Annotated in this window: 52 protein-coding genes (2 of these 52 only partly in view); 30 read left to right on the top strand and 22 right to left on the bottom strand. The window is 65.7% G+C overall.

The features are described from left to right. From panD to PGN27_RS22750, 5 genes are all read left to right on the top strand, one after another. On the top strand, positions 1-388 hold the 3' portion of the coding sequence (gene panD / locus PGN27_RS22730; RefSeq protein WP_335328138.1) for an aspartate 1-decarboxylase. 20 nt of this gene lie to the left of the window's left edge; the window shows 388 of its 408 coding nt (coding positions 21-408); the start codon falls outside the window, past its left edge; the stop codon is at positions 386-388. Continuing rightward, the gene (locus PGN27_RS22735; protein ID WP_335328139.1) at positions 388-1,725 is read left to right on the top strand and encodes a lysine N(6)-hydroxylase/L-ornithine N(5)-oxygenase family protein; all 1,338 of its coding nucleotides are present in this window, start codon (positions 388-390) and stop codon (positions 1,723-1,725) included. Before panD ends, PGN27_RS22735 begins: the two co-directional genes overlap by 1 nt. Positions 1,726-1,843: 118 nt before the next feature. Continuing rightward, positions 1,844-3,601: an ABC transporter ATP-binding protein gene (locus PGN27_RS22740; RefSeq protein WP_418888635.1), complete on the top strand. Its 1,758-nt coding sequence runs from the start codon at positions 1,844-1,846 to the stop codon at positions 3,599-3,601. Beyond that, the gene (locus tag PGN27_RS22745; protein ID WP_335328140.1) at positions 3,598-5,361 is read left to right on the top strand and encodes an ABC transporter ATP-binding protein; all 1,764 of its coding nucleotides are present in this window, start codon (positions 3,598-3,600) and stop codon (positions 5,359-5,361) included. The genes PGN27_RS22740 and PGN27_RS22745 overlap by 4 nt, the downstream gene beginning before the upstream one ends. A 113-nt stretch (positions 5,362-5,474) precedes the next feature. Continuing rightward, positions 5,475-6,239 (top strand): DUF2127 domain-containing protein, encoded by a 765-nt coding sequence (locus tag PGN27_RS22750; RefSeq protein ID WP_335328141.1) that lies wholly within the window; start codon positions 5,475-5,477, stop codon positions 6,237-6,239. Here the strand turns inward: PGN27_RS22750 and PGN27_RS22755 are convergent, their stop codons facing one another. From PGN27_RS22755 to PGN27_RS22775, 5 genes are all read right to left on the bottom strand, one after another. Continuing rightward, on the bottom strand, positions 6,240-7,673 hold the full coding sequence (locus PGN27_RS22755) for an AMP-binding protein (RefSeq protein ID WP_335328142.1): 1,434 nt from the start codon (positions 7,671-7,673) through the stop codon (positions 6,240-6,242). Between the two features lie 22 nt (positions 7,674-7,695). Then, a complete protein-coding gene (locus PGN27_RS22760; protein ID WP_335328143.1) occupies positions 7,696-8,277 on the bottom strand; it encodes a TetR family transcriptional regulator in 582 nt (193 codons plus the stop codon). 127 nt (positions 8,278-8,404) lie between these two features. Next, a complete protein-coding gene (locus PGN27_RS22765) occupies positions 8,405-8,653 on the bottom strand; it encodes a hypothetical protein (protein ID WP_335328144.1) in 249 nt (82 codons plus the stop codon). A 60-nt stretch (positions 8,654-8,713) separates the two neighbouring features. Continuing rightward, on the bottom strand, positions 8,714-9,829 hold the full coding sequence (locus PGN27_RS22770) for an acyl-CoA dehydrogenase family protein (RefSeq protein ID WP_335328145.1): 1,116 nt from the start codon (positions 9,827-9,829) through the stop codon (positions 8,714-8,716). Then, entirely contained in the window at positions 9,830-11,062 is a 1,233-nt protein-coding gene (locus PGN27_RS22775; protein ID WP_335328146.1) for an acyl-CoA dehydrogenase family protein, read from the bottom strand. Between the two features lie 311 nt (positions 11,063-11,373). On the opposite strand from PGN27_RS22775, the gene PGN27_RS22780 reads away from it, so the two are divergent. Then, a complete protein-coding gene (locus tag PGN27_RS22780; RefSeq protein ID WP_335328147.1) occupies positions 11,374-12,207 on the top strand; it encodes an FAD-binding protein in 834 nt (277 codons plus the stop codon). Between the two features lie 14 nt (positions 12,208-12,221). Here PGN27_RS22780 and PGN27_RS22785 read toward each other — a convergent pair whose 3' ends face one another. From PGN27_RS22785 to PGN27_RS22795, 3 genes are read right to left on the bottom strand one after another with little or no spacing between them, the layout of a single operon-like run. After that, a complete protein-coding gene (locus PGN27_RS22785; RefSeq protein WP_335328148.1) occupies positions 12,222-14,063 on the bottom strand; it encodes a putative bifunctional diguanylate cyclase/phosphodiesterase in 1,842 nt (613 codons plus the stop codon). Next, positions 14,064-16,208, bottom strand: coding sequence for an Rv1355c family protein (locus tag PGN27_RS22790; RefSeq protein ID WP_335328149.1), 2,145 nt, complete (start codon positions 16,206-16,208; stop codon positions 14,064-14,066). Continuing rightward, positions 16,205-16,963, bottom strand: coding sequence for a hypothetical protein (locus tag PGN27_RS22795; RefSeq protein WP_335328150.1), 759 nt, complete (start codon positions 16,961-16,963; stop codon positions 16,205-16,207). The genes PGN27_RS22790 and PGN27_RS22795 overlap by 4 nt, the downstream gene beginning before the upstream one ends. A gap of 408 nt (positions 16,964-17,371) precedes the next feature. Between PGN27_RS22795 and PGN27_RS22800 the strand changes: the two genes are divergently transcribed. Next, positions 17,372-17,824, top strand: coding sequence for a MaoC family dehydratase (locus PGN27_RS22800; protein WP_335328151.1), 453 nt, complete (start codon positions 17,372-17,374; stop codon positions 17,822-17,824). Between the two features lie 6 nt (positions 17,825-17,830). Here PGN27_RS22800 and PGN27_RS22805 read toward each other — a convergent pair whose 3' ends face one another. Then, positions 17,831-19,030 (bottom strand): acyl-CoA dehydrogenase family protein, encoded by a 1,200-nt coding sequence (locus PGN27_RS22805; protein WP_335328152.1) that lies wholly within the window; start codon positions 19,028-19,030, stop codon positions 17,831-17,833. A 91-nt stretch (positions 19,031-19,121) separates the two neighbouring features. Here PGN27_RS22805 and fabG point away from each other — a divergent pair, with 91 nt between their 5' ends. The 5 genes from fabG (at position 19,122) to PGN27_RS22830 (ending at position 24,248) form a co-directional block, all read left to right on the top strand. Then, complete coding sequence (gene fabG / locus PGN27_RS22810) at positions 19,122-19,862, top strand: 3-oxoacyl-ACP reductase FabG (RefSeq protein WP_335328153.1); 741 nt, start codon at positions 19,122-19,124, stop codon at positions 19,860-19,862. Then, entirely contained in the window at positions 19,862-21,076 is a 1,215-nt protein-coding gene (locus tag PGN27_RS22815) for an acetyl-CoA C-acetyltransferase (RefSeq protein WP_335328154.1), read from the top strand. The genes fabG and PGN27_RS22815 overlap by 1 nt, the downstream gene beginning before the upstream one ends. 27 nt (positions 21,077-21,103) lie before the next feature. Then, on the top strand, positions 21,104-22,294 hold the full coding sequence (locus PGN27_RS22820) for an acyl-CoA dehydrogenase family protein (protein WP_335328155.1): 1,191 nt from the start codon (positions 21,104-21,106) through the stop codon (positions 22,292-22,294). Further along, entirely contained in the window at positions 22,278-23,063 is a 786-nt protein-coding gene (locus PGN27_RS22825) for a GntR family transcriptional regulator (RefSeq protein WP_335328156.1), read from the top strand. The genes PGN27_RS22820 and PGN27_RS22825 overlap by 17 nt, the downstream gene beginning before the upstream one ends. 141 nt (positions 23,064-23,204) lie before the next feature. Then, on the top strand, positions 23,205-24,248 hold the full coding sequence (locus PGN27_RS22830) for a TIGR03857 family LLM class F420-dependent oxidoreductase (RefSeq protein ID WP_335328157.1): 1,044 nt from the start codon (positions 23,205-23,207) through the stop codon (positions 24,246-24,248). A 54-nt stretch (positions 24,249-24,302) separates the two neighbouring features. Here the strand turns inward: PGN27_RS22830 and PGN27_RS22835 are convergent, their stop codons facing one another. From PGN27_RS22835 to PGN27_RS22845, 3 genes are read right to left on the bottom strand one after another with little or no spacing between them, the layout of a single operon-like run. Beyond that, complete coding sequence (locus PGN27_RS22835; protein WP_335328158.1) at positions 24,303-24,494, bottom strand: YbdD/YjiX family protein; 192 nt, start codon at positions 24,492-24,494, stop codon at positions 24,303-24,305. Beyond that, positions 24,440-26,728, bottom strand: a complete 2,289-nt coding sequence (locus tag PGN27_RS22840; protein WP_335328159.1) for a carbon starvation CstA family protein — start codon at positions 26,726-26,728, stop codon at positions 24,440-24,442. Before PGN27_RS22840 ends, PGN27_RS22835 begins: the two co-directional genes overlap by 55 nt. Positions 26,729-26,773: 45 nt before the next feature. After that, positions 26,774-28,321, bottom strand: coding sequence for an ATP-dependent DNA ligase (locus tag PGN27_RS22845; RefSeq protein ID WP_335328160.1), 1,548 nt, complete (start codon positions 28,319-28,321; stop codon positions 26,774-26,776). A gap of 164 nt (positions 28,322-28,485) precedes the next feature. Here PGN27_RS22845 and PGN27_RS22850 point away from each other — a divergent pair, with 164 nt between their 5' ends. Both PGN27_RS22850 and PGN27_RS22855 read left to right on the top strand, forming a co-directional pair. Then, on the top strand, positions 28,486-28,926 hold the full coding sequence (locus tag PGN27_RS22850; protein ID WP_335328161.1) for a pyridoxamine 5'-phosphate oxidase family protein: 441 nt from the start codon (positions 28,486-28,488) through the stop codon (positions 28,924-28,926). 13 nt (positions 28,927-28,939) lie between these two features. Next, on the top strand, positions 28,940-29,614 hold the full coding sequence (locus PGN27_RS22855) for a response regulator (protein ID WP_335328829.1): 675 nt from the start codon (positions 28,940-28,942) through the stop codon (positions 29,612-29,614). On the opposite strand, the gene PGN27_RS22860 is transcribed toward PGN27_RS22855, so the two are convergent. The 3 genes from PGN27_RS22860 to PGN27_RS22870 all read right to left on the bottom strand — a co-directional run bounded on the left by PGN27_RS22860 (position 29,588) and on the right by PGN27_RS22870 (position 32,958). Further along, on the bottom strand, positions 29,588-30,562 hold the full coding sequence (locus PGN27_RS22860) for an Acg family FMN-binding oxidoreductase (protein WP_335328162.1): 975 nt from the start codon (positions 30,560-30,562) through the stop codon (positions 29,588-29,590). The two genes, PGN27_RS22855 and PGN27_RS22860, sit on opposite strands and share 27 nt — an antisense overlap. A gap of 63 nt (positions 30,563-30,625) precedes the next feature. Further along, positions 30,626-32,158, bottom strand: coding sequence for a molybdopterin-dependent oxidoreductase (locus PGN27_RS22865; protein ID WP_335328163.1), 1,533 nt, complete (start codon positions 32,156-32,158; stop codon positions 30,626-30,628). A gap of 65 nt (positions 32,159-32,223) precedes the next feature. Then, positions 32,224-32,958 carry a sulfite exporter TauE/SafE family protein gene (locus tag PGN27_RS22870; RefSeq protein WP_418888665.1) on the bottom strand — a complete coding sequence of 245 codons (735 nt, stop codon included), beginning with the start codon at positions 32,956-32,958 and terminating at the stop codon, positions 32,224-32,226. Positions 32,959-33,174: 216 nt separating this feature from the next. Between PGN27_RS22870 and PGN27_RS22875 the strand changes: the two genes are divergently transcribed. Further along, the gene (locus PGN27_RS22875) at positions 33,175-33,639 is read left to right on the top strand and encodes a 2-isopropylmalate synthase (RefSeq protein ID WP_335328165.1); all 465 of its coding nucleotides are present in this window, start codon (positions 33,175-33,177) and stop codon (positions 33,637-33,639) included. A 72-nt stretch (positions 33,640-33,711) separates the two neighbouring features. On the opposite strand, the gene PGN27_RS22880 is transcribed toward PGN27_RS22875, so the two are convergent. Beyond that, positions 33,712-35,193, bottom strand: coding sequence for a cytochrome P450 (locus PGN27_RS22880; RefSeq protein WP_335328166.1), 1,482 nt, complete (start codon positions 35,191-35,193; stop codon positions 33,712-33,714). A gap of 232 nt (positions 35,194-35,425) precedes the next feature. On the opposite strand from PGN27_RS22880, the gene PGN27_RS22885 reads away from it, so the two are divergent. The 4 genes from PGN27_RS22885 (at position 35,426) to PGN27_RS22900 (ending at position 44,330) form a co-directional block, all read left to right on the top strand. Next, complete coding sequence (locus PGN27_RS22885; RefSeq protein ID WP_335328167.1) at positions 35,426-36,070, top strand: TetR/AcrR family transcriptional regulator; 645 nt, start codon at positions 35,426-35,428, stop codon at positions 36,068-36,070. Positions 36,071-36,098: 28 nt separating this feature from the next. After that, positions 36,099-36,959: an SDR family oxidoreductase gene (locus tag PGN27_RS22890; RefSeq protein ID WP_335328168.1), complete on the top strand. Its 861-nt coding sequence runs from the start codon at positions 36,099-36,101 to the stop codon at positions 36,957-36,959. Between the two features lie 181 nt (positions 36,960-37,140). Beyond that, on the top strand, positions 37,141-42,594 hold the full coding sequence (locus tag PGN27_RS22895; RefSeq protein ID WP_335328169.1) for a glutamate synthase-related protein: 5,454 nt from the start codon (positions 37,141-37,143) through the stop codon (positions 42,592-42,594). Beyond that, on the top strand, positions 42,591-44,330 hold the full coding sequence (locus PGN27_RS22900; RefSeq protein ID WP_335328170.1) for a diflavin oxidoreductase: 1,740 nt from the start codon (positions 42,591-42,593) through the stop codon (positions 44,328-44,330). The genes PGN27_RS22895 and PGN27_RS22900 overlap by 4 nt, the downstream gene beginning before the upstream one ends. A gap of 30 nt (positions 44,331-44,360) precedes the next feature. On the opposite strand, the gene PGN27_RS22905 is transcribed toward PGN27_RS22900, so the two are convergent. The 4 genes from PGN27_RS22905 to PGN27_RS22920 are packed head-to-tail and all read right to left on the bottom strand — an operon-like array spanning position 44,361 to position 47,701. Next, positions 44,361-44,867 (bottom strand): hypothetical protein, encoded by a 507-nt coding sequence (locus tag PGN27_RS22905; RefSeq protein ID WP_335328171.1) that lies wholly within the window; start codon positions 44,865-44,867, stop codon positions 44,361-44,363. Between the two features lie 49 nt (positions 44,868-44,916). Beyond that, entirely contained in the window at positions 44,917-46,071 is a 1,155-nt protein-coding gene (locus tag PGN27_RS22910; protein WP_335328172.1) for an AAA family ATPase, read from the bottom strand. Then, a complete protein-coding gene (locus tag PGN27_RS22915; RefSeq protein ID WP_335328173.1) occupies positions 46,065-47,096 on the bottom strand; it encodes a DNA polymerase IV in 1,032 nt (343 codons plus the stop codon). Before PGN27_RS22915 ends, PGN27_RS22910 begins: the two co-directional genes overlap by 7 nt. Then, positions 47,093-47,701: a TetR/AcrR family transcriptional regulator gene (locus PGN27_RS22920; protein ID WP_335328174.1), complete on the bottom strand. Its 609-nt coding sequence runs from the start codon at positions 47,699-47,701 to the stop codon at positions 47,093-47,095. The genes PGN27_RS22915 and PGN27_RS22920 overlap by 4 nt, the downstream gene beginning before the upstream one ends. An 88-nt stretch (positions 47,702-47,789) precedes the next feature. On the opposite strand from PGN27_RS22920, the gene PGN27_RS22925 reads away from it, so the two are divergent. The 9 genes from PGN27_RS22925 to PGN27_RS22965 all read left to right on the top strand — a co-directional run bounded on the left by PGN27_RS22925 (position 47,790) and on the right by PGN27_RS22965 (position 54,924). After that, the gene (locus tag PGN27_RS22925) at positions 47,790-48,326 is read left to right on the top strand and encodes an NAD(P)H-dependent oxidoreductase (RefSeq protein ID WP_335328175.1); all 537 of its coding nucleotides are present in this window, start codon (positions 47,790-47,792) and stop codon (positions 48,324-48,326) included. Positions 48,327-48,756: 430 nt separating this feature from the next. Then, complete coding sequence (gene nrdH / locus PGN27_RS22930) at positions 48,757-48,999, top strand: glutaredoxin-like protein NrdH (RefSeq protein ID WP_335328176.1); 243 nt, start codon at positions 48,757-48,759, stop codon at positions 48,997-48,999. 30 nt (positions 49,000-49,029) lie between these two features. Next, a complete protein-coding gene (gene nrdI, locus PGN27_RS22935; protein WP_335328177.1) occupies positions 49,030-49,476 on the top strand; it encodes a class Ib ribonucleoside-diphosphate reductase assembly flavoprotein NrdI in 447 nt (148 codons plus the stop codon). Further along, positions 49,443-51,611: a class 1b ribonucleoside-diphosphate reductase subunit alpha gene (gene nrdE, locus PGN27_RS22940; protein ID WP_335328178.1), complete on the top strand. Its 2,169-nt coding sequence runs from the start codon at positions 49,443-49,445 to the stop codon at positions 51,609-51,611. The genes nrdI and nrdE overlap by 34 nt, the downstream gene beginning before the upstream one ends. A 129-nt stretch (positions 51,612-51,740) precedes the next feature. Continuing rightward, positions 51,741-52,136 carry a hypothetical protein gene (locus PGN27_RS22945; protein ID WP_335328179.1) on the top strand — a complete coding sequence of 132 codons (396 nt, stop codon included), beginning with the start codon at positions 51,741-51,743 and terminating at the stop codon, positions 52,134-52,136. 574 nt (positions 52,137-52,710) lie between these two features. After that, on the top strand, positions 52,711-53,064 hold the full coding sequence (locus PGN27_RS22950; protein ID WP_335328180.1) for a hypothetical protein: 354 nt from the start codon (positions 52,711-52,713) through the stop codon (positions 53,062-53,064). After that, on the top strand, positions 53,061-53,561 hold the full coding sequence (locus PGN27_RS22955; protein WP_335328181.1) for a transcriptional regulator: 501 nt from the start codon (positions 53,061-53,063) through the stop codon (positions 53,559-53,561). The genes PGN27_RS22950 and PGN27_RS22955 overlap by 4 nt, the downstream gene beginning before the upstream one ends. Positions 53,562-53,624: 63 nt before the next feature. Then, positions 53,625-54,320, top strand: coding sequence for a TetR/AcrR family transcriptional regulator (locus PGN27_RS22960; RefSeq protein WP_335328182.1), 696 nt, complete (start codon positions 53,625-53,627; stop codon positions 54,318-54,320). Further along, positions 54,313-54,924 carry a TetR/AcrR family transcriptional regulator gene (locus tag PGN27_RS22965; protein WP_335328183.1) on the top strand — a complete coding sequence of 204 codons (612 nt, stop codon included), beginning with the start codon at positions 54,313-54,315 and terminating at the stop codon, positions 54,922-54,924. Before PGN27_RS22960 ends, PGN27_RS22965 begins: the two co-directional genes overlap by 8 nt. On the opposite strand, the gene PGN27_RS22970 is transcribed toward PGN27_RS22965, so the two are convergent. Beyond that, entirely contained in the window at positions 54,921-56,282 is a 1,362-nt protein-coding gene (locus PGN27_RS22970) for an ABC1 kinase family protein (RefSeq protein ID WP_335328184.1), read from the bottom strand. The two genes, PGN27_RS22965 and PGN27_RS22970, sit on opposite strands and share 4 nt — an antisense overlap. Positions 56,283-56,664: 382 nt before the next feature. Here PGN27_RS22970 and PGN27_RS22975 point away from each other — a divergent pair, with 382 nt between their 5' ends. Both PGN27_RS22975 and PGN27_RS22980 read left to right on the top strand, forming a co-directional pair. Continuing rightward, entirely contained in the window at positions 56,665-57,267 is a 603-nt protein-coding gene (locus tag PGN27_RS22975) for a nucleotidyltransferase domain-containing protein (protein WP_335328185.1), read from the top strand. A 64-nt stretch (positions 57,268-57,331) separates the two neighbouring features. After that, on the top strand, positions 57,332-57,577 hold the full coding sequence (locus PGN27_RS22980; RefSeq protein ID WP_335328186.1) for a hypothetical protein: 246 nt from the start codon (positions 57,332-57,334) through the stop codon (positions 57,575-57,577). A gap of 12 nt (positions 57,578-57,589) precedes the next feature. Here PGN27_RS22980 and PGN27_RS22985 read toward each other — a convergent pair whose 3' ends face one another. Continuing rightward, positions 57,590-57,671, bottom strand: the end of a protein-coding gene (locus tag PGN27_RS22985) for a DUF5997 family protein (protein WP_335328187.1). Its footprint extends 296 nt past the window's final position; the window shows 82 of its 378 coding nt (coding positions 297-378); its start codon lies off the right edge, out of view; its stop codon occupies positions 57,590-57,592.

Raw genomic sequence — 57,671 nt, forward strand, 5'->3', positions numbered from 1 at the left:
GGGCAAGGTGCATCGCGCCACTGTCACCCAAGCTGACCTGCACTACGTCGGTTCGATCACCATCGATCAGGATCTCATGCGCGCGGCCGATATCCTCGACGGCGAACAGGTCGATGTCGTCGATATCACCAACGGAGCGCGCCTGACCACCTATGCAATCACCGGTGCGGCAGGGTCTGGCGTGATCGGAATCAACGGTGCTGCAGCGCATCTGGTGCACCCGGGTGATCTGGTGATCATCCTCACATACCGAACCGTCGAGGAAAGCAAGCTCGGCGAACACATTCCGCGGATCGTCCATGTCGACGGTGACAACCGCATCGTCGCACTGGGTGCCGATCCGTCGGAGCCGGTGCCAGGGGCCGTCGACCAGCTCACGGGAGCCTGATGTCCGGCACCGCCGTGAACGGTAACCGCGACAGCGGTGGCCGGCGGGTCCTCGATGTCGTCGGCGTGGGCTTCGGTCCATCCAACCTCGGCCTGGCCATCGCGATCGAGGAGTTCAACGAGCGACGGTCGGCGGCCGGGCGGATCACCGCCGAATTCGTCGAAGCGAAGCCGCGATTCGGTTGGCACACGGGAATGCTCATCCCGGGCACGACCATGCAGATCTCTTTCCTCAAGGATCTCGCCAGTCAGCGAAACGTTCAGAGCCGGTATACGTTCCTGAGCTACGTGACCGATCGCGGACGTCTCAACGACTTCATCAACCACCAGACCTTCTTCCCGACGCGCCTGGAGTTCCACGATTACCTGGAATGGGCCGCCGAGCGGGTGGCGGCGACGGTGCATTACGGCACCAGGGCCGTCGCTGTACGCGATGAAGGGCACTGTCTGGCAATCGATGTCGAAGACGTGGAGACGTCGCGGCGAGAGACCCTGTTGGCCAGAACGGTCGTGTTGGCGGGTGGCCTCAAGCCGCAACTGCCACGCGGTGTCACCCAAACTGCGCGCCAGTTCCACAACAACGACCTGCTCACCAGGATCAAGGACGTCCCGTCGACCACTCACCGTCGATTCATCGTGGTGGGTGCGGGCCAGAGCGCCGCGGAAGTCACCGATTACCTGCACTCCACGTATCCTGACGCGGAGGTGCACGGAGTCTTCGCGAAGTACGGATACAGTCCTGCCGATGACAGTCCCTACGCCAACCGGATCTTCGATCCCGCCGCCGTCGACGACTTCTATTCAGCGGAAACATCTGTGCGCCAACGCCTCATCGACTACCACCGGTCGACCAACTACTCCTGCGTGGATCTTCCGCTGATCGAGGACCTGTACACCAAGGAGTATGCCGAGCGCGTCGCCGGTCGGCGACGACTGTTCTTCCGCGGCGCGTCGGAGGTGCGACAGACCGTCGAAAGCGACACCGGTGTGCAGGTGACGATCGAGCATCTGCCGACCCGCTCGGTTGATGTGTTGGACTGCGACGCCGTGGTCTACGCAACCGGTTTCATCCCGATGCCGCTCCCCGACATGCTCGGTGAGCTCTATGACCTAGGACGATTCGGTCCGGATCGACCCGAGCTGACCCGCGATTACCGACTCGTGGTCAGCAGGCAGATCTCCGGGGCCATCTATCTGCAAGGCGGTACCGAACATACGCACGGGCTCAGCTCATCGCTGCTGTCCAACATCGCGGTACGCAGCGGTGAGATCGTGGACTCCGTCGCCCAGCAGGTGGGATTGGCCGAGCGGACCCCCGAACTGGCGGTCGGCCACTGAGCTTGCCCAGCGCCGTGATATGGGTTGCGTTGGCGCTGTGTGTCCTTGCTAGTGTCAGGCTGTTCGACCGGGCACGCGGCAGGCGCTCCGGAAACCATGCCACCGCCGAGGAGTTTCATTGTCGGGCAATCCGTTGGGCGACCTGAGCTCCGGTGACACCGCCGAAGGCGGTGCCGGACGGACCCGGACCGGGGCCGCCATCCTGCGGCGCACCATCACCCGTAATGCGCGACTGCTGACCACCGGGTCATTTCTGATCTGTGGCCACCAGCTTTGCGAGGCAATGGTTCCGGTTCTCATCGGCGTACTCGTCGACCGGGCCGTCAAACCCGGCGATGCCACCCAGCTGCTTATCTGGATCGGCGTGCTCGCGGCCCTTTTCGCCGCACTGACCTCGTGTTACCGCTTCGGTGCGCGGCACCTGATGCGCGCGATCGCCACCGAGGGGCACCGGCTGCGCATCGACCTGGCAGCCAGGATTCTGGATCCGCGCCGTCTACGGACCTCGCAGCGCTCCGGTGAACTCTTGTCGATCGCCAGTACCGACGCCGACAACGTCTCGTACCTGCTGGACTACATCCCGCGCATCGCCGGTGCGGTGACCGCGATCGTGGTGTGCGCCACGATGCTGCTGACCATCGACGTGCCGCTCGGTCTCGCGGTGTTGATCGGTACGCCGGTGATCCTGTTCGCCTTGCACTTCGGCGGACCGGTGATCACCCGCCGGGTCGCCGAACAGCAGGAGACCGCCGGTGAGGCCACCGCGATGTCGGCCGATCTGGTTGCCGGACTGCGGCCGTTGCGCGGTATAGGCGCCGAGCGGGCCGCTGCCGCGCGCTACCGGATCGTCAGCCGGGATGCCTTGAGTGCCGGCATCAGAGCCGCGCGCGCCCAGGGCGTGTATCTCGGTTTCTCCAGCGTGCTGAGCTCATTGCTGGCGGTCGGGGTCGCGGTCCTGGCCGGCTGGCTGGCGCTGCGGGGCGATATCACCGTCGGAGAACTCATCACCGTGATCGGGCTCGCCCAATTCCTGCTCGAGCCGTTCGGCACCATGGCCGAGGCCCCGAGCTGGGTCGCGGAGGCACGCGCCTCGGCCGAACGCGTCGGCTGGATCGAGGACTCCGCGTTCGCCCTGACCCCCGGTGCGGCGGTGCTCGATGGTGCTCCGCCACACGGCATTGCGATCGACCGGGTCGGGTACGGCGGGCTCCGGGATGTGAGCGTGACGGTGACTCCCGGGCAGTTCGTGGGGGTGGTCACGACCAGATCGAGTGACGCCGAGGCTCTGGTCGGCGTGCTGTCCGGCCGTGTTGCCCGGCAGGAGTACACCGGCGAAATCAGGCTGTCCGGTACACCGTTGGAGGATCTCGCCCTCGACGAGGCGCGTCGTGCCCTGCTGGTCGAACCGCATCGTGCCGACCTGTTCACCGGTTCGGTCCGTAGCAACCTCGGCGGTGAGGGTGATCCCGACGCCCTGGCCGAGGCGCTGCATGCGTCGAATGCGGTCGATGTCGTCGATGCCCATCCCGAGGGTCTCGACCACATCGTGACCGAGCGCGGCTCCAGTCTGTCGGGCGGGCAGCGTCAGCGGTTGACACTGGCCCGCGCCCTGTTACGGGCAGCGCCCGTGCTCGTCCTGCACGAACCCACGACGGCGGTCGACGCCGTCACCGAAGCTGCCGTGGCGCAAGGCATCGCGCGGCTGCGCCATGGCGCGCACGCGTCGAACTTCACCACTGTGATCGTCACTTGCAGTCCGGCGCTGTTGGCGGTGTCCGATCGCGTCCTGCTCGTCGACGCGGGCCGGGTGACGCTCGAGGGCACCCATGAGGATCTGATGCGGCATCCGGAGTATCGCGCGGCGGTGCTGCGATGAGCGCGGATATCCTGCCGGTCGCCAGCGGCCGCGAGACGTGGCGGTGGTTGCGCCGCGAACTCCGCGGCCGCCCAGGGGTACTCGTCGGCACGGTGCTGGTCGGCACGCTCGCCGCCGGGGCCGCCATCCTGCCGGTCTACGTGCTCGGTGCGCTCGTCGACCGGATCATCGACGGCTCATCGTCCTCGGTGATCGTGGTCATGGCGGCCGTGCTGATCGCCGCGGCGCTCGTCGGTGGTGCGGCCACCGGTGCATCGAATTATCTGATCGCCCGGCTCGGTTCGGTGATGCTGGCCGATCTGCGCGAGGCGGGTATGGACCGGGCCCTCGCCCTGCCGACGACAACAGTGGAGCGCGTCGGACGAGGAGATCTGCTGTCCCGGGTCAGCACCGATGTGGCGACCATTGCCAAGGGCGTCAACGAGGTCATCCCGACGATGTTCTCGGCGCTGATGCTCACCGCGTTGACCCTGGCCTCGATGCTCGGTGTGGATTGGCGACTGGCCATCGCCGGAGCCTTCTCGATTCCGTTCTACCTGTGGGCATTACGCTGGTATCTGCCGCGGTCGGCACCCCGGTATGCCGAGGAGCGCCGTGTCATCGCCGAGCGGTCGCAGGTGCTGATGGAAAGCATGCTCGGCGCGCCCACCGTGCACGCCTACCACGCGCACACCTCTCACCAGCGCGATATCGAGGAGGCCTCGGCGCGGGTGCGGGACATCTCGATCGGTGTGTTCACCTTCTTCACCCGGTTCGTCGGGCGAGTCAACGGATCCGAATTCATCGGGCTGTCCGTCATTTTGGTGACCGGTTTCTGGTTGGTCGCCGACGGTGCCGTCACCGTCGGTCAGACAACGGCCGCAGCGTTGCTGTTCCATCGGCTCTTCAATCCGATCAGCATGCTGCTGTTCACCGCCGACGAGGCGCAATCCGCGGGAGCCAGCCTGGCCAGGCTGGTCGGTCTGGTGAGCATCCCGCCACCGCCGGTGGCCGACGGTACCGGTGCGAATCCACGCGATACCTCCCTGGAGCTGAACGATCTCGAATTCAGCTATGACGGAGAACATCCCGTCCTGCGTGAAGTAAGCCTCCGGCTGGAGCCCGGGCAACGGGTGGCCCTCGTCGGGTCGACCGGCGCCGGCAAATCGACCGTGGCCGGTATCGCGGCCGGCATACTGCACCCGCAGCGCGGCGGGGTGCGCATCGGCGGGGTGCCGCTGGCAGAGATGACCGCCGAGCAGCGGTGTCGAAGCGTGGCCATCATCAGCCAGGACGTCCACGTGTTCGCCGGTCCGCTCACCGACGATCTGCGGCTCGCCAAACCGGAAGCATCCGACGACGAGATCGCAGCGGCGCTGCACACCGTCGGTGCCGGGGAGTGGGTCGCCTCGCTCACCGATGGTATCCACACCATCGTCGGTGAGGGCGGGCACGAACTCACCGCCGCCCAAGCCCAGCAGGTTGCGCTCGCGCGATTGCTGTTGCTCGATCCGGCCGTGGCGATCCTCGACGAGGCGACCGCGGAGGCGGGCAGCCTCGGCGCACGTGACCTGGAACGGGCCGCGGCAGCCGTCACGGCCGATCGCACCACGCTGGTTGTGGCACACCGGTTGACCCAGGCGGCCACCGCCGACCGCATCGTGGTGATGGCGCACGGCAGCATCACCGAGGAGGGCACGCACGACGAACTCGTGGCGGCGCAGGGCAGTTACGCCCAGTTGTGGCGGGCCTGGACGGCTCACCACACGGCACCCGAGTGAACTTGAGCCGAGCACGCCCGCGATGCCCGGACTGACCGCCGTGCTCGGCGTCCTCGTAGGCTGACGATACGAGGAGGCGCGCCGAGGTGGCGGGCACGTACCGGGAGGATGCGATGCGGATCGATTTCGCGCTGCGCTCGTGCGGTCTGCACGGGCATGCGACATTCGCTCCCGACGAGCCCGAGCTGCGCGACCGGCTGCGGGTCGATACCCCGGTCGGCCAGGCGTGGCGCTGCCTGCGGTGCGAGACGTTCGTGGTGGGTCCACCGCGCGGCCGTGGTCCGGCCGACACCGCGCCCGAGGTTCCGCGCGGCCGGTTGCTGCGCGACCGCACTCTGATGCGGGTACTGGCCGTTGAACGGGTTGTCCGGGCGCTGATCGTCCTGCTGGGTGCGGTCGCGGTGTTCAAGCTGCGCGGTGCGCGAGCTGAGTACCAGCAGAAGTTCGAGGCCGAGTTGCCGTTGATCAAACCGCTCAGCGATCAGATCGGTTGGAACATCGACGACTCGAAGATCGTGCAGCACATCGGGGAAGCCTTCACGCTCTCGGAGACCACCCTGCTGTGGGTCGGCATCGGCCTGATCGGTTACGCCCTCATCGAATTGATCGAGGCCGTCGGCCTGTGGTCGATGAAACGGTGGGGTGAGTATTTCGCCGTCATCGCCACCAGTGCCTTCCTGCCGTTGGAGATCTACGAGTTGACCGAGAAGGTCACCGCACTGCGGGTGCTTGCGGTGCTGATCAACATCGTGGCGGTGGTGTGGTTGTTGTGGAGCAAACGGCTTTTCGGACTCAACGGTGGCGGCGCGGCCTACCTCGCCGAGCACCACACCGAGAGCCTGCTCAGCGTCGAGCGCGCCGGACTGAATCACCGCTGATCACAGAGCGTCCCGGGCCTGGTGGCGCACGACCTCCTTGGCCACCTTGCCATTACTGGTCAGCGGCAAGCTGTCGACGAAGAGCACATGCCTCGGACGTTTGAATGCAGCGAGCCGGGCCCGCACATGGGTGATCAGTTCCGCGGCGCTCACCGGTGTCGCTGCCACGACGACGGCGCAGATCGCCTCGCCCCAGTAGGGATCCGGCACGCCGACGACCGCCGCCTGAGCGACGCTCGGATGCAGTGACAGCACGTCCTCGACCTCGCGGGAAGAGACGTTCTCACCGCCGGTGATGATGACGTCCTTGAGCCGATCGGTGACCACCAGCCTGCCGTGCTCGTCGACGTTGCCGATATCGCCGGTGTGCAACCAGCCGTCGACGGTCACCGGGCGGTCCGGCCAGTACCGTGCGGCGACCTGTGCTCCACGGACGAGGATCTCACCGTTCGCGGCGATCCGTATCTCGACTTCGGCGTGTGGTCTGCCGGCGCTGCGCAGGATTGTCGGGTCGGCGCTGCGGTGGTCGTCCGGGCCCAGAAACGTGACGTTGCCGCCGGTTTCGGTCATACCGTAACCCTGGTGGAAGCCCACTCCCAGCGTGTCGACGGCGCGACGCAACAGGTCGGCCGGAATGGCCGCCGAGCCGTAGCCAATATCGCGCAATGTCGGCAGGGTCTGGCCGGTGTCTTCCAGGTAGGCCAGCAGGCTGTGCAACATGGTCGGCGCCAACGAACATGATGTGACGCCGTGCGCGTGCACCGTCGCAACGAATGTGTCCGGCCGAAAAGACGGTACCGGCAGGACCGTCGAGGCCCGCGAATGGTGGACCAACATGTTGTAACCGGCGATATGACACATCGGGAACGGCAGTAGGTAGACCCCGCCGGACTGCACCGCCCGGCCCGCCACCGTGCCGCGCACCGCCGTGGTGATCGATCGGTGAGTATGGAGCACGCCCTTGGGGGTACCGGTTGAACCGCTGGTGAACAGCAGCCAGGCCGGATCGTCGGGGGAGGGGGTGTCCCGTGGATCATCGGCGGGAAAGCGTTGCCAGTCAGCGTCATCGAAGGCGACCGCGGGGTGGGGGAGCGCATCGAGGTAGCGGCGGTCGCCGAGCACGAGGGTCGGCTCGGCCGCGTCGAGCGCGGTGAGCTGCTCTGCGGCGCTGAGACGTTGGTTGACCAATGTGAGGATGCGGCCGCTGCGCGGGACGGCATAGTAGAGCCGGGCATAGTCGGGACCGTTGTCGGCGATCACGGCGACACGCTCTCCGGGTGCGCTGTGCTCCGCCACCCAGGCTGCGAGCCGACGGATCTGAGAGTCGAACTGCGCGAAGCTGATCGACTCAGCGTCGGTACCGATGACAGCGGCGCGGTCGGGGGCCACCGCTGCTGCCGTCGACACCAGGTCGTGGATCAGATCGATGCTCATCGACGGTGACGTTACGCGGTGCTCAGGCGAGATCGGGCAAGACCAGTTCGAGCATGGTGTCCAGCCGGTCGGCCATCTCGCGATAACTCAGCACGCCGGCGCGAACCTGCAGCAGCGCACCCCAGAACAGCGTCTCCACGGTGTCGAGCACCTCCGGCCAGGCCCCGACGCCGAGCGCGGCCGCAGTCCGACGATGCACCTCGGCGGCCACCCTTTCGCGTACCCCGGCGACCGAATCATCGTTCTCACTCAGCAGTGCTCTGGCACACGCCGCGGCGAGCAGGGGCTCGTCGGCGACCACCAGTGTGATTGCGCGCAGTTGCTCGCCGACTCGGGCGCGCATCGGTGCTGTCGGGTCGATGACCAGTGGCAGATCATGCAACCGGGTCAGATACAGCTCGGCGAAGACGGTGTCGACGGTCGGGAAATGGGCCGAGACGGTGGCCGGTGTGATCCGTGCCCGCACCGCAAGCTCAGCGAGGGACAGTTCGGCACGGGCGTCCAGGATCGCCGTCGCGGCGCCGAAGACTTGACGGTGGGTGCGCTTACGCCGGGACGCTCGGCCCCACATATAGGCGACATCAGGCGCCGCTGCGCTGGACATGTGTCCAAGATAGGGCGGTGTTCGATCTATGGCAATACGAGGTCTTGACGAGCAATTATTCGAGCTGGCGGCCAACGGTGAACACTATGCGGTGCAGCGTGACGGGCCTCATTGGACAAGTGTCCAGCTATGCTCGGCGAGATATCCTCGCGGTCGAGGCCACGTGGGAGGGCAGCCTTCGTGGCCGTCCGAGTGCGTACCGGTAGATCGTCACCCCGGGCATCATGATCGGCCAGAGGCCGCCGAACACAATGCTCAGCACGACCAGCGCCAGGTTGACGCGGTGCCCGCTGCGCCGGATGACGCGCCAGAACCAGGCGCCACTTGCCAGGCCCACCACCAGGTAGGCAGCAACAGTGAGCGCCGAGGTCTGCATAACAAGATCAGCGTACCTATCGTCGATCGACGATGGCAGCAAAGATCTGCCAGGGACGTTTCAGGGACGCGTGAGCTCGGCGTATCGCATGGTGTGGAAGTCGGTCGTGCCGAATTCGTACTGCATGGCGGTCAACCGCTTGAAGTAATGGCCGATCGCCAACTCCTCGGTCATCCCCATGCCGCCGTGCAGTTGGACCGCGTTCTGGCCGACGAACCGCGCCGCCCGGCCGACGGTCGCCTTCGCTGCCGACACCGCCCTCGACCTCGTGGCGGGATCGGCGTCGAGGTTGAGGACGGCGAGGTATACCGCGGCCACCGATTGCTCCACTTCCATGTGCATGTCCACCATGCGGTGCTGCAGCACCTGGAAGCTGCCGATCGGCATGCCGAACTGATGGCGTTGCTTGCAGTACTCGACGGTGTCGGCCAACACCTTCCGCATGCAGCCCACAGTCTCCGCGGCCACCGCCGCTGCACCCTCGTCCCGCGCCCGTGCCAGCGAGTCCCAGGCCTGACCGTCGGTGCCGAGCAGGACCGCCGGGACACCGGCAAGCTCGACATCGGCGGCCCGATGGTCGTCGATCGTGCGATATCCGTGCATGGTCAGGCCCGCAGGCGGGTTGCTCAGATCGACGAGGAACAGCGACAGCCCGGTCGATGTGGTGGCCGTCACCAGTAGATGAGTGGCCAGGGGTGCGTTGGGCACCGCGATCTTGGCTCCGTCGAGTACCCAGCCCGCGCCGTCGGCGACGGCGGTGGTCGAGGCGTCCTGCCAGCGATCGCCGGATGACGCTTCGGCGGCGGCCAGCGAGACGATGGCTTCGCCGCCGGCGATCCGCTCCAGTAGTGCATCTGCGATATCGCCGCCGGCCCGCTGCAGCAGACCGCCGGCGACCACCACCGTGTCGACGTAGGGTTCGATGACCAGTGCCCGGCCCAGCTCTTCGGCGATCACCATCACCTCGACCGGTCCGCCTCCGATGCCACCGACCCGCTCCGGCAACGCCGCACCGAGAATGCCGAGTTCGTCGGCGAAGGCCCGCCAGATCGCCGGCTGCCAGCCCGGGCCGAGTTTGGCTGCCGCACGGCTGGATTCGAGACCGTACCGGGATGACAGGAACCTGGTGAGCCCGTCGCGCAGCAGGTCCTGTTCATGGTTGAGGGTGAAGTCCATTTAGAGTCCCAACTCTGCTTTGGCGAGGATGTTGCGCTGAATCTCGTTGCTGCCGGCGTAGATCGAGCCTGCCCGGTCGTTGAAGTAGCGCAGCGGGGCGACGGCCTGCCAGGGCTCACCGGAGACATAGCCGTCGGCCGGAGGCTCGAAATCGGCGATCGGCCCGCCGGGGCACGTCGCGTGCGGCTGGTAGGCGCGTCCGCGCGGCCCGGCCGCTTCCAACGCGAGTTCGGTCAGCGTCTGACTCAGTTCGGTGGAGATCACCTTCAGCATCGAGGAGGCCGCACCGGGATTCCCGCCGCCGGCAAGTGCCGCCAGGACGCGATACTCGAGGATTTCCAGGACCTCGGTACGGATGCGTGCGTCGGCGAGTTTCCTGGCAAAGGCGGGGTCGTCGATGAGGGCACCGCCGTCGGGGCCCGGCTGCGTCGCCGCGACTCGTGCCACGTCCTCGGCCATGACCTGCAGCGCCGGCGCGGTGGCGCCGCCGCCGCGCTCGAATTCGAGGAGGTATTTGGCCACCGTCCAACCCTCGTCGATGTTGCCGAGGATGTTGGCCTTCGGGATACGCACCGCGTCGAAGAAAACCTGACTTTGTACTTCTTCGCCGGAGGTCATGACCAGCGGGCGTACCTCGATACCCGGGGTGGTCATGTCGACGAGGACGAAGGTGATGCCGTGCTGCTTCTTCCCGGTGCGAGAGGTCCGCACCAATGCGAACATCCAATTGGCCTCGGTGGCGTGGGTGGTCCATATCTTGCTGCCGGTGCAGACCAGGTGATCGCCATCGTCGATTGCCGCCATGCTCAGTGACGCCAGATCGGACCCTGACTCGGGCTCGGAGTAGCCCTGACAGAAGAAAACCTCGGCCGTGAGGATGCGCGGTAGGAAGTACTCTTTCTGTTCGGGTGTGCCGAATTTCACGATCGCGTGGGCGACCATCCGGATGCCCATGGGCGACAGCGACGGCGCTCCGGCGAGCTGGGATTCACGGCTGAATATGTAGTGCTGGGTCAGGCTCCAGTCGCATCCGCCGTACTCCACCGGCCACGCCGGCGCAGCCCAGCCGCGTTCATGCAGGATGGCCTGCCACGCCAGGCTGGCCTCGTGATCGCTGTACACGCTGGTCATCAATCGGCCGGCTCGCGAAATCTCCGGCGTCAGCTTCTCCGCCATGAATCGGCGGACCTCTTCGCGGAACGCGTTGTCCGCCTCTGACCAGCTCAGGTCCATGACTCTCCTTGCCTCCGGCTATCTAACCTAGCTATATAACTAGCAGTTCGACATGGTGTTGGGAAACCCCGGCAGTGGTGGTTCTGCGGCGACGGCGACATAGGGTGGCTCGTGCGCATGATCTGTCTGCAGCCCCCGACGGCGACGGAGACGACCGGCCGGCGGCGGTTCCGACCTGCTGAACGCTACCGTCATCACATTGCCGTGATCCGTACTGGCAACTTCCCCCGAACCACCGGGCGGAACGCGGCACATCCGTGTTCGGGTCGCAGATCGGCACGAAGTCGCCTGAAAATTATGGTCGGAGCGCTGTGACGGGCGGCGAGGCGAACCGCAGGGGTGTCGAAGACCATGACGAGTTCAGCTATGGCAATGGCGATAGCTACGAATGGGATGACGAGGCCGACGTCGTTGCTGTCGGTGCCGGACCGGCCGGTCTGGCATGCGCCATTGCCGCTGCTTCGGCCGACCTCGATGTCGTGGTGGCTCGATCCGCACCGACGGTTCAGGAGGACCACGGCGGCGTCCGTGGATGGCTGCCGCGGCTGGACGACCCCGCGACCGACGCGTACTTCGACGCGCTGAGCGCTGAGCTACCGACCGCTGAGGAACCGGATTTGGCGAGGACCGCGGTCCATCTCGCAGAGCGCCCTGATGCCACGCGCCGTCGCGCGATCGACACGTTCGTGGGGTCTCGGCTCTGGGATTGGGCGGCAACCTGTCTGGGTTCGCCCTTCGGTGTCCTGTTCACCAGGGTGTCCTACTGGCCGACCAGATCGATGCGCGACGCCGACGGGACGGCCATCGATGTCGCCGTACTGGGCGAGGTGGTTACGCCGGGACAGACCCTCGGAGACTGGCTCGACGCGGCTGCCGCCGACCAGGGGATCGAGGTCTCCGAACACAGCACATTGCAGCGCCTCGTGTTCGGTGAGGATGGCTGGGTCGACGGTGTGGTTCTCGATACCCCGGCGGGGGCCTGGGCAGTGCGGGCCCGTGTCGGCGTGGCGATCACGGGCACGCAGACCGTGCCGCTGGCGCAGCACCTCGATGCCGGTGATCGCATCGGCCTTGTCGGCCGGCGAGCGGGCCGGTTCGGCAGGCTGGAGGTATTACGCGAGATCGAGCCACCCTCCGTGCCGTGAGGGGGTGCCGGCCGTCAGGGACGGAGTCCCGGAGTGAAATCCACCGGTACGTGCCCTCGGCGCAACAGCGCCTCCATCTCCTCACCGGGGATGGGGCGGGAGAGCAGAAAGCCTTGGGCGCGGTGGCAACCATGGCGTAAGAGCGTCACGGCGGCGGCCTCGGTTTCCACCCCCTCGGCGACCAGCTGCAACCCGAACGCCTCGGCAAGCGCGACGATTGCGCGCACGATGGCCAGATCACCTGGGCTGGATCCCAGGTCACGAACGAAGCTCTTGTCGATCTTCAGTGCCTCGACCGGAAGAGATTTGAGCAGCGACAGCACGCTGTACCCGGTGCCGAAGTCATCGATGGCGACCTGCACCCCCACCTGGTGGAGACCGGCCAGGGTGATTCGCGTCGTGTCGATGTCCTGGACCACGACGCTCTCGGTGATCTCCAGGCAGACCGATCCGGGGTCGATGTCGTACTCGTCGAGGATTGCCGCTACCGATTCGACGAAACCGTCGGCCACCAGTTGCACCGGTGACACGTTGACCCGCAGGACGATATCGTGTCCGACGCCGGAAGCCTGCCAGCGGGCGAACTCCGCGCAGGCGGTGCGCATGACCCAACGACCCAGTTCACCCGCCAGGTTGATGGACTCGGCAACCCCGATGAACGCATCGGGTGACAGCAGGCCACGCGTGGGGTGCTGCCATCGGACCAGCGCCTCGGTAGCGAGCACTTTGCCGGTGCGCATGTCGATCTCGGGCAGGAAGCGCAGGAACAGTGCGCCCGTCTCGATCACGTTCTGCAGGTGCAACTCGATGTCGTTGCGGAACTCACTCTCGGAGGCGATCACGTCCGAGTACACCGTCACCTCGTTGCCACCGGTCTTCTTCGCGGTCAGCATGGCCTGATCCGCGCGGCGCATCAGGTCAGATGTCGAATCGCGACCCGGAACACCGACGGCGACACCGATACTCACCGACCGGGTCACCATTTCGCCGTCGACAGGCACCCGCTGGGAGAGCGCGTCCTGAACCTGGTGGGCCAGGGCCTCGGCCTTGTCGATGGTGGTGGGGGAGTCGGGCACGACCACGAACTCGTCACCGCCCAGGCGGGCGATGATGCCGATACCGACGGACTCGGCGAGACGGCCGGCGATCACGCGGATGAAGGAATCGCCCGCGGTATGGCCGAGGTAGTCGTTGATGGCCTTGAGTCGGTCGATGTCGACGTAGAGGGCTGCGACGGGCCCAGACTCACCCTCGGCGAGCCGAGAGTCCAGATGGGCCACCAGCGCACGACGGTTGTGCAGTCCGGTGAGATCGTCGTGCTCGGCCAGGAACCGTAGCCGATCTTCGGCCTCCACGCGCGCCTGGACATGGGCGAACAGGGTAGCGATCGCCACCAGGGCGTTGAGTTCTTCCGCACTCCACTCCCGGACCCCGACCTTGACGAACCCAAGCACTCCGGTCGTCACGTCACCGGACAACAGGGGCACACAGGCCATCGACGTGGTCGGGATCTGCCGTCCCGCCTCAATGGTGTGCTGATAGTCGTCGGTCGACTCGGGCCGGAACACCATCGGTTCCTTGAGGTGCTCGGCCATCGCGAACACCGGGTCCGCGTCGGCGAAGTAGATCAGTTCGAGTGGATCGGGCCCGAGATCGGCCGGACGCGGCGGCCAGTCGGCGATCAATCGCGTCGCATGGATCGCATGATCGTTGTGGCGCAAAAAGCTGAAATCGACATTGAAGTAGGTCACCAGTTCGGCGAGTACCTGCTGGCTCACGCTCGCCGCGGTCGCGGCGTTGACGGCGCTGAGTCGCGTCGCGGCCGCCGTAACGACCAGTTCGAGGCTGCGGGGCACCTAGACCTCTCGATGTGGTGTCGCGGGGTGCGACGTTGTGTGGAGCAGTGGGCTCCGGCGACTCCGCAGGGACGGGCGCGGTGCACTGGTGATCTTCATGACCAATGCCTGCGCCTCATCCGGCGACGTTCCGGTGAGCCTGCGGAGAGTGTATTGCAGGTTCCCGAGTTGTTCGGGATATGCCGGTGCCAACTGTGCCAATTCGTGATCGGTGTGGGCGTAGAGGAAAGCGGGCGATACCGGCTGCGTGGCCAAACCCGCTGTCTGGGCGGTGATCCACACCGCCTCGACCGCCGCTCCAGCCCGCGCGTAGTCGGCCAGTTCCTGGCCGTCCGTGGTGATCACGGCCACGGCCGACGCCCCGCCCACCCGGTCACGTGTATTGTTGCCCAGCGCCGAACCCGCGTCCCAGCGGGCCAATTCGTCCATCACGTCCGATCGGCGCAAGACGTCGAGGACGGCCAGATCCGATGGTGCCAACTCCAGCGTGCGCACGTCGATGCCGTACTCGGGCGCCGGATCTCCTGGTGACCAGATCTCGGCAAACATCTCCGAGTGGAGCTGATTGGTCAGATAGCGAATACGGTCGGCGGCGGCGAGAACCTCGGCGCATTGCCTGATTTCGTCCCGGTCGGTGATCAACCGCAGCCGACCGCCGTGGGCGAGCGCCGCGGCATGCAGCGCCTCCCGCAGATCGGCGCTGAAGGTGACCAGTTCCCCGAGGTGCCGGTTGGTGTTTCGTTCGAGCATCGGCCCATACATCTCGGCCAGTACCGGATCGGCGCTTCCCCCGAGTTCGACCGAAATCTGCAGCGGTGTGTGGTCACCCTTTCCGGTATGTAGTCGCGTTCCATGCCCGTGTGCTGCCGCGGCGATTCGGGCGTTCAGCGCTGCCGCGCCGAGCGCGACTGCGCTACCTCGGAATTCGACGTCCATCTGGCTGGTACGCCGCGGGTCTATGTGAAGATCGAGGCTGTGCTCGCCGATCTCGATCGACCACGGCTGGGAGTTGCCGCCCGACGGTGCCCGATGCGCGGCGTAGGCCATGGCGTCGAGTACCGATTCGAATTCTTGTCTTTCGTCCTCGATTTCGACCGGGTCGTCGGCGGGCGCCGACGGCGTGCGGAGCGGATCGTCCACGTTGTCGAGTGCGGCGGCGACGTCCAACCGTGTCCGACCTGATCCCAACGGCTCACCGAGCCCGATCCGGCGCACGGATTCGGCGATGAGACCGGCGCCCAGTACCACCTCGCCTGCCAATTGTGGCCAGGTCGACAATGTTTCGCCGACCTCACACAAGGACGCTGCCATGCGCGGGGACAGCGACGTGGCATCCAGCAGTCCGAGCACGTAGGGCACTTTGTCGGTGCTGCTCAGTCCGGCCAGATCGGTGGTGCTCACCGCGCCCAACATCCCGTGCAGGATCGGGCGATCGGGTTCGAGGTCGAAACGCTCGACATCGACCAGCCCGCGGTCACTGGTGGTCATCAACACCGGGAGCCGCCTGTGTCTGGCCGCTTCGCGTACCAGCGCCTTGGTGTCCAGCGAGTCGCATTCTTCGACCACGATGTCCAGTCCGTCGAGGAAGGCATCGACGGTGCCTGCGGTGACGGCGTCGGGGTATACCTGCACGCGCACATAAGGATCCAGCTCTGCGATGCGGCGAGCCGCGATGATCGCCTTGTTGACACCTTCGTCGAAGACGGTGGCGGGCACCCGATTGAGGTTCGCCGCCTCGAGTTCATCGAAGTCCGCGAGGTGCAGCTCACCGCAGATCCCCTGTGCGGCCAGGGTATGGGCGATCACATGCCCGACGCTCAGGCCGATCACGCCGATGTGCAGCTCGGCAAGTTCGCGCTGTTCGGAGTCGGTGATCAGGTTTCGGTTGCGGTCCAGGCGCAATCGCCGGTATGCACGCGGGCCCAACATGCCCACCACCGACCGTCGCCACGGGTAGTAGACCCACCGATGTGGCTCGGCCAGCAGATCGGCGTCGACCGCCGGTATCAGGGAGGCCAGCGCGCTGCGCTGCCTGCCGATATTGTCCACGAACTCGACATCGGGCCGAGCGCGCAACTCCCATAACAGCTTTGCGTCCTCGGGGTGGTCTTCGGCGAGAACGATGGCGGCGTGCGTGTCGGTCACAGGCCGGTCAACATCGCCGGGACAGCCTCGGTGCTCTCGAGCATCGGGGCGAGCGCACGCGCCTCCGCGCGGATTGCCAGGATTTGGTCGGGGTCGGCGGTGCGGGTGAACTCCGCGTAGTCCCACCACATCATCTTCGTCTCATATCTCTCGTCGGGGTACGGCGTGGCCGGGATGCGGGTGGCGACGACGCCGCCCGAGGATTCCCAGCGCGCCAGGACATGCGCCGCTGCGGTCGCCATGGCGAACTTAGCGCCCAATACCAGCGTGGCGTGCAGTGGCATGCGTGCGAGTGCCGGGGTGAGCAAGCGACCGCGATCGCGGTCGCCCCGGCGATCGTCGGCCGTCCACGCGGTCTTGATCTCGACCACACCGAACGGGATGCGGTCGGCGATCATCTTGCGCACCCTCGGCAGGGCGTTCTGGCCTGCCCATTCCACGATGGCGTGCGATTCATCGGCGTGGCGGTACGGGCCCTGGGCACGCACACCGCCGATCACTCTGCCCGCGTCATCGATCGCGGTGAGGAACAGCGAGGTGGTCGCGGGATCGGCCACCGCACTGGGTTCGATCGCCTGTTCGACGCCGTGTTTGCGATAACTGCGCAGCGCGCCGTCGAGAAAGTCGTCCCAGAGTTCGGGCTCGGCCGCTGGCGTCGCGAGCACGAGGGTGCACTCGGTATCGCGATCCCACCACTGAACCGACGCATTGTCCGGGAGTGCGCTAATGCTGGCTTCGGCGATTGACACGCTCATAAACTTGACCCACCGATCGGTACAGGGAGATTGCCACGCGGGCGTATGGTCCCTGGATAATTTCAAATAGTCGGGTTAAGTATCGCTATATCCTGCGGAAATGCCAGATCTAAATAAGTGTCATGGACTGACATAAGTTGCCAGAATCGCCATTCACGGATCGCAGCAATTCACCGGCGGATATTTGAAATGGGCCTGACTCTGGCAAAATTATCGCGAGCGTCAGTTGCGGCAAATTTCATCATCCCCTTGCCGAGTTTTCTACGACTCGGGTGAAAGTTGGGGCGTTACCTCAATTCGCTGCACTTGCACGTGAACGTCGTGTGTCGCGGAGTCGACCCGGTGTCGCTACGGCGCGACCGGGAGGCTATGCATGACACGGCAACCGTTTCGAGTGGAGGAGCGCGCATGAAGGTTTTCGAGAGTCTGGATGAGCTGGTGGGTGCGGCGGGCACCGAGCTCGGTCCCACCGACTGGCTGGAGATCGACCAGTCCCGCGTAGACCAATTTGCCGAGGCCACCGAGGACCGGCAGTGGATCCATGTCGAGCCCGAGCGGGCGGCGAGCGGGCCCTTCGGTGGCACCATCGCGCACGGGCTGCTGACGCTGTCGCTGCTGCCCTACTTCTCGCGTCACCTGTACGGCGTCAAGGGCATTTCGCTGGCCGTGAACTACGGCTACAACAAGGTCCGGTTCATCACTCCGGTCAAGGTCGGCGCGCGCATCCGGGCCCGCGCGGTCATCACCGACGTGGCCCAGCTGGCGGGCGCCGCCCAGTCCACGGTCACGATCACCGTGGAGATCGAAGGGTCCGAGAAGCCGGCCGCCGTGGCCGAATCCATCATCCGCTACATCGCCTAGCGGGTATCAGCTCGTCATCTGGCGTTGGGCATTCTTGACCAGCCCACCGCCGATGATGAGCCGCTGGATCTCGCTGGTGCCCTCGTAGAGGCGCAGCAACCGAACATCCCGATAGATGCGCTCCACGGGAACCTCGCGCATGTAGCCGCTACCGCCGTGGATCTGGACGGCGAGATCGGCAACCTTACCGACCATCTCGGTGCAGAACAGCTTGGCCGACGATGGTGCGATTCGGCGGTCCTCGCCGGTGACCCAGAGGCGAGCGGCCTCGCGGACCATCGCCCGCCCGGCCATCACTCCGGTCTGTTGGTCGGCGAGCATCGCCTGCACCAGTTGAAAGCTGCCGATCGGCGTACCGCCCTGGGTGGCGGTCGCGGCGTAGGAGACAGATTCGTCGAGCGCGCGCTGTGCGCTGCCGACCGCCAGTGCGGCGATGTGTACCCGCCCGCGTGCCAGCGAGGCCATCGCCGCCCGGTATCCGATGTCTTCGCTACCGCCGATCAGGCTGTCACTGCCGACGCGCACCTCGTCGAAGTTCACATCGGAGGTCCAGGCGCCCTCCTGGCCCATCTTGGCGTCCTTGGCGCCGACAGTGACGCCGGCCGTGTCCGCAGGCACCAGGAATACCGCGATGCCGGGGCCGTCATCGTCGGCGGGTCGGGTGCGGGCGAACACGATGAACAGATCGGCATCCGGTGCATTGGTGATGTACTGCTTCTGGCCGCTGATCACCCATTGGTCACCATCGCGAACGGCCTTGGTGCGCAATCCCGCCGGGTTCGACCCGGCGCCGGGCTCGGTGAGCGCGAAGGAGGCGACCACCGCGCCCGATGCGATGCCCTCCAACCAGCGGGTCTTTTGTTCGTCGGTGCCGAAGCCGACCAGGACCTGACCGGCGATGCCATTGTTGGTGCCGAACATCGACCGCAACGCCAGGCTGGTGTAGCCGAACTCGAATGCCAGCTCGACGTCCTGGACCAGGTTCAGTCCCAACCCGCCCCACTCCTGCGGAATCGCATATCCGAACAGGCCCATGTTCTTGGCTTGTTCCCGCAGATCGTCGGGCACCCGGTCGGCGGACATGATCTCAAGCTCCCGAGGGACCACCTGGGTGCGGATGAATTGCTTGGTGGCGGCGAGGATATCGGCGAAGTCGGCGTCCGAGACGGTCTCTGGTGACGGTGATGCGGTGACGCTCTCGGCCATCGAGGGCCCTCCTGTACGTCCGGATGTGGTTTGATCCCACAAATATCATATTTTATGTTTTTCACGGCTCGCGCCTGAGGAGGTTGGCTTCATGGCTTTGTTGGACGGTCGGACAGCGGTGGTCACCGGTGGTGCCCAGGGGATCGGATTCGCCATCGCCGAGCGGTTCGTATCCGAGGGTGCGCGCGTCGTGCTCGGCGACCTGAATCCAGAGGCCACCGAGGCTGCGGTGCAACGTCTCGGTGGTGCCTCGGTGGCCAAGGCCGTCCGATGTGATGTCACCGATGCCGGGGAGGTCGGCGCACTCGTCGATGCGGCCGTCGAGACTTTCGGCAGCCTCGATGTCATGGTCAACAACGCCGGTATCACCCGAGATGCCACGATGCGCAAGATGACCGAGGAGCAGTTCGATCAGGTCATCTCGGTACATCTGAAGGGCTCGTGGAACGGCACCCGGCTGGCCGCGAACATCATGCGTGAGGCGAAAAGCGGTGCGATCGTCAATATCTCGTCGATCTCGGGCAAGGTCGGGTTGGTGGGTCAGACCAACTACTCGGCGGCAAAAGCCGGGATCGTCGGTTTGACCAAGGCGGCCGCCAAGGAAGTCGCCCATCTCGGTGTCCGCGTCAACGCCATCCAGCCCGGACTGATCCGATCGGCGATGACCGAGGCCATGCCGCAGCGTATCTGGGATCAGAAGCTTGCCGAGATCCCGATGGGCCGCGCCGCCGAACCCAGTGAGGTCGCATCCGTGGCACTGTTCCTGGCATCGGATCTGTCGTCCTATATGACGGGCACGGTGCTGGAAGTGACCGGCGGGCGGCACATCTAGTGCGCGATACCGTCATCTGCGAACCGGTGCGTACCCCGATCGGGCGCTACGGCGGAATGTTCGCAGCACTGTCAGCGGTGGATCTCGGTGTCGCCGCACTACAGGGCCTGCTGGAACGCACAGCGCTGAGTCCCGACGCCGTCGACGATGTGGTGTTGGGGCATTGCTACCCGTCCAGCGAGGCGCCCGCGATAGGTCGCGTGGTGGCCCTCGATGCCGGCCTGCCCACCACGGTGCCGGGTATGCAGGTCGATCGGCGTTGTGGGTCGGGCTTACAGGCCGTCATCCAGGCGGCACTGCAAGTCGGCAGTGGCGGAAGCGATCTGGTGATCGCCGGCGGTGTCGAGTCGATGAGCAACGTCGCCTTCTACTCCACCGATATGCGCTGGGGCGGGTCGCGGGGCGGTATCACCGTGCACGACGGACTGGCCCGCGGGCGGACCACCGCAGGCGGCAAGTTCCATCCCGTGCCCGGCGGCATGCTCGAGACAGCCGAGAACCTGCGCCGCCGATACGGTATCTCGCGGACCGAGCAGGACGAACTCGCGGTCCGCTCGCACGAGAAGGCGGTCGCCGCGCAGCGCAGCGGGGTGTTGGCCGACGAGATCATCCCGGTGTCGGTTGCCGATCGGTCCGGTGCGAAGGTCATCTCCGTCGATGAGCATCCGCGTGCCGACACCTCGCTGGAGAAGCTGAGCACGCTACGCCCCGTGCTCGGCAAGAACGACCCGGATGCCACTGTGACTGCAGGCAATTCCAGCGGACAGAACGACGCCGCGTCCATGTGCATCGTCACCACAGGCGAACGTGCCGCCGAACTCGGACTCAGACCTCTTGTGCGATTGGTGTCCTGGGCGGTCGCAGGTGTCGGGCCGGACATCATGGGCATCGGTCCGGTGCCGGCCACCGCCCGCGCCCTCGACAACGCGGGCCTGTCGCTGGCGGACATGGACCTGATCGAACTCAACGAGGCTTTCGCCGCGCAGGCGCTGGCCTGTACCCGGGAGTGGAAATTCGGCGAAATCGACTTCGAGCGCACCAATGTGCGTGGATCCGGGATTTCGCTGGGGCATCCGGTGGGCGCGACCGGCGGTCGGATGCTGGGCACGCTGGCCCGCGAACTCGACTTACGAGACGCACGCTACGGGCTGGAGACCATGTGTATCGGGGGCGGTCAGGGCTTGGCCGCGGTATTCGAACGGACCGTCCGATGACCAGTGCGATGCGAAGCGAGATGGCCCATGACTAAGCTCGCGCAGACCGCCGGACTCACCGATGTCCAGGCCGAGATCATCGCTACCGTGCGGCAATTCGTGGACCGAGAGATCATCCCGAACGCGCAGGAACTCGAGCATGCGGACACCTATCCACAACACATCGTCGACCAGATGCGGGAAATGGGCCTGTTCGGCCTGATGATCCCCGAGGAGCACGGCGGGCTGGGCGAGTCGCTGCTGACCTACGCGCTCTGCGTCGAAGAACTGGCCCGCGGCTGGATGAGTGTGTCCGGTGTCATCAATACGCACTTCATCGTCGCCTACATGATCCGCCAGCACGGTACCGATGCCCAGAAGCAGCGGTATCTGCCCCGGATGGCGACGGGGGAGATCCGCGGGGCGTTCTCGATGTCCGAGCCCGAGCTGGGTTCGGATGTGGCCGCCATCCGCACCAGGGGTGTGCGCGATGGTGACGACTACCTGATCACCGGGCAGAAGATGTGGCTGACCAATGGGGGCAGCTCGACGCTGGTGGCCGCATTGGTCAAAACCGATGAGGGAGCGGAGAAGCCGCACCGCAACCTGACGGCTTTCCTGATAGAGAAGCCGGCCGGTTTCGGGGAGGTGGTTCCCGGACTGACCATCCCCGGCAAGATCGACAAGCTCGGCTACAAGGGAATCGACACCACCGAGCTGATCTTCGACGGCTATCGGGCATCGGCCGGTGATGTGCTGGGTGCGGCACCGGGCCGGGGTTTCGTCCAGATGATGGACGGTATCGAGGTCGGCCGGGTCAACGTGTCGGCGCGCGCCTGTGGTGTCGGGATCCGCGCCTTCGAACTGGCGATACGCTATGCCCAGCAGCGGGAGACGTTCGGTACGCCGATTGCCGGGCACCAGGCCATCGCCTTCCAGCTCGCCGAGATGGCGACCAAGGTCGAGGCGGCGCACTTGATGATGGTCAATGCTGCCCGACTCAAGGATTCGGGAGAGCGAAACGATGTGGCCGCCGGGATGGCCAAGTATCTGGCCAGCGAGTTCTGTGCCGAGGTGACCCAGCAGAGCTTCCGGATCCACGGGGGCTACGGCTACTCCAAGGAGTACGAGATCGAACGGCTGATGCGCGACGCTCCGTTCCTGCTGATCGGCGAGGGCACCAGCGAGATCCAGAAGACCATCATCAGCAAGAATCTGCTCGATGAGTATCGGCTCTGATCCACCCGGGCGAGCGCAGCGACGGGAAGAAGCATCCGGGCGAGCGCAGCGACGGGAAGAAGCATCCGGGCGAGCGCAGCGACGGGAGGAGGTGGGGTTCGTCGCCCGGCCGCAGCTTTCCGATGAGGTTGCGCGGGTGGTGCGGCGACGGATCTTCGACGGCACCTACCCCGCCGGTGAATACCTGCGTCTGGAGCAGCTGGCCGTCGACCTCGGCATCAGCGTCACTCCGGTGCGGGAAGCGCTGCTGAACCTGCGCGCCGAGGGACTGCTGGTACAGCACCCGCGACGAGGGTTCATGGTGGTGGAGTTCACCGCCCGCGATCTCGCCGATGTCACAGACGTGCAGGCCTACGTCGGGGGTGAGTTGGCGGCGCGGGCGGCCGAAAGTATCAGCGCCGAACAACTTTCGGAACTGAAGGCCATTCAGGATGACCTGGAGCGTGCTTACCGGGACGCCGACCCGGACCGCGCCGTGCGCCTCAACCATGAGTATCACCGCCTGATCAACGTTGCCGCCGACTCGCCGAAGCTGACCCAGTTCATGTCCGGGATCACCCGTTATCAGCCCGAATCGGTGTTCCCGACCCTGGAGGGCTGGCCGGCCCAGTCGATCAGGGACCACCGCAGGCTGATCGACGCGCTGGAGCGTCGTGACTCGGATGCTGCCCGGCGGGCGATCGTGGAGCACATCACCGCGGGTGTGGCTCCCTTGACAGAGCACCTGATCGCGCGCGGCGTCATCGCCAAGGAGACCGAAGACGGCTGAGGCCGCCATTTCTGCCGGAGGTGGGTGATCTTTCGCGTTGTCAGCGGACCGATCACCGGGGTGTGCAATGGTGCTTACCAACAAGGAGGTTGGGAGTGACGTTGGTTGTGACATTGGTTGTGACGTCGGGTATGAACCTGTATGACTGAGCCATTGGACGAACTCGGCTATTACCTGCTGGCCGGCGCCGGCGGCGAAGGTCCCGCCACGTTGGTGGACGAGGCCCGACGCGGTGAGGAACTGGGGTTCGGTACCGGCTTCATCTCCGAGCGCTGGAACGTCAAGGAAGCGTCGTCACTGACCGGCGCGGCGCTGGCGGTGACGAACCGCATGCAGATCGCCACCGCGGCGACCAATCACAACACCAGGCATCCGTTGATCACCGGATCGTGGGCCACCACCATGCACCGATTGTCCGGGGGCCGGTTCACCTTGGGCCTCGGCAGGGGAATCGCCGCGTTGTACGGCGCTTTCGGGGTGCCCGCGGTGACCACCGCGCAGATGGAAGACTTCGCCAGGGTGATGCGCCGACTCTGGCAGGGCGAGCTGATCTTCGACCATGACGGGCCGATCGGACGATATCCGCTGCTGTTCCTCGATTCCGATTTCCGCGAGGACATCAGGCTGGCCATCGTCGCCTTCGGGCCGCAAACCCTCGCGCTGGGCGGGCGCGCCTTCGACGATGTCATCCTGCACACATACTTCACGCCGCAGACGCTGCAGCGGGCGGTCAAGACGGTCAAGGATGCCGCCGAGCAGGCCGGCCGAGACCCCGCGAGCGTGCGGGTGTGGTCCTGTTTCGCGACGGTCGGCGATCACCTGCCCGAAGAGCTGCGGTTGAAGAAGACCGTCGCCCGATTGGCCACCTATCTACAGGGGTACGGAGACCTGTTGGTCAGCACCAATGGCTGGGATCCCGCTGTGCTGCAACGCTTTCGCGAGGATACCGTGGTGCAGTCCATCGGGGGCGGTATCGATCACAAGGCGACGGCCGAGCAGATCGAACACATCGCCACCATGATCCCGGACGAATGGCTGGAGCCCTCGGCGACCGGTACGGCGCAACAGTGCGTCGACCGGGTGCGCAAGGAGTTCGACTACGGTGCCGACGCGGTGATCATGCATGGCGCGACACCCGATGAGCTCGCCCCGATCGTGCGGGCCTACCGATCGGCCGCCTCGTGATGTGAGGAGTCGCAACCGGATTCAGTGCGGTTGCGACTCCTCACATCACAGGATTCAGCAGCACCGCGACTGCGGATTGGACTCGGTCACAGCGTGCCGCATCCGCCAGTACTCCCGCTCGGTCGGCACCGGCGCACCGGGGTGTCGGCGCGCGAGGTGCTCGAGGTAGCGACGGTAGTGGTTATCGCCCATCAATGAGGACCAGTACCAACTGATCTGGCGTGCGACGGCCCGAGCGCGTCCCATTCTTTCTGCACCTCCTTCTCGGCATCGGTGGCGAACAGTCCCGACGGGGCAAAGATACGCGAGGGCACCGGCTCATCTTCGGTGAGCGGACGACCTGTGCCTCGAATCGCCCTGAGCGCCATGATGACACCGGCGGCGACCACGATGAGCACCAGGACCGCGAACACGATCGACAACGTGCCCTGGATGAACGTGTTGCGGATGACGGCATCGATCTGACCGGCGTCCTTCGCGGCACCGAACGCCGTCTTGCCTGCGTCCTTGGCGTCGCGGTACTGGAAGTGCTGTGTCCAGTAGCCGACCTTCGGATCACCGGAGAAGATCTTCTGCCAGGACGCCGTCATGGTCACCACCAGATCCCAGGCCAGCGGAATGCCTGGTATCCATGCCCATTTCAACAGTCCGCGCTTGATGATCACCACGGTGACGACGGTCAGCGCGATGGCCGCCAACAACTGGTTGGCGATGCCGAACAGCGGGAAGAGCGTGTTGATGCCGCCGAGTGGGTCGGTGACGCCCATCAGCAGGATGCTGCCCCACGCGAGCACGACGACGACGCTGCAGATCCAGGCGCCCACCCGCCAACTCGGGTTCTGCAGCTTCTTGAGCGGCCCACCGAGGTTGCCGAGCGCATCCGACAGCATGAAGCGGGCAACCCGGGTGCCGGCGTCGACCGTCGTCAGGATGAACAACGCCTCGAACATGATCGCGAAGTGATACCAGAACGCCTTCAGACCCGCGCCGCCGAAGACCTGATGCAGTACCTCGGACATGCCGAAGGCCAGGGTGGGGGCGCCGCCGGTGCGGGACACGATCGACTCCTCGCCGACGCTCTGGGCGGCGGCGGTGATCTCATCGGCGGTGATATCGGCCCCGGACAAGCCGAGTCCGTTGACGTAGTCGGCCGCGGTCTGGGCGGTGGTGCCGGTGGCAGCGGTCGGTGCGTTCATCACGAAGTACAGATGCTGGTTGAGGATTGCGGCGGTGATCAGCGCCATGATCGCGACGAACGACTCGGTGAGCATGCCGCCGTAGCCGATCAGGCGCATCTGGCTTTCCTTCTCCAGCAGCTTCGGCGTGGTACCCGAGGAGATCAGCGCGTGGAAGCCCGACAGTGCGCCACAGGCGATCGTGATGAACAGGAACGGGAAAAGGGAACCGGCGAACACGGGTCCGGTACCGCTGGTGGCGAACGACGAGATCGCCGGTGCCTCCATGATCGGCCGGGCCACCAGGATGCCCACCGCGAGCAGAGCGATGGTGCCGACCTTCATGAACGTCGACAGGTAATCGCGCGGCGCCAGCAGCAACCACACCGGGAGGATGGAGGCGGCCAGGCCATAGATGATGATGCACCACGACAACGTCACCTTCGACAGCGTGAACCAGTCGGTGCCCCATTGGGTTTCGGCCACCCAGCCGCCGGATACGACGGCCAACAGCAGCAGCGCCACACCGATCAGCGATACCTCCGACACCCGGCCGGGCCGCAGGAAGCGCAGGTACAGGCCCATGAAGATCGCGATGGGGATGGTCATCGCAATGGAGAACACGCCCCACGGGCTCTCGGCGAGCGCGTTCACCACGACCAGCGCCAGCACCGCCAGCAGGATCACCATGATGACCAGCACGCCGACGATCGCCGCCGCGCCGCCCACCACGCCGAGTTCGTCCTTGGCCATCTGTCCCAGCGACCGGCCTCGTCTGCGTACCGAGATCGACAGCACCAGGTAGTCCTGCACACAACCGGCGACCAACGCACCGATGATGATCCAGATGGTGCCGGGCAGGTAACCCATCTGCATGGCCAGGACCGGACCGACGAGGGGGCCTGCCCCGGCGATGGCGGCGAAGTGGTGCCCGAACAGCACCCGCCGGTCGGTGGGCATGTAATCGGTGCCGTTCTCGAAGACCTCGGCCGGCGTGGCGTGATCATCGCGTGGTTTGACGATCTTCATCTCGATCAACCGGGCGTAGAACCGGAATCCGATGACGTAGGTGCAGATTGCCGCGATGACGAACCACACCGCGTTGATGGTCTCGCCGCGGAAGAATGCGATGATCGCCCACGCGACGGCGCCCAGGACCGCCACCACGGCGAAGACGATGCGGTGCTTGGCGGTGATCGGTGACCGGTCGATGATCGCCACCGGCGGCAGATCCTTGTCGGTTCGGACGTAGGTGATGTCGCCGCGGGTGTCCTCGGTCAGATCGGGGGCAGTCGGTGATCCCATGGGGTCGATCCTTGCACCGCGTCGAGACGACGTTGGGACTTTGCCTCAACCGCCGCGTTCGAACAGCTCACGCACGGTTTCCACCGTGTCGGCCTGTGCGGCGGGCTTGTCGTCCCGATAGCGCACGACGCGAGCGAAACGCAAGGCCATCCCCGCCGGATAGCGCGATGACGCCTGCACACCGTCGATGGCGATCTCGACGACCTGCTCGGGCCGCACCCGCACCGTGCCGCCGGCTGAGCCGGCAATCGGGGCACCGCCGCCGGTACCGTCGATCGCCAGCTCGGTGAAGCGTCTCGTCTGCCACGCCAGCATCTCGTCGGTCATGCCCTTGAACGTCTTGCCCAGCATCACGAATTCGCCGGTGCCGGGGTCCCGGGCACCCAGATGAATGTTGGACAGCATGCCGGTGCGCCGCCCGGACCCCCATTCGACCGCCAGCACCACCAGATCGAGGGTGTGCACCGGTTTGACCTTCAACCAGCCCGCGCCGCGGCGGCCCGCCTCATACGGTGCGAGCGGCGCCTTGGCCATCACACCCTCGTGGCCGGCGGCCAGCGTCGCCTCCAGGAACTCGCGCGCGGCGTCCGGGTCCGCGGTGACCAGCCGCTGCACCCGTTGTGTCGCCGGGACCACCTCGTCCAGCACGGCCATCCGGTCGGTCAGCGGCAGGTCCAGCAGGTCGACACCATCGCGGTGCAGCAGATCGAAGAAGAACACCGACAGCGGCTCCGCGCGCCCAGCGGCCGAGCGGCTCCCGAAGCGCGATGCGGTCACCTGGAAGCGGTGCGGACGCCCGTCGGGCCGGAGCGCGATCGCCTCGGCGTCGGCGATCAGGTCGGTGACCGGCAGGGCCAACACGGCGTCGACAACCTCGGGCAACCGCGCGGTGACGTCGTCGAGCGTCCGGGTGTAGATCGCGACGCGGTCCCCGGTGCGGTGGATCTGCACCCGCGCGCCGTCCAGCTTCGTTTCGAAGGCGGCCTCGCCGCCCAATTTGTCCAGGGCTTCGGCGACGCCGGTCGCGGTCTGGGCCAACATGGGAGAGACCGGACGTCCGACGCGCAGGGTGAACCGGCCGATATCGCCGTCGACGATCGCCGACACCGCGACCTCGGAGAGATCCCCGGCCAGCATCGCGGCCCGCCGGACCGCGGCGGCCGGCAGGGCGGCGGCCTTGGCGACCGCGTCGGCCATCACCCCGGCAAGTGCGCCCTGGCGCAGTTCGCCGGACAGCAGACGCCGTAGGAAGCGCTGTTCGGCCTCGGTGGCGGCGGCGAACAGGTCCAGCACTCGCCGGGATCGTCGATTCTTGGAACCCTTGCCCGCGACCTCCTTGATCTCGGTCAGCATGGCGTGCACCGTGGCGACGGTCAGCGTGGCGTCGGCGGCCGGTGGAGGGAGATCGCGCAGCCCGGCCCAGCCGACGCCGATCTGGCGCTGGGGCAGTTCGCCGGACAACCACGCCACCACGACCCCGATCTCGTCCCGATCCGCCAGGCCCAGTACCTTCGCAACCCGCTCGACCTTTGCCAGCCGTGACGATGTCGCACCGATATCGGCCGACGCGGCGACGATCTCTGCCAGCTGCACGGCTCCAGGTTGCCATCCGGCACCGACATGTCACCGAGAAGCGCGCTCCGAAGGCCCAACCGGTGACATGTCCGAACGGGTGACATAAGGCCCTGGCGTGTGGTGATGCCCTGGCGTGACAATGATCGGGCAGCCGGGCGGCTGCCCACGAGGAGGTGGCCACGATGTCGCAGAGCAAGGCACACGCGCAGCAACTCGACGTTCTCAACCGCAGGCAATGCCTGGACCGCCTACAACAGGTCCGCGTCGGTCGGTTGGTGTTCACCGAAGACGAGCTTCCGGCGATCCAGCCTGTCAACTTCCGCCTGTGGCAGGAGGATGTCGTCATCCGCGTTGCCGGTGGCGCGAAGCTGGCGGCCGCTGCCACCCACCAGATGGTGGCGTTCGAGGCCGATGAGCTGGATCCCGATCTGCGCAGTGGGTGGAGCGTCACCGTGGTCGGCACCGCGGAGCCGATCACCGCGATCGACGATCTCGTCGACGTCGCAGGCACGTTCGTCGAACCGTGGGTGCAGGGTCGGCGCGATCATTTCATCCGGATCAGGACCGAGCGGATCACCGGCAGGCAGATCCTCGACGACACCGGTCCGCACTACCGGCCATGATGGGGTCATGTCCGTGGTGAAGGTGTTCCTGGTCGATGACCATGAGGTCGTCCGGCGTGGGCTGATCGACCTGCTCGGCTCCGATCCCGACCTGGAGGTCGTGGGGGAGGCGGGCACGGCAGCCGAGGCGCTGGCGCGGATCCCCGCCGCACGGCCCGAGGTCGCCGTGCTCGATGTGCGACTCCCCGATGGCAATGGCATCGAGCTGTGCCGGGATCTGCTCTCCGAGCTTCCCGATCTGCGTTGTCTGATGCTCACCTCGTTCACATCCGACGAGGCGATGCTCGACGCCATCCTGGCCGGCGCGAGCGGATATGTCGTCAAGGACATCAAGGGTTTGGAATTGGCCAACGCCATCAAGGAGGTGGGAGCGGGTCGCTCGTTGCTCGACAATCGGGCAGCCGCGGCACTGATGGCGAATCTGCGCGGTGCCGCCGAGCGTGATGACCCGCTGACCGGGCTGACCGAGCAGGAGCGCACCCTGCTGCACCTGCTGTCCGAGGGGCTGACGAACCGTCAGATCGCGGCCAGGATGTTCCTCGCCGAGAAGACGGTGAAGAACTACGTATCCAGGCTGCTTGCCAAGCTCGGCATGGAACGCCGCACGCAGGCAGCTGTTTTCGCATCGAAGTTGGAATGGCCAGAGAACAGGCCCGGTGGTTCAGGACTGCCAATCGACGACCGCTGAGATCGGCATCCGCGGGGTGGCGGGCAGTGGGTCGGCATTGACCGGTGCCCAGCCGATGCGCAACAACATCTGCGGATGGCCATGGTCGCCGAAGACGTCGTCGCGGACCGCCCGTCTGGTGGCGTCGATCTCGAGTGGTTCGGTCACCGGGCAGCTGGCCAGCCCGAGCGTTGTCGCGGTCAACAGGACCAGGCTGGTGGCCTCCCCGGCCCGCAATCGCGACATCGGGTTGTCCGCCTTGGTGCCCAGTGCCAGGACCGCGGCGCCGTCATCGACGGACCCGGTCTCGGACTGCGCGAGCATCGGTCCGGCGAACACCCGTCCGGGAAGTGTCGCGCGGCGATCCGAGCGTGGGGTGTTGCGGGCGGGCACGCCCGCAAGTGACGCGTAACGCCCACTCCAGGTGGACAATTCGGCAAGGTACGCGTGATCGGTGGCGTGTTGCCGGACGGCGCGTGCGACGATTTCCTGCAGTTCGGGCAGGCGCTGCACCTGGCGCAGCATCACCCCCGCCCGCGCCGCTCTGGCGCCCATCACGGCGATATCGGCGTCCGGCACTGTCCACGGGCTGAACATGCGGCGATCGGTGCGCCGGCACGGGATGGCGGCGGCCAGTGGCACATCCGATCCGGCCGCGGGGCCGGGGCGCATCTGCACGGTCGCCAGCAGATCGGGCCGATCGGGGTCGGGAAAGCGGTGTACCTCGGCCCGCCAGCCCAGCGAGGCCAGCCCGACGATCGCATGGTGCAGCGCGGCTCCGCAGCTGAGCAACAGATCGCGGGAGTCCGGATCAGTATGGGGCAGAGCACGATCGGCATCGGCGAACAGCGTCAACCGATCCGGTCGGACCTGCCAGTGCCACGGCTGCGAATTGTGGATCGACGGAGCCCTCGTTGCCAGGGACAGCGCCGTCTCGATGGTTCGGCGGTCCGGAGTGTTCGGGTCCATGCACCGAGTCTGCGCGCGTGACATCGTCGGCAGTAGTGCCGAAAGTCCCCACCGACCGGGTCGTCAGGTCACCGCGAATTCGACGCTGGGCCAACCGGTCGCGCCGTCGGGTACGACGCCGGCGATGTCCTCGGTCTGTACCGCCCCGGTGTTGTCGGTGGCGCGCACGGTGATGCGGTGCAGACCAGTCTTTTCGGCCTGCCAGTCGAAGCTCCACAATCGCCAGGTGTCATTCGAGTACGCCGCGCCCAGGGTTGCCTGTTGCCACGGCCCGTCGTCGATCCGGACCTCGACGGCGCGCACACCGCGGTGCTGGGCCCATGCCACGCCGCCGAAGCGGACCGGTCCCGGCGCGACATCCTGGCCGATGCGGGGAACGTCGATCCGCGACTGCGTCTTGATCGGACCGCGCTCGGACCATCCCAGCGGTGTCCAATAGCCCTGCGCCCGATCGAATCTGGTCAGCTCGAGATCGACGACCCACTTGGTGGCCGAGACGTACCCGTACAGCCCGGGGACGACGAGGCGAGCCGGGTAACCGTGTTCGATGGGCAGCGGTTGTCCGTTCATCGTGATCGCCAGCAGGGAATCGCGATCATCGGTCATCGCCTCGGTGGGAGTGCCCGCGGTGAAACCGTCGCTTGAGGTCGACAGCACCATATCGGCATCGGAATGCACCCCCGCCGCGGCCAGCAGGTCACGCACCCGGTAACCGGTCCAGACCGCATTACCGATCAGGTCACCGCCCACCGGGTTCGACACGCAGGCCAGGGTGACGACCTTTTCGACGAGCTCGAACTTCTCCAGGTCGGCGAAGGTGTAGGTCACCTCCCGGTCGACCATGCCGTGGATGCGCAGTGCCCAGGCGTCGCGGTTGAGCTGGGGGACCGCCAGCGCGGTGTCGATCCGGTAGAACTCGTCGTTGTCGGTGACGAATGTGGTGATGTCGACGCCTGCCGGCTGCACCTCCGGGGGGATGGGCGGCGCAGGTTGGGCCACCGGCGGTGGTGTGTAGGCCTGTCGGTCGCCGGCGGCGGAGTGCACCCGCCGAGCCCACGCCGATCCGACGGCACTGCCCAGCACGCCGAGGCCCAGTAGCCCGAGCGCGGCCAGCGAGAGCCGGCGGCCGGGGTCGGCGGCGGCCGATTCGTGTGCCGACCCGTCCCGCAGTCGGCCGGAGGTCAGAAACCGCAGGGCGATGATGCCGGCGAGCCCGCCGACCACCGTCGGCGCGATGTCCAGCGGTCGGGCGCCGGCCCGCGACAGGATGGCGACACAGCCGGCAACCGTGGCCGCGGCGAACATGATGCTGCCGATCGGTATCCGTCGGCGCTCCAGCACACCGGCCAGTGCGGCCAATACGGCGATCGCCACGAGCACCGCGACCGTCAGGAACAGCTTGTCGGCGGTTCCGAAGGTCTGGATCGCCCATTCCTTCACCGGGCCCGGGGTCCGGTCGATGATCGTCGATCCCACCGCCGAGCGAGGATCGGCGGACGATCCGAGCGGCACTGCGACGAGGGCGCTGACGCCCAGGGTCACCGCGGCCGCGGCGACACCACACAGGACACGCGTTCCGACTGGGATGGATGCCACCAGACCACGCTAGCCGAGCCGGCGTACCACGAGCTTCCGGCGTGTGTACGCGACAGGTCCGGATTTCACCGGTAGGTGTCGTACCCCAGCTTGATCGCCAATGCGATACCGGCGACCGCGATGCCCAGCCGCAGTGGGGTCGCCGGTGCCCGCCGCACCACCACGGGTCCCAGCCGCGCGCCGATCAGGCAGCCGACGCCCATGGCGCCGACGGCGGGCCAGTATACCGGTGCGAAGATCACGAAGCCCACGGCGGCAACGGCATTGGCGACCCCCAGCACGACATTTTTGATGGCGTTGGCCTCGGCCAGGCTCTCGGCACCGGTCCGCAGGAACAGGGCCAGCAGTAGCACCCCCGCCGCGGCGCCGAAGAACCCGCCGTAGATGCAGATCAAGGCGACGGCCACCGCCTGGGCGGCGCTGCGCGCGCGGGTCGGTTCGGTCACCGGTCCGTTGCCCCGCGGAAGTGCGATCGCGACCGAGGCGACCATCAGCAGCACCGGGACCGCGTTCTCGAAACCTTCTGCGGGTATCGAGAGCAGCAGCCAGGCACCGGCGGCACCGCCGAGCACAGCCATCGGCATGAGCCGCAGCAGCCGGCCGCGCTGCCCGGCGAGTTCGGGTAACGAGCCCGCCACCGAACCGATCCCGTTGAAGACCAGGCTGACGGTGTTGGTGACATTGGCCGAGACCGGCGGCAGGCCGATAAGCAGCAGGGCGGGATAGGTCGACAGCGACGCCAGCCCGGCGATACTGCCGATGAGCCCGCCGCCGATACCGGCGACGAACAGCAGCACCATCTCCCACCACGTCACCCGGCCATCGTCGACCAGAGTGGACGTGTTGCCCAAACCGGGTTGCGCCCACCAGGTCGACGGGTCTAACCTCGCTGTCGTGCATCGCATTCTCGTAGTAGCCAGTACCCGCAGCGGGGTCTGATCCAGACCGACCCCCCGCTGTGGGTCGGACGCTACTACCCGTCGGTCGCTCCCTAACGAGTGCGAAGGCCGACACACATGAACTCCACCACCCTGATCGCAAGCCCCCGCTTCGCCGATTTTTTCGACGCCCCGTTGCCGCGCGGATTGCGCGACCTGGCCGCCGAGATGAGCTGGGACGACGTGGCGGAGACCTTCGGCTCCAGTGCGGGACCGGTGCGGTTGTTGGCCTGGGACCGGGCCGACCGGGCATACGGCAGGCACACCCACACCTACACGGCCACCATCGCCATCGGAGATCGCATCACCGCGTGCACCGCCACGGCCGCGGGACCGCTCGGTGCGTTGACCGCGATGCTGCACGACTGTGGCGTCAGGATCGAGATGCTGAACTTTCACCAGATGCGGGCCGGGGGGCAGACCGCCACCTTCATCCGCAGCACGGCGGGAGTGGATGCGCAGTGGGCGATCGCCTGGTCGGAATGTCCCCACCAGTCCGCGCTGCGCGCCGTGATCGCGTCGGCGAACCGGCTGGCCGCCTGACGCGAACGGCCACTTGTCGCACGCGAAAAGTTTTGCGGCGTGCGACAAGTGGCCGTTGGGACGACTACTCGGTCAGAGTGGACGCAGGATGACCGGCATACCGTCCATCGGCACGGGCATGCCCGCATAGTCCAGCTTGGACTTGTAGCCCTGGTAGGGCGGCTCGAGGCGGTACTTGCGCAGCAGTCGATGCATGACGGTCTTGATCTCCAGCTGGCCGAAGACCATGCCGATGCACTTGTGCGCGCCGCCGCCGAACGGGGCGAACGCGTAACGGTGCCGCTTGTGCTCGTTGCGAGGTTCGGCGAACCGGCTCGGGTCGAATTTCTCCGGGTCGGTCCACAGTTCGGGCAGGTGATGGTTGATCGACGGCCAGGTCACGATGCTCGTGCCTGCCGGGATGAAATGCCCGAGCAGATCGGTGTCGCGCACCGTGGAGCGCACATTGAACGGCAGCGGGGTCACCAGCCGCAGTGACTCGTTGATCACCAGGTCATAGGTCTCCAGCTTGTCCAGCGCCTCGATATCCAGCGGACCGTCGCCGATTCGTTCCGACTCCTCGCGGCAACGTTCCTGCCACTCGGGGTTGGCGGCCAGGTAGTAAGCCATCGTCGTCAGCGTCGATGTCGAGGTGTCGTGAGCTGCCATCATCAGGAAGATCATGTGATTGACGATGTCCTGGTCGCTGAACGTGTTGCCGTCTTCGTCGGCGGTGTGGCACAGCACGGTCAGCATGTCGGTGCCCTGCGAGTCGCGCTTCTCCTTGACCCGGGCCTCGAAGTAGTCGTCGAGCACCTTGCGGGCCTGCAGTCCGCGCCACCACTTGAACGGCGGCACACCGGTGCGGATGATGGCTCCGCCCGCACGCGTGGTCATGGTGAAGGCGTCGTTGACCTTGGTGACCAGTTCCTTGTCCGAGCCCGGCTCGTGACCCATGAACACCACCGAGGCGATGTCGAGCGTCAGCTCCTTGACCGCGGGATAGAACAGGAAGCGCGGGTCGTTCTCGACCCAGTCGTTGGCGATTACGGCCGAGGCGACCTTGTCGATGTGCTCGACGTAACCGGTCAGCCGGGACCGGGTGAAGGCCTCCTGCATGATGCGGCGGTGGAACATGTGCTCCTCGAAATCGAGCATCATGAGCCCGCGGTTGAAGAACGGGCCGATGACCGGATCCCAGCCCTTCTGCGAGAAGTCCTTGTTGCGGTTGGAGAACACCGCCTGGGTCGCGTCCGGGCCCAGTGCCGCGACGCTGGAGAGCGCGGGGGAGTAGGCGTAGTGCACCGGCCCGTACTTCTTGTACACCTCAAGCAGGTATTCCGGACCGGAGCGGAACGTCTCGATCATGTGGCCGAGGATCGGCACGCCCGAGTCGCCGAGCACCGGCTTGAGTCCGCTACCGGGAGGCGGCTCGGCCAGCACGAACTGCTTGAAATCGTGATTGCGCAGCCGGTGCTCGACCGCGCCGAGGCCGGGCATGTTGTTCAGCGTCGGGGTGAACCGGCGCTTGGCCTGGTCCAGCAGATATGCCGGCGTGCTGATGGTTGTCGCCATGGACGGAACTCCTTCGTGCGGACAGACCTGTGGTCGACGTCACTTCGTCGACCATCTTCATGTTCGACTTGACGGCTGTCAAGTTTGTGTCCGGCGCGGTCGCCAGTCGGCCTGGCTGGTCCGCCACCGCCCTTTCGCGTGGCGGATAGCGCGCCGCAGGTGGGGGAAGTGTGCCAAGCTTGACAGATGTCAAGTTTTGTTCTGGCGTTGCGCGGTGCAAAGGTTTAAGGCCATGAGCGCCACCCCCGAAGCGCAAACCGAGACCCGGCGCAGCCGCGGAGACCGCCAGCGCGACGCGATCGTCGCCGCGGTGCGCGAGTTACTGGGTGTCAAACCCTTCGCCGATCTGTCGGTGAGCATGATCAGCGAACGCGCGGGAGTGGCGCGATCGGGCTTCTATTTCTACTTCGACTCGAAATACGACGTGCTGGCGCTGATCGTCCGGGAGGCGCTTGCCGAGTTGGACGTGCTGACCCACAACTTCGCCCCGCGTGATCCGGGCGAGTCGCCGGCTGCGTTCGCCAAGCGGATGGTCGGCAGTGCCGCGGCCGTGTTCGCGACCAATGATCCGATCATGGCGGCCTGCACCGCGGCCCAAACCACGGACAAACAGATCGCCGCCATCATGAACGACTTCGAGGACATGGTGATCGACAAGATCGTGGGTGTCGTCGAGGACGAGGTCCGCAAGGGCACCCGGCCGATCTCCGACGACATCCCCGCATTGGTCCGGATGCTCACCGCCACCACCGCGATGACGCTGTCCAACGACGCTGCCTTCGTCGGTCGCGGCACCGATCCCGCCCGGGCGGTCGACGTACTGGAACGTCTCTGGCTCAACGCGCTATGGGGAACCGCGGCGTCCTGGGACGAGTGACCCACCCGCCCTGGGTAGTGTCAGGCAGATGGGTCAACCAGAGGGTTTTGCCGGAAAACGGGTTCTGTTGACCGGCGCGGCCAGCGGTATCGGCCGCGCGACCGCGCTCAAACTCGCCGAACTCGGTGCCGAGCTGTACCTGACCGACCGCGACGCCGATGGACTGGCCAACGTCGTCGCCGACGCCGAGGCGCTCGGCGCCACCGTGGCGTCCCATCGGGCACTGGACGTGTCCGACTTCGAGGCCGTCAGCGCCTTCGCCGACGACGTGCATGCCGCCCATGGTGCGCTCGACATCGTCATGAACATCGCGGGCATCTCCGCCTGGGGCACGGTGTCGACACTGACCCATCAGCACTGGAAGTCGATGATCGACGTGAACCTGATGGGCCCGATCCACGTGATCGAAACCTTCGTGCCGCCGATGGTCGCCGCGGGCAGGGGTGGTCATCTGGTGAACGTCTCCTCGGCAGCGGGCATCGTCGCTTTGCCCTGGCATGCCGCCTACAGCGCCAGCAAGTACGGTCTGCGCGGGCTGTCCGAGGTGTTGCGCTTCGACCTGGCCCGGCACCGCATCGGGGTATCGGTCGTCGTGCCCGGCGCGGTGAAGACCGGGCTGGTCCAGACTGTGCAGATCGCCGGGGTCGATCGCGAAGACCCGCGGGTGGACAAGTGGGTCGACCGATTCGCCGGGCATGCCGTGTCCCCTGAACATGCGGCCGACAAGATCCTGGCCGGGGTGCAGCGCAACCGGTTCCTGATCTACACCTCCGCCGATATCCGCGCCCTATACGCCTTCAAGCGAGCGGCGTGGTGGCCTTACAGCGTCGCGATGCGACAGGTCAACATTCTGTTCACCCGCGCGCTGCGGCCCAAACCGCGCACCTGACGGTTTCTGCCGTTGGAAATATCACACCCTTGGGAACGGCGCTACCAGCGGTTTTAGGTTAGGCTAAGTCATTTGCGCGCGCCGGAGCCTGCGGTAATCGAAGGCCTCGTGCGGGACGGCTCAACGTCGAGAGGCCCACGCGGTGCGCAGGGTCGTTTGCGTCGCCAGAGGAGATCGCCGGTTGTCGGGACTTTTTGATCCGAATCAGGAAAAGAGCAGTTGTGGCGTCGGATTCTTGACGCGCAAGGATGGCCGACAAACCCACGAGGTCATCCAGAAGCTGCACGAGGCGCTGTGCGCGGTCCCGCACCGCGGCGGTATGTCCTCCGAGGGTGTCGGCGACGGCGCGGGGGTCAATCTGGATCTCTCGCTGCGGTTCTTCCGTGAGGTCACCGGCCGGCCGGACCTGGAGCTCGGCCAGTTCGGGGTCGGAAACTTCTTCCTGCCCAACGACACGGCTTTCCACGGGGAGGCCGAAGCGGTGATCGAGCGCACGCTGCGCGACCACGGATTTGACATCATCGCCAAACGTGATGTGCCGGTGGACAACACCGCAATCCGCCCGGCGGCGGTCGGCTATCAGCTGCCCATCCGGCAGTGGGTGTTCACCGCCGAGACGAGTGCGCGATTCGACCGCAGAATCCACGACGCCCTGATGGACATCGAGGCCGTCGCCTACACCGAACCCGCATTGCTGGGTCTGTACCCGCTCTCGATCAGTGCCCGCACCCAGGTGCTCAAGGGCCGCCTGAACTCCAATGAGGTGGTTCCGTACTTCAGCGACCTGTCGGACCCGCGGATGGAAGTGCACTCGATGTTCTTCCACACCCGTTTCTCCACCAACACTGTCCCCAATGCGACCATGGCCCAACCGTTCCGGTTGATGGCACACAACGGCGAGCTCAACACCGACAAGAAGAACCGGTTGTCCGACAACGCCGTCGCACGGGCCCGCAACCGCGCGATCGTACGACCGGTCGGGCAGTCCGACAGCTGTCGGTTGGATCAGACGTTGCAGAACAGGGTCCTCGAAGACGACCTGGACCTGATCACCGCGGTGGTCGCCATGATGCCGCCTGCCTGGGAGAACGACGAGACGCTGTCCCCGCAGGTGCGGGCGATGCTGGAATTCTTCAGCCTCTACGAAGAGAAGAACGACGGGCCGGCGGCGCTGATCTTCGGTGACGGCACCTATATCGGGGCGCGCCTGGACCGGCTGGGGTTGCGCCCGTTGCGATCGGTGGAGACCGCCGAGTACCTCGGCGTCATGTCCGAGGCGGGTCAGGTGTACTTCCCGCCCGAGGAAGTGATCAAGCGTGGGCGCATCGAGGCCGGCGGCATGCTGTACTACGACCACCGTGAACGCCGGTCGTTCGGTACCGTCGAAGCGCTGGAAAAGCTTGCCCAACAGCATGATTACCAGAGCATGCTCGACGAGGCGCGGGTGAATCTGGCCGATCTGCCCACAGTGGCCCCGGAAGGCCAACTCTCCCCGGCCCGGTACAACGGCGATCTGTCCAGGCATCAGCGCTACGTGGCGTACTCGTTGAATCAGGAGAGTTTCAAATTCCTGATGGATCCGATGCTGGCCACCGGCCAGGAGAAGATCTCGGCAATGGGCTACGGCGCTGCCATCAACGCGCTGTCCAATCACGAGGGTGGCATCGCGCGGTACTTCACCCAGCGGTTCGCCCAGGTGACCAACCCGCCGCTGGACAGCATCCGCGAAGCCGACGGCATGACGTTGCGGGTGGCGCTCGGGGCCAAGCCGAACAGCGGCGGGAAACCCGCGCCGCAGATCGTGGTGCCGACGCCGATCCTGACGCACCTGGAGATGCTCAAGATCCGGGATCAGAAGCACACACCCGTCGAGCGGTTCGGCATGTTCTACCGGATCGACCTCGATGATTCGGAAGCCAACGCCCGGGCGCTGGTCCGTGGCATCGACAAGCTGTGCGATGAGGTCGAGGAGTTCGCGAGGGAGACCGGCGGTATCGCCGTCATCTCGGATCGCCATGTCGAAAGCGGTATGGCCGCAATCCCGTTGATCATCGCGGTGTCGGCGATCAACCAGCGGCTCATCGAAGAGGGTATGCGGCTGCGGGTGTCGGTGATCGCCGAGAGCGGGCAGATCTGCTCATCGCATCACGTGGCCACCGCGCTGGGCTTCGGTGCCTCCGCGGTGTATCCGCTCGGCGTCCAGATGCGCGCCGAGGAGAAGTTCGGGCCCGACGAGACGCACGTGGCCGCGGCGTTCAAACGCTTCGCCAAGGCGGCCGAGAAGTCGCTGATGAAGACGATGGGCCGAGTCGGCCTCTGTACCGCCGAAAGCTATATCGGCGGTGAGTTCTTCGAGCCCAGTTACCTGGATACCGGCGAGCCCGTGCTGCGCAAGTACTTCCCCAATGTGGTGTCCCCGGTGGGCGGTGTCGGGTTCAGCACGCTGGCCGAGACGTCGGCCGAATGGCATGCCCGCGCGCTGGCGGTCAACGGGGAGAAGGACGTCCCACTGCTCGGCTTGTTCAAGGAGCGTGCCGAGGGGGCGGGGCATTCCTATGGGACGACCGCGGTGCGTGGTTTCGTGGACATGACCGAGGAGGAGATCTCCTTCGGCGACGACGCCCGTCCCGAGAACCCCGATATGGCCGATCCGCTGTACCTGCGCCGACTGCCACTGCACCAGCTCGAGGGTGCCTTCGGTCTGGACGACGAGGCATACCACAACAACAGCTTCGAGGAGATGTCGCCGCGGGCGATCAACAACTTCGACATCACGCCGGGCTACCGCAACTTCGTGATGGCGATGAACACCGAGCGGGCCCGGCGCCCCGCGGCGCTGCGCGACGTGCTGGCCTTCCCGGCCGACGTCAACTTCCTGCACACCGCCGACGAATTCCGCTCCGAGATGGGACAATTCGCCCTGTGGGGTAACAACGGTTACCTGGTGCGCGGGCTGGCAATCTCGCAGACCGGCGATGAGTTCACGCTCAGGCTGGCCCATTCGGCGGGTCGGCTCACCGAGTTGGCGCAATCGCTGCGACAGCGGTTCGGTGCGCAGATCGTCGACTACGACATCGTCGGTGACCGGTTGTGGCTACGGGCATCCGGCGATGCGCTGCACTACCTGTCCCTGGTGCGTACGGCACCGGACTCGATCCCGCTGTCCTCGGTGCAGCCCGCCGACGAGATCGCGGCCACGCTGGCCTCCGGTGCGATGAGCCACGGTGCGCTGGTGGCCGCCGCGCACGAGGCGGTCGCGCACGGCACCAACATGGTCGGTGGCCTGTCCAACTGTGGTGAAGGTGGTGAGCACATCACCCGCTATGGCACCATTCGCGGCTCGCGGATCAAGCAGTTCGCCTCCGGCCGGTTCGGGGTGTGGGCCGGTTATCTCGCCGACCCGATGCTGCGCGAGTTGGAGATCAAGATCGGCCAGGGGGCCAAACCCGGTGAGGGTGGCCAGCTGCCCGCCCCGAAGGTGACCGTCCAGATCGCCGCGGCCCGCGGCGGAACCCCGGGGGTCGAGCTGGTGTCCCCGCCGCCCCACCACGACACGTACTCCATCGAGGATCTCGCGCAGTTGATCCACGATTGCAAGGCCGCGCGCGTCCGGGTGATCGTGAAGCTGGTCAGCTCCGAGGGAATCGGGATCATCGCCGCCGGCGTCGCCAAGGCCGGTGCCGACGTCATCAACGTCGCGGGCAACACCGGTGGTACCGGTGCAGCGGCCGTCACCAGCCTGAAATACGCCGGGCGTTCCGCCGAGATCGGCGTCGCCGAAGTGCATCAAGCGCTGGTGGCCAACGGTATCCGGCAGAAGGTCGTGTTGCGTGCGTCCGGTGCTCACCAGACCGCCAGCGACGTGGTCAAATCGGCACTGCTGGGTGCCGACAGCTATGAGTTCGGCACCACCGCCCTGATGATGCTCAAGTGTGTGATGGCCAAGAACTGCAATATCAAGTGCCCGGCCGGCCTGACCACCAATTCCGAAGCGTTCGAAGGTGATCCACGCGCGCTGGCGCAGTATCTGCTCAACATCTCCCACGAGGTACGCGAGATCCTGGCCATGCTCGGTCTGCAGTCGCTGCGCCACGCGCGGGGGCGAAGCGACCTGCTGCACCTGTTGGACCACCCCTCCAGCATCGGCAGGCTGGATCTGCGGGCCATGCTCTCGGTCGCCGAGGGGTTCGTGCCCGACGATCCGATCTACATGGAGAAGGACTACGCCGTCGACGATGCGTTCCTGGCTCAACTCGACCTCGACGGTGTGGCGATGGCGCCGGTGACGTTGACCAACGGCAACAAGAGCGTGGGTGGGCAACTCGCCATCGACATCGAGCGGATGCTGAATCACCCGGGACCAGCCGGCCCGACGACCGGGCGGGCGGTGGCGGTCGACGCACGCGGGCGCCGGTTCCTCACCCCCGACAGCGTGCTGATCACCACCGACGGTTCGGCCGGTCAGAGTTACGGCGCCTTCTGCAATGACGGTATGACGATGTCGCACACCGGAACCTGCAACGACGGGGTCGGCAAGAGCCAGTGCGGTGGCACGATCATCGTCCATTCTCCCGGAGGGGGATCGCAGCTGCCGGGCGGCAACGTGTTGATCGGTAACTTCGCACTGTTCGGCGCCTCCGGTGGACGGCTGTTCGTCGCCGGTGAGGCCGGTGACCGGTTCGCCGTCCGTAACTCCGGCGCCACTGCTGTGGTGGAGGGTGTCGGCGAGTTCCTCTGCGAGTACATGACCAACGGTGCGGTGTTCAACATCGGGGGCTTCGGCAAGGGCGTTGCCAACGGCATGAGCGGCGGCTTCCTCTACCAATACGATCCGAGCGGTGCGCTGGCGGCCAAGGTGAGTGCCGACTCGGTCCTGATCGCGCCGCTGACCGAGGCGCCGTTCCACGAGATCGCCGCGAAGACGATGCTGCAGTGGCATGTCGAGGCGACCGGATCGTCGAAGGCCGCTGCGTTGCTTGCCGATTGGGACCGCACCCGGGAACACGTGCGGTATGCGATGCCGAGGGCGTTGCTGCAGTACCAAGATGCCGACGCGATACTCGCGGCCAAGACCCGCAAGGAACTGCTCGACGAGCTGGCATCGGCACTCGCCGGTCACCAGGTCGCCAAGTTCAAACGGTCCTATCGGGACGGTGACATGGTCCTCGGCGGAGCGGTGCCCGGCTACGGGGACACCGACACCGAAGAGATGTATGCGCTGTTGAACACCTACACCGTGCTCAATCTCGCGCAGCAACTGGCGTTGACCCGGTTGCCAGGGGTGACCGACGTTGCCCATCCCGCGGTCGGCAGTGCCGTCCGCAACCTGGTGCTGACCGAGGACTTCTTCCTGATCCAGAAACTGCAGCGGTACGCCCGCGAGGCCATCGACGGATTCAGCGATGAGGACCTGGCGGTGCTCATCGCCAACAAACGGATCACCGACTACAAGGATGCGTTGTCGCAGCGCAACGTGCTGTCGATGGACAGCCTGGGCACCTACGGCTGGATCCTGTTCCAGAGCGCCAAGAACGTCGAGCGCATCGGCCGGCTGCCCTCCTTCGAGGAACTGTTTGCCGCCCAATCGATTCCGGACGTCGTGGCCTCATTGACCTCTTTGGAGAGCGCTTCGTGAAGATTGCCTACATTCCCCAGGACGCCCCGTTCAACGAGGACCAGCGGGCCTGGCTTTCGGGATTCCTGGCGGGTCTGCATTCGCGGTTGGCCATGAACATGGTCCCACCGCCGGCGGCGGTGGCCGATGCGCCTGCCGCCCGCCCCGCGCTGCGGATCCTCTACGGGACGCAGACCGGTAACGCCGAGGGCGTGGCCAATGATGCTGCCGCCGCGGCCAAGTTGCAGGGTTTCGACGTCAAGGTCAGCGGTCTCGACGAGATCGAACTCGACGAGTTCGCCGGGTGCAAGTACGTATTGATCGTCACGTCGACCTACGGCGAGGGCGAGATGCCCGACAACGCCGAGCTCTTCTGGGAGGCGCTGTCGGCCACGACCGCCCCCCGCCTGGAGGGTGTGTCCTACGGCGTACTCGCCCTCGGTGACACCAGCTATGACGAGTTCTGCCAGGCGGGCAAGCTGTTCGACATCCGACTGGAACAGCTCGGCGCCACCCGCGTGGTCACCCGCACCGATTGCGATGTCGAGTACGAGGCGCCTGCCGCCGAATGGATCCAGGGGGCACTCACCGCGCTGGTGCCGACGTCCGGAGCCAGCGGAACGCCGAGCACCCCGCCGCCGAGCGCGGTGGCCCGATCGGGATGGACGCGCAAGAACCCGTTCGTGGCCGATATCGCGGTCAACCGGCTGCTGTCCGGGCCGGGGTCGGACAAGGAGATTCGGCATATCGAATTCGCGCTTGCCGACAGCGGAATCGAGTACGAGGCCGGTGACGCGTTGGCGGTGATTCCGGAGAACGATCCGGCCCTGGTGGAGGCCATCGCCGACCACTTCCGGGTGTCTCCGGACACGCTGGTCGACGACCGCCCGCTCGGTGAACTGCTCGGTCACCGCTACGAGATCAGCGCACCGTCGAAGGATCTGCTCGGTGAGGTCGAGAAGCGGGCCGACAATGAGGAGCTGTCCCATGTGCTGCGCGGTGGGGTCAAGGAGACGCTGGAGCGCTGGCTGTACGGCAAGGACATCTTGGACGTACTGCGAATCGCCGGAGACGACCTGAGCCTGGAGGAGTTCATCGGGTTACTCAAACCCCTTACTCACCGGGCCTATTCGATATCGTCGAGCGCGCTGGCGCATCCAGACCGGATCCATCTGACCGTCGCCGCGGTGCGCTACCAGGGCAACGGCCGCGAACGTGGCGGCGTGTGCTCGACATTCCTGGCCGACCGGGCCGGCACGGCGAAAATCTTCCTGCAGCCCAACAAGTCGTTCCGAGTGCCGGGCGAGGGTGATGCGCCGATGATCATGGTCGGACCCGGCACCGGGGTCGCCCCGTTCCGGGCCTTCCTACAGGAACGCGAACACAGCGGCGCCAGCGGCCGAAACTGGCTGTTCTTCGGCGATCAGCACCGCGCCCACGATTTCGCCTACCAGACCGAACTGCTCGGTTGGCAGTCCAGCGGCCTGCTGACCCGCCTGGATCTCGCGTTCTCGCGCGATCAATCGGAGAAGGTCTACGTGCAGAACCGGATGGTCGAGCACGGCGCCGACGTGTACGCCTGGCTCGAAGAGGGCGGCCACTTCTATGTCTGCGGTGACGCGACCAGGATGGCCAAGGATGTCGACAAGGCGCTGCACGAGATCGTCGCCACCCACGGTGGGATGACCGCCGATGCCGCCACCGATTACGTGAATTCGCTCAAGCGCGAGAAGCGCTACGTCCGCGACGTGTACTGACCCCGACGCGTCCCGCCGGCCGGCGACAGCTCAGGGCGGGGACAGCTCGCCGCCGGGCGGCGGCGCGAAATCGGTAACGGTCTGCGTTTCGGTCCGTGTTTCGGTGACCGTGCTCGGCGGGACCGTCGTCGTGGTGGTGGTCGTGCTCGGCGTGGTCGTGGTGGTCGTCGTAGTGGTCGTCGTTGTCGTGGTGGTCGTCGGACCGGTCGTCGAGGTGGTGCTGGCCGTCGTGGGCGGCACCGTCTCGGTGATCGTGCCGGGCGCGACCGGAGCGCCGGCCGTGGTCGTGGTGGTGCTGGTGGTGGTCGCCGGGCCGGAATCGGAGTCGTCGGAGGACACGGCACTGAAGATGCCGTACCCGGCCAGCGCCAGGACCGCCGCGGTGACCGCGCCGAGGCCGACAAGGGCGGCCGGCTTCTGGTACCAGGGCTGTGCCGGTTCGGCTGCGGCGTACGGATCGGCCAGCTCGCTGTAGTCGGCGTACAGGGTGGGGTCGTCGTGCGGGTACTCGTTCGGGTCGCCCGGGCGCTCGTTCATGAGTGTCGATGGTAGGTGGTCGATGATGGATGGTGATGCCGATGTCCGGTCAGCGCTTGCCCCAGTCCCATGCCGGAGCGGTCAGCATGGTCTGGCCTTCGATGAGGGTTTCACCCCATTCCTTGACCAGTTCCACGGTCCGTGCGCCGTCCGCACCGAGCCGGTCACGCAGGACGGTCGAATGCGTGACGACGATGACCTGGGTGGCTGCGGCGGCATCACCGATCATGCCGACCAGAGCGGGGATCAGATCCGGGTGCAGGGACGTTTCGGGCTCGTTGAGCACCATCAGCGACGGTGGTCGGGGGCTGAGCAGCGCGGCGGCCCACAGCAGGAAACGCAACGTGCCGTCGGAGAGCTCCGCGGCCCGAAGAGGGCGCAGCATTCCGCGCTGATGCAGCTGTAATTCGAACAGTCCGTCGTTGGCGATCACCGACACGCTTGCGCTGTCGAACGCATCGGCTATGGCGCCCTGCAGTTTTCCGTCGCCGAGCTCGATGATGGTCTGCAGCGCAGCGGCCAGGTCGGCACCGTCGTCGGCGAGGACCGGGGTCCGGGTGCCCACCCTGGGCCGGCGGGCCGGCGCACCGGCGTCGGAGCGGAAGCCGTCGTAGAAACGCCAGTCGCGCAGGCGGTTGCGGACGGCGTTGATTTCGGGGAGTGCTCCCGCGTACTCGGCGAGGACGCTGCGGTAGAGCGGCAACGCGCGGGACAGATCGGTGAATCCCCGCCCGGTCTCGTCGGCGACATCGGCGTGGGGTCCGTTGCGGCGCAGCAGCATCGAGGACGGCCGCAGGCGTGGTCCGGCAAAGATGGTCTCGCGTTTGATCTCCGGATCGCGGCCGAACAGCGAGGCCGGCCCGGCGTGCTGGGGCATTCCGAGATCGACCAGATAGCCGAATTCGTCTGAGGCGAAGCCGAGTTCCAGCGATACCGGACGGGTGCGCACGGTGCCCTGGGTGGTTCCGGTCCGGCGAGCGCCGGAGGTCTGTTCGGGTCCGGCCCACAGAGCCGATTGCAGACCTCCCTCGCGGGCCAGCGAGGCGATGACCTCCCCGCGGCCGCAATCCGCGAGCAACATCAGCGCTCGGTACAGCGATGATTTACCGGTGCCGTTGGCGCCGGTGATCACGGTCAACTGTGCCAGCGGCAACAGGACTTCGCGCAGTGATCGGTAGCCGCGTACGGCGATCGTGTTCAGCATGGCATCTCCAGTTCCAAGCGGACACCGAGCAAGCGAACGGGACGGTCCAGATCGAAATCGTCGAGCAACGCCAATGCCACGCGCTGGATCTCCACAGGATCGTTGCCGGGTGCGGCCAGCTTGCGGATCTTGGTGCGGGTGAAGAAGGTGGCCGTGCGCACGGTGACGGCCACTCGGGTGACGGTGCGGCCGTCGGCGCTGACCTCCGTCAGCGTCCTGGAAGCCAGATCGACGACGGCCGATTCCATATCGGCCCGATCGGCCAGGTCATGCGCGAAGGTGACCACATGGCTACGTGAGCGTGGCACCCAGTCCTGTGCGCTGACCTCGGTGTCGCCGCCGCCCTTGGCCAGCAGCAGCAGTTGCAGGCCGGTGCTGGGCCCGAAGGCCGTGGTGAGGGTTGTGGCGTCGGTGGCGGCCAGATCTGCGACGGTCGATATCCCCATGCCGGCGAGCTTTCTGGCGGTCTTGGGTCCGACGCCCCACAGTGCGTCGACTGGTCGGTCGCCCATCTGTGCCATCCAGTTCGCCGCGGTGAGTGCGTACACACCATCGGGTTTGGCGAAACCGGTGGCGACCTTGGCCCGCTGTTTGTTGTCGCTGATCCCCACCGAACACCGCAGCCTGGTCTCGGCGGCGACGATGGTCCTGATGCGTTCTGCGAGCTCGAACGGATCGGCTACATCGGCACCGAGGTAGGCCTCGTCCCAACCCCAGACCTCCAGCGGATGGCCGAGATCGCGAAGCAGACCCATCACCTGCTCGGAGGCGGCGTCGTAGGCCGGCGGATCCGACGGCAGAAATACCGCCTCGGGACATTTACGGGCCGCCGCACGCAAGGGCATACCGGCGTGTACGCCGAACTCGCGCGCCTCGTAGGACGCGCAGGTCACCACTTTTCGGGGCTCGTGCGGGTCACCGCTTCCACCGACGATCACCGGCGTGCCGACGAGTTCGGGACGGCGACGCAGTTCCACCGAGGCCAGGAACTGGTCGAGGTCTATATGAAGGATCCAGGTGCTCACGTGCCACAGAGTTTGCGAGCGACGTCGTCCCAGCCGGCGACGAGTTCCTCGAGTGTCCTACCGCGGTCTGTCATCTCGTGGGCGACTCGGTCGGCGTCGAGCAGCGCAAGCAGTGCATCGGTCTGGGCGTCGAGATCGCCTGTCGTACCTGCGGATTCGAGCAGCATCCGGATATGGCGGCGGTGCAGGGTTGCCGGCGAGTTGTAACGGGTATGGGGATCGCGTGCGGCTTCGGAAAGCAATGCCCGGTGGGTGCGGACGAAGTGCAATCGGCTGTGCCCGTAGGCCTGCAGTCGTTCCAGTGGCGGGGCGCCGGGTCCCAGTGGGGGAGGGCCGAACATGAACGCCTGCTGCTCGGCGGTCTCGTCCTCGTCGAGCAGCACGATCATCAGGCCGGACCTGCTGCCGAACCGCCGGAACAGGGTGCCTTTGCCGACCCCCGCAGCCGCGGCGACATCGTCCATCGAGACGGCGTCGGCTCCGCGTTCGGCGATGAGTCGGCGCGCGGCATCCAGGAGCAGGGCGCGGTTACGCGCCGCGTCGCCGCGCTCGACCGGCGCGGCGGACGAGAGCGGCAACACGCTGAGAGATTCGGGTGCGCCCACACCTGCACTTTAACTCAGCCGGAATTATTCGGACTGCGGTCCGGTTATCCTGTGCAAGGATCACCCGACGACGGAAGGAACCTCGAACATGACCAACGTGCTGGTACTCATCGGAAGCCTGCGGAAGGCATCGATCAATCGGCAGCTCGCCGAACTGGCCGTGGAATCCGCGCCCGACGGCGTGGCACTGCAGGTCTTCGACCGGCTCGGCGAACTGCCGTTCTACAACGAGGACATCGACAACGACGATGTGGTCGAGCCGGTGCGGGCGCTTCGCGAGGCCGCCGGTGCCGCCGATGCCGCGCTGGTGGTCACCCCGGAGTACAACGGGTCGATCCCGGGTGTGCTCAAGAACGCCATCGACTGGTTGTCGCGTCCCTATGGCAACGGCGCCCTGCAGGGCAAGCCGTTCGCCGTGATCGGCACCGCACTCGGTCAGTACGGCGGCGTCTGGGCGCACGACGAGACCCGGAAGTCGTTAGCCATCGCCGGGCCGCGTGCGGTGGAGGACCTCAAGTTGTCGATCCCGTTGGCAACCCTCGACGACAAGCATCCGCGCGAGCATGCCGAGGTCGCCGGTCAGGTGCGCGAGGTGGTTGGCAAACTGGTCGCCGAGGTCGGCTGAACCGATTTGACAAGAACCGCCCGGGAGCGTTGCTCCCGGGCGGTTCTGTCGTTCCGGCGACCGTGCGGCAGGGGCATGGTTGTCGGACCCCGTCGATAGAGTGCGACACGGCCCCTGATGTGATCTGCGACACGCCGGTCGAAGACACGCCATGGGGCTTACGACCTGGGAATTTCACGAATGTTGTTCAGAACATCTTGTATCTCTTCGGTTTGTCGGACACTAGGTGTAGTGTCTGACGGACCGCGAGGCCCCAAAGCCACAGGGGCCCGGCGGAGCGAGACCCACCCGGTACCGGCCACGCCGGACACCACGGATCCAGCTCCGGGGAGACCGGAATTTCCGGGCCCTCCGGACCGCTGAATCGAAGTGAATTGCATAGCCAGAGCAGTTGCCCGTCCCAGTCATGCACGAGCGTAGGAGCCGCTAGATGAACGTCACCGTGTACACCAAGCCCGCTTGCGTGCAGTGCAATGCCACCTACAAGGCGTTGGACAAGGCGGGCGTGGAGTATGACGTCGTCGACATCACCCTCGACAACGAGGCCCGTGACTATGTGATGGCGCTGGGCTACCTACAGGCTCCCGTGGTCGTCGCGGGCAACGAGCACTGGTCCGGATTCCGTCCCGACCGCATCAAGGCCCTGGCCGGAGCGTCCGCCGTCACCGCCTAGACCACCCAACCGACCGAGAGGAGTGCAGACGTGAGCAACCTCGTCTACTTCTCCAGCGTCTCGGAGAACACGCATCGGTTCGTGCAGAAGCTCGAAATGCCTGCCATCCGGATTCCACTCAAGGAACGGATCCAGGTCGACGAGCCCTATGTACTCGTCCTGCCCACTTACGGTGGCGGACATGCCAACGGCCCGGATCCTGACCGCGGGGGTTATGTCCCCAAACAGGTGATCGCCTTCCTGAACAATGAACACAACCGGTCGTTGATCCGCGGTGTCATCGCCGCGGGCAACACCAACTTCGGTGCCGAATTCGGCTACGCGGGGGTCGTCGTGTCTCGTAAGTGCGGCGTTCCATTTCTCTACCGTTTCGAACTCATGGGAACGACGGACGACGTCTTTGCCGTCCGCGCAGGATTACAAGACTTCTGGAAGGACCAGACGTGCCACCAACCGTCACAGCTGCAGAACCTGTAACCACCGGCGCTCACGCGCTCCCGGGGGAGACGGACTACCACGCGCTCAACGCGATGCTGAATCTGTACGACGCCGACGGCAAGATTCAGTTCGACAAGGATGTTCAGGCCGCGCGGGAGTACTTCCTGCAGCATGTCAACCAGAACACCGTGTTCTTCCACAGCCAGGACGAGAAGCTCGATTACCTGATCGAGAAGGAGTACTACGAGCGCGAGGTGCTCGACCAGTACAGCCGCAACTTCGTCAAGAGCCTGCTGGATCGGGCATATGCCAAGAAGTTCCGGTTCCCGACCTTCCTGGGCGCGTTCAAGTACTACACCTCGTACACACTGAAGACCTTCGACGGTAAGCGTTACCTGGAGCGCTTCGAGGACCGCGTGGTGATGGTGGCGCTGACGCTGGCCGCAGGTGACACCACGTTGGCCGAGAAACTCGTCGACGAGATCATCGACGGCCGGTTCCAGCCGGCAACCCCCACTTTCCTCAACTCGGGCAAGAAGCAGCGCGGCGAACCGGTGTCCTGCTTCCTGCTCCGCATCGAGGACAACATGGAGTCCATCGGGCGCTCCATCAATTCCGCGCTGCAGCTGTCCAAGCGCGGTGGCGGTGTTGCATTGCTGCTGAGCAACATTCGCGAGCACGGCGCACCGATCAAGAACATCGAGAACCAGTCCTCGGGAGTCATCCCGATCATGAAGCTTTTGGAGGACTCGTTCTCCTACGCCAATCAGCTCGGCGCGCGGCAGGGTGCCGGCGCGGTGTACCTGCATGCGCACCATCCGGACATCTACCGGTTCCTCGACACCAAGCGCGAGAACGCCGACGAGAAGATCCGGATCAAGACGCTTTCGCTGGGCGTGGTGATCCCGGACATCACTTTCGAGCTGGCGAAGAAGAACGAGGACATGTACCTCTTCTCGCCGTACGACGTCGAGAAGGTGTACGGCGTTGCCTTCGCCGATATCTCGGTGACCGAGAAGTACTACGAGATGGTCGACGACGCGCGGATCCGCAAGACCAAGATCAAGGCACGCGAGTTCTTCCAGACGCTGGCCGAGCTGCAGTTCGAGTCGGGCTACCCGTACATCATGTACGAGGACACCGTCAATCGTGCCAATCCGGTGGAAGGCAAGATCACCCACTCCAACCTGTGCTCGGAGATCCTGCAGGTTTCGACGCCGTCGCTGTTCAACGAGGACCTTTCCTATGCCAAGGTGGGTAAGGACATCTCGTGCAATCTCGGTTCGCTCAACATCGCCAAGGCGATGGATTCGCCGGATTTCGCCCAGACCATCGAGGTGTCCATCCGGGCGCTGACCGCGGTGAGCGACCAGACCCACATCTGGTCGGTGCCCTCGATCGAGCAGGGTAACAACGAGTCCCATGCCATCGGTCTCGGTCAGATGAACCTGCACGGGTACCTGGCGCGCGAGCGGATCATGTACGGCTCGGAAGAGGGCGTGGACTTCACGAACATCTACTTCTACACGGTGCTCTACCACGCGCTTCGTGCGTCGAATCGGCTTGCGATCGAACGTGGTCGGGCCTTCGGTGGATTCGAGAAGTCCAAGTACAAGTCGGGGGAGTTCTTCGACAAGTACACCGATCAGGTCTGGGAGCCCGCCACCGAGAAGGTGCGTACGCTCTTCGCCGATGCCGGTATCCGTATCCCGAACCAGGATGACTGGAAGCGGTTGAAGGAGTCGGTGCAGACCCACGGCATCTACAACCAGAACCTGCAGGCGGTCCCGCCGACGGGTTCGATCAGCTACATCAACCATTCGACATCGTCGATCCACCCGGTCGCGTCGAAGATCGAGATCCGCAAGGAAGGCAAGATCGGTCGCGTCTACTACCCGGCGCCGTACCTGACCAATGACAACCTGGAGTACTACCAGGATGCCTATGAGATCGGGTACGAGAAGATCATCGATACCTACGCGGCGGCGACGCAGCATGTGGATCAAGGGCTTTCGCTGACGCTGTTCTTCAAGGACACCGCGACCACCCGCGATGTCAACAAGGCGCAGATCTACGCTTGGCGCAAGGGGATCAAGACGCTGTACTACATCCGGCTCCGCCAGATGGCGCTCGAAGGCACCGAGGTGGAGGGCTGCGTGTCCTGCATGCTGTGAGTTGAGTCGACTGAACGGCGGGTCGGGGGAGATATCCCCCGACCCGCCTTTCGTTTTCGGGCAGCTCGCTCCGGTGCACGAAAAATTGCCGACATCGGCGGTCTGTTGTGGCGGTTAGGCTGACACCACGTGCGGCGCTACATCAGCTGCGCCGGTGAGGGGGACACCGTGACTACCGAGTTGGTGATGGTGCTGGCAGATGAATCCGATCCCGGACGTGCGATCGGCCTCGTCATCGGCCGGCTACTGATCCTGGGCTTGATCATCTGGGGAATCGTGCATCTGATCCGCAAGCGACGCCGGCGCGGACAGCTCGCTCGATCCCCGCAACCGTACCGGGATGGGAACGCATGGCGTTATCCCCAGCAGGGCCAGCAGCCCAAGCCGTACTGGGACGGAACGGCCTGGCGGTACCCGCAGCACCAATATCCGCCGCAGCCCGGTCCGCAATACCCGCCGGCCCAGCCGCCGTACCCGCCGGCCCAGCCGCCGTATCCGCCGGCAGGCCCGGGATCGTCGCACTAGATAGCTCCTGAACCGGTCTCACCACAGGTCAGAGCGGTCAATTCTGTCCGCTAAGTTAAACGATTGACAGGTCAGTCAACTATATGTCAGGCTGATCTCGTAGGCGGCGTCGACGGTCGAAGGCCGTATGCGCCGGGGGTTGGGGTTCGTGTCAGGGGGACGCGATGGTCGAGATGTCTGCCGACCGGTCATTGCGGTGGCGGCCGTGCTGCGGTGTGACCGCATGATGATCGTGGGCGCAGTTGTGCTGTGTGCCTGCGTTGTCGTTGTGGTCGGCACCTTGGGGGGTGTGGCACGGCTGCCGCGGACTCGGCAATACGTGCTTTCCGGAGACTGCACGTGCCGTGAACAACACCCTGAGCGATGCCTCAACCGGCACGCGCTCTGAGTCATTCGACAACGGCGGCGAGACGATCCCGCGTGCACCCCGGGGATCCCCGTCGGCGACTTGTTTGTTCACCTTGCCTGGAGAGGACCGCCACGTGCTTTCAGTGACACCCACACGATGCGACAACATCTGTACCGCAATAGTTGTCGGTGAATCATGGTAGCCCCGAGAAAGAGCGGTGGTGGCGTGCCGTGTCCGGTGTTTTCGCTGGCAGCGCGGCGGGCCACCGTTCCGGCCGACGAGCCGACCGAGGAGCGGTGCATCGCCTCGGTTGCGCGGCTGGACACCTTTCACTGGTCCGCGTCGTGCACCTGCGGATGGAACGAACGGCCGGTGATGTTGCGTGCGACGGCTGTCGTCCAGGCGTTGGAGCACTGCACGCGCGGGAAGTGCCTACCCGCGCAGCCCCTCCTGGTGCCGCGGCCCGTGGTGTGCTCGGTTGTCCCGCTACCTCTTTCACCCGCCAGCGATGTCAACGTGATCGAACGTCGCCGCAGGCAGAAGTCCTGGTCAATCGTCAAGGGAACGGGGATCTGGTGAGTGCTCGAAATGGGACCGTCATTCGTTCGTCGAGATGGAAGAGCCGGACACCGGAGGATTCTGCCGACGTCCACGACGACTTCGCCGAGCGATTGAACCGCCTGTTCGAGGTGGTGCACCCACCGTGGCGGGGACCGTACACCAGCCGAGAGATGTTGCAGGAGCTGTCGTTACGCGGCCATGTTCTCTCGGCGCCCTACCTGTCCCAGCTTCGGCTGGGCCGTCGGACCAAGCCGTCGCGGGCGACCATCAATGTCATCGCGCAGTTCTTCGGCGTACGTGCCGATTACTTTCTGGTGCGCGGTGGCGGGTATCAGCGCCGGGTGGACGAGGATCTCTACTGGCTCGGCGTGGCACGCGATCCCCTCGTGCGCCACATCGTGTCCGGGCTACTCGACCTGCCTGCGGAGTCTCGTGACGCGCTGCTTGCCCAAGTCGAGGCCTGCTCGGTGATCGTACCCGGCGAGGGCGCCGCCGACCGGGCTGAAGCGGGGTAGCCGACCGGCCGCAGTATCCGCGGTCGTCCTCGATCGAAGTGTCCGAGCGTGTACTCTTTGCCGGTGCGTCGGTCAAGCGGTTCCGTGGGAGAAGGACGGCGCGTTCGTGGCCGCCCCCCGAATCCGCAGCTGCAGGAGCAACGACGCAACGCCATCATCGAGTCCGCCTACGCCGTGCTGACCGACAAGGGCTACGAGCGCACATTGATGTCCGACGTGGCGCGCCATGCACACGTATCGAATGGGACGTTGTATCGGTACTTCGAGAGCAAGCGTGAACTCGTCGATCGCATCTTCGACTATGCGGTGACCAAGGCGCTCAAGGCGCTGAACGTCGACTCCGTTGTCGACGAAATCGCGGCGACAGACCGGAATCCGTTGGAGTTGATCACCGCGTTCGGCACCCGGTTGTTCGCGCTGGTGGACGAAGACCCGGCAATCATTCGGGTGTTGACGGTGGAAAGCAGTGCTATCGACGCTGAACTACGTTGGCGGGTAATTGGTTTGCTCGGCATGATGGATGCGGGCATTGCTCAGATGTTCGAGCGCTTCGTGCCGGAAGGCAACGTGGACCGTGATGTGTGGAAGCTGCTGGGTCGCACCATAGTGGGAATGGCGGGCCCCGGATTGGCGATGTCGCTGGCGGGTGACGGCACTGCCAGAAAGCGCGCGGAGTTCCTGTCGATGATGAGATCGATTGCTGCGGAAGGACTCTTGAGCCGCGACAATGAGGGTGCAGAGGAGCCTGACGGTGCCTGAACGCGCGCGCCAGCTCTATGCAGCTGCAGTGGCGCTGTTTCTCGAGCGCGGCTATCGCGACGTCGACGTCGACGATATCGTCGCCGAGTGCGGCGTGAGCCGCGGAACGTTCTACGGCTCCTTTCGGAACAAGCGTGATCTCCTGGACCAGATAATGGTTCGTTCCCTGGACGATGTTGCGCTGGCCGTGTTCGCAGACAGGGATTGGTCAACGGTGCCTGATCGGGACACCTTCGTCGCCGAGTTCCATGCGCTGGTGCGACGGGCGTTGCAACATATTGCCGACCACGCTGAACTCCTGTCCTTCGTCATTCTGGCTGCGCCGGGAGTCGACGCCGATGCCCTGGCGCTGATGATCGGCCACTACCGGGATATCAGTGCGCAGATGACCGTCATTCTCAGCTTGGCGGCGGCACGTGGATGGCTCCGATCAGACGTCCCGATCGATGTGGCGTGGGCGGGTCAGCTCGTCGTGTCGACTCTGGCCCAAGCGGCGACGCCGGCGCTGTTGGGTTCTGGCGAGCCGTTTGATGTCGACGAGATCACCACCTTCGTCGCGAACTATCTGCTGGGCGGACTCCCCGCAGTCTTGCCTGCGGGCTAAGACTCGCCTCGACGCGCCGCGGCCTCGTACTCCGCTATCGCCCGGCCCATCTCGGTAGCCGGCGGATGGCCGAATGCCCACTCTGAGGCGATCTCGTGCCAGTTGTTGGCCGACTGGAGCGTTCCCAGCAGCGCGCAGACACTCATTTCGGTCCGCCGGGCGAACGCGTGCGGCCCGAGCATCCGTTGGGAGAAGATGCCGTCCCGGAAATCCGATCGCGGCAGCATCGCCTGCGATAGGGCCTTGTATGCCACCTTCTCGGTGATCTGTGCTACGCCGGGCAACAGGTACCAGCCGGCCACCGCACGCATGTAATCCATCGTCATCTCGGGCGGCATCGCCTCGGCATCGGCGAGGAATCCCGCCCGCCGCGTCAGCTCGTGCACGGTGGCGGCGTCACCCTTCATCGCGGCGGCCAGGATCGAGCGCTGGCAGTCCAGATCACCGGGGGACATGCGCACGTAGAGGCCGAAGTCGAGAAATGCCAGGCGACCATCCTCGAGGACCATGATGTTGCCCGGATGCGGATCGGCGCAGAACCGGCCGGTGGTGTAGATGTTGCCGGCATAGAAGCGATAGATCGCCTCGCCGAGACGATCACGATCGGCTTGGTCGGTCGGTGAGAACATGTGCAGCGCCTGTCCTTCGACATATTCGGTCACCAGAATCCGAGCCGAACACAGCTCGTCGATCGGCTCCGGTATGGCGAAGACCGGGTGATCACGGTTGGCCTCGTAGACCGAGCGATGATTGTCCAACTCCAACCGGTAATCGAGCTCGGCCTCGATCTGTTGGCGTACCTCCTCCATCACTTCGTCGAGTCCGGGTACCGGGTAGAACGGTCTGCGCAACCGGACAAGCATCGCCATGTTCTTCAGATCGGCCCGCACCGCGTCCCGCGCGAAGGGGTACTGAATCTTGATCGCCACGGCGCGTCCGTCGCTGAGGGTGCCTCGGTAGACCTGTCCGAGCGATGCGGTGGCCACCGGTGTGTCGTCGATGTGTGCGAGCAACCGCCGGCCGGACGGGGTGATCTCCTTGTCGATGAGCTTGAACATGGTGGCATTGGGAACCGGAGGTGCGGCGTTGAACAGCGGTTCCAGGCGACGGCTGAATTCGGCGCGCGAATCCTGGGAGCTGAGTCCGAAGTTGAGTACCGAGATGATCTGGCCCAGCTTCATCGCGGCCCCGCGCATACTGCCCAGGGTCTCCACCAGGTCGTCGGCAAGGCGCAGCATCTGCTCGTCGCGAGCGCGAGCCTGCTCCTCCTCGGACTGAAAGGGTCGACGCGCGGCATCGACCGCATGGCGGGCCGCCTGTCGGGCGGCGACCTTGCCCAGCTGTGTTGTTCGGCTCACCCGGGACGCGCTCTTGGGGGACGTCTTCACTCGGGAACCCCCTGCTGTCGACAAATCTCAGTTAACGAGTTCGCGGACCAGGATCGGATGCACAGAATGTTGCTGAAACCGCCGGCCATTGCGTTTTCGGGACTGAACGTCTCGGTTCGTCGGCGCTCCACATGCGCAACAACCACCATCTGCGAGAATCCCCCCAACGATGCACTTTTGCCACAAAGCCCTGGTGCCGTGCGTTCTCCGTGTGGTCGGCAACCATTGGCGCAATGCTACCCGCACTTGATCAGTGCGCCCGCAGGCTTTTGCGCCTCGCGCCGGGTGGTGCGCTGCCAATAGCCTCGTGGGGCAGCGGCGACTGCCGCCACGTATCGGCGGGGAGTGATCGGTGGGTGTGGAGGACGACGGGGCGGTGGCGCAGGGTGAGTGGGAACCCTGGACGCCTTCCGAGGTGACCGGGCGGCTCGCATCCGTCGACGCGCCATGGGGCGTGGCGGCAGGCTGGGCGCTGGACCTCTTCCTCGGTGAGGTCACGCGCACGCACGAAGACCTTGAGATCGCCGTCCCGGCAGCACGGTTCGACGAGATCGCAGTGGCCCTGCCCGAATATCAGTGGAAGGTGGTCGGAGACGGGCGGATCTGGCCATACCCCCGACATCTGGACCGGCACTTCCAGACGTGGCTGTGGGACCCGGAGCGAGACTGCTTCCGGCTCGACGTCTTTCGCGAACCGCATACCGATGGTCGATGGGTGTGCCGACGTGATCCGAGCATCACCCTCGACTACGCGGAGCTGCTTCTGCGGACCCCCCAAGGGGTGCCCTATCTCATCCCCGAGGTGGTGCTGCTGTTCAAGGCCAAGCACCGACGCGACAAGGACGAAGGTGACTTCGCGCGCGTGCTTCCGGAATTGAGTTCGTCGAGGCGAGACCGGTTGCGCGGGTGGCTGACTCGCGTACATCCCGGACACACCTGGATCGATGCGCTCTGAAAGTCGCCACATGCGCGATTGGTACGTTGGGGGCAGAGTCGTCGACAGAAAGGGTGCGCGCAACGTGGCGGGCAAGGTGTGGAAGGACCTACATCCGGCGGGCAAGGCGCTGATCGTGGTCTTGGCGGTGGTCGATGCGGGGCTGCGTGCCCTGGCGCTGCGGGACCTCTCTGGCCGCGACGCTCAACAGGTGAACGGCCCACGCTGGCTGTGGCGCACCGCGCTCGGTGTGGTGTCATCCTCAGGTCTTCTGCCGGTCGCGTACTTCGTGAAGGGCCGCAAGCCGGCGGTCGTCACACCGATCAGGTAGGCCGTCGGCCCGTCAGCGACCGGCGGCGCGCTGCGCCTTGATGCGACGCTCCTCGGTCAACACATTCTGGAAACTCTCACGCTCGGCGACCAAC

Source organism: Mycolicibacterium neoaurum, assembly GCF_036946495.1.
Taxonomy (GTDB): Bacteria; Actinomycetota; Actinomycetes; order Mycobacteriales; family Mycobacteriaceae; genus Mycobacterium; species Mycobacterium neoaurum_B.

Coding starts and splice junctions, on each gene's coding strand:
- PGN27_RS22735 (WP_335328139.1), top strand. CDS start 388: ATGTCCGGCACCGCCGTGAACGGTAACCGCGACAGCGGTGGCCGGCGG.
- PGN27_RS22745 (WP_335328140.1), top strand. CDS start 3,598: ATGAGCGCGGATATCCTGCCGGTCGCCAGCGGCCGCGAGACGTGGCGG.
- PGN27_RS22750 (WP_335328141.1), top strand. CDS start 5,475: ATGCGGATCGATTTCGCGCTGCGCTCGTGCGGTCTGCACGGGCATGCG.
- PGN27_RS22755 (WP_335328142.1), bottom strand. CDS start 7,673: ATGAGCATCGATCTGATCCACGACCTGGTGTCGACGGCAGCAGCGGTG.
- PGN27_RS22760 (WP_335328143.1), bottom strand. CDS start 8,277: ATGTCCAGCGCAGCGGCGCCTGATGTCGCCTATATGTGGGGCCGAGCG.
- PGN27_RS22765 (WP_335328144.1), bottom strand. CDS start 8,653: ATGCAGACCTCGGCGCTCACTGTTGCTGCCTACCTGGTGGTGGGCCTG.
- PGN27_RS22770 (WP_335328145.1), bottom strand. CDS start 9,829: ATGGACTTCACCCTCAACCATGAACAGGACCTGCTGCGCGACGGGCTC.
- PGN27_RS22775 (WP_335328146.1), bottom strand. CDS start 11,062: ATGGACCTGAGCTGGTCAGAGGCGGACAACGCGTTCCGCGAAGAGGTC.
- PGN27_RS22795 (WP_335328150.1), bottom strand. CDS start 16,963: ATGAGCGTGTCAATCGCCGAAGCCAGCATTAGCGCACTCCCGGACAAT.
- PGN27_RS22800 (WP_335328151.1), top strand. CDS start 17,372: ATGAAGGTTTTCGAGAGTCTGGATGAGCTGGTGGGTGCGGCGGGCACC.
- PGN27_RS22805 (WP_335328152.1), bottom strand. CDS start 19,030: ATGGCCGAGAGCGTCACCGCATCACCGTCACCAGAGACCGTCTCGGAC.
- fabG (WP_335328153.1), top strand. CDS start 19,122: ATGGCTTTGTTGGACGGTCGGACAGCGGTGGTCACCGGTGGTGCCCAG.
- PGN27_RS22820 (WP_335328155.1), top strand. CDS start 21,104: ATGACTAAGCTCGCGCAGACCGCCGGACTCACCGATGTCCAGGCCGAG.
- PGN27_RS22825 (WP_335328156.1), top strand. CDS start 22,278: ATGAGTATCGGCTCTGATCCACCCGGGCGAGCGCAGCGACGGGAAGAA.
- PGN27_RS22830 (WP_335328157.1), top strand. CDS start 23,205: ATGACTGAGCCATTGGACGAACTCGGCTATTACCTGCTGGCCGGCGCC.
- PGN27_RS22835 (WP_335328158.1), bottom strand. CDS start 24,494: ATGGGACGCGCTCGGGCCGTCGCACGCCAGATCAGTTGGTACTGGTCC.
- PGN27_RS22840 (WP_335328159.1), bottom strand. CDS start 26,728: ATGGGATCACCGACTGCCCCCGATCTGACCGAGGACACCCGCGGCGAC.
- PGN27_RS22850 (WP_335328161.1), top strand. CDS start 28,486: ATGTCGCAGAGCAAGGCACACGCGCAGCAACTCGACGTTCTCAACCGC.
- PGN27_RS22860 (WP_335328162.1), bottom strand. CDS start 30,562: ATGGACCCGAACACTCCGGACCGCCGAACCATCGAGACGGCGCTGTCC.
- PGN27_RS22870 (WP_418888665.1), bottom strand. CDS start 32,958: ATGGTGCTGCTGTTCGTCGCCGGTATCGGCGGCGGGCTCATCGGCAGT.
- PGN27_RS22875 (WP_335328165.1), top strand. CDS start 33,175: ATGAACTCCACCACCCTGATCGCAAGCCCCCGCTTCGCCGATTTTTTC.
- PGN27_RS22880 (WP_335328166.1), bottom strand. CDS start 35,193: ATGGCGACAACCATCAGCACGCCGGCATATCTGCTGGACCAGGCCAAG.
- PGN27_RS22885 (WP_335328167.1), top strand. CDS start 35,426: ATGAGCGCCACCCCCGAAGCGCAAACCGAGACCCGGCGCAGCCGCGGA.
- PGN27_RS22890 (WP_335328168.1), top strand. CDS start 36,099: ATGGGTCAACCAGAGGGTTTTGCCGGAAAACGGGTTCTGTTGACCGGC.
- PGN27_RS22905 (WP_335328171.1), bottom strand. CDS start 44,867: ATGAACGAGCGCCCGGGCGACCCGAACGAGTACCCGCACGACGACCCC.
- PGN27_RS22910 (WP_335328172.1), bottom strand. CDS start 46,071: ATGCTGAACACGATCGCCGTACGCGGCTACCGATCACTGCGCGAAGTC.
- PGN27_RS22925 (WP_335328175.1), top strand. CDS start 47,790: ATGACCAACGTGCTGGTACTCATCGGAAGCCTGCGGAAGGCATCGATC.
- nrdH (WP_335328176.1), top strand. CDS start 48,757: ATGAACGTCACCGTGTACACCAAGCCCGCTTGCGTGCAGTGCAATGCC.